This is a genomic window from Bradyrhizobium sp. GW821-FHT12B03, from assembly GCF_058807535.1.
In genome coordinates this window covers 168,865-210,250 of record NZ_JBXAQU010000014.1, presented here as the reverse complement: position 1 = coordinate 210,250, position 41,386 = coordinate 168,865, and the positions used below count along the sequence as shown (strand labels likewise).

Genomic DNA, 41,386 nt, shown 5'->3' with positions numbered 1-41,386 from the left:
ACGCTGCCGCGTCCACCGCAAGCCCGGCTCGCGAACAAGACGACCACATGATCGCCCCTCAAGGATGAGCCGGGATGCACGACACATACGACAAATCCGAATTTCGGTAAAGTGGAATATTTTTGCGGCAGACGGTTGACATGCTCGCGAAACAGGGCGAACGGCGGATCATCCGCAAGCAACAGAAAGGGGCGGTGCCGAACACCGCCCCTGCAACGAAACCGGGAAACGCGTAGATCAGACCAATGAACCGGGTCTGCGCCTACGGCGACGCCGAAAGCGACCGCTCGATATGGCCGTATCAGTAGCCCGGATCGTAATAATAAGGACTACCGCCGTAGTAGCCCGGACCGCCGTAATAGCCCGGACCGCCGTAGTAACGACGCGGGCCATAATAATAGCGGTTCTCGTAATAGTCGCGGCGCCGCTGCTCGGCGATCACCCCGCCGATGATGCCCGCCGCGGCCCCCATGAAGGCAAGGCCCGCGGCGTTCGACCCGCGTCGATAGTAGCGGTGGCGGCGTGCGGCGCTGAAATCGGTGACGTCCGAGGCCTGGCCGGCCGTGGCGACCTTTGCGGACACCGCCTTGGCCGGTCCCGCGGAGGCCGCGGACGAGGGCGATGCGGAGGTTGCGACCAATGCCAGGCTTGCGAACGCGGCCAGTACGATGTTGCGGCCGGCCGCGGAATTCATCGGTCCCTTACTCATTTTGACCTTCCTCTGTTCTCGCCCAAATTGATCTATGCAAACCATATATAATGCGCAAACCATTGAAATGGTTTCGCGAACGCGGCAATCTGCCACGCTTTGAACGATTGTAAACCGACATTTCAGATCCAGCTTGAACGATCCAACCTGAGCAGATAATGAACAGCCGCGCCGTTTTTCGGTCGCCGTAAGCGTTTCACGTGAACCAACGCATCAACCGACGCCGTCGGGATCGATGCCATTTTCGAAGGTTCAACGTGATCGACGCGTCCTTTTCCTCAAGAGAAATCAGATGATTGCGGTTCGCAAACTGCCGGCGCGCTATGCGCCGATCGTGATGCCATTCGTGCTGTCCATCCTCATGACGGCCGTGGTGTCGGTTATTTCGACGCTTCGGAGCCTCGGCGCAACGCCGGCCTTCCTCGCGACCTGGCCGGGCGCCTGGGCGCTGTCTTGGCTCGTCGCCTTCCCAACACTGCTGATGGTGCTGCCACTGGTCCGCCGGATCGTGGCCTGCGTCGTCGCCCCTCCGTCTCGATGATCCGGAAGAGCACCTAGCGGTCTACCGAAGAGATCGCGATCAAGCACCAACCTGAAGCGCGATGACGATTCATCCCAATCTCATCGCGCTTTACGACAGCGCCCCGAGCACGCCGCGCGTGGCCTTGTCGATCTCCTCGACATAGCGGCGGCGGGCGAAGGTCTCGGTGAGGAAGCCGACCACCTTGCGGCTGTCGGTGGAATCGACCACCGCCAGCATCTCGGCTTCCGCCTCGTCGAACACCGCCATCGCCGACTTCACGTTCATTTCCGGGATCAGCACGATCTCGGTCAGGCGGGCGAGCTCGATCACCTGGATCTCGTCGGCGATGGTGTCGAGATCGCTGGAGAACAGGTCGGGCAGCAGGACGAGGCCGACATATTCGTCGGCATTGTTGACGATGACGACGCCCGGCCGCGAGCCCAGCACGAATTCGCGGCGCACGGCGGCGATCGTCGTGGTCGACGGCACCTTGCCGACGTCCGAGCGCATCAGCCGCTCGACGGTGAGGTTGCGCAGCCAGCCGACGTCATTGGCGCTGCGGATGGTCTCGCCGCGCAGATGCAGGCGCCAGGTCGAGAAGGAGTGGCCGAACATGAAGCGGACGCAGATCGAGGTGACGATGCAGCCGGCCAGCACCACGGCGGTGACGTCGACATTGCGGGTCATCTCGAGCACGAGGAACGACATGGTCAAGGGACCGCCGACGATGGCGACGCCGAGCGTCGCCATGCCCGTCAGCATCGCCACCAGCGGATCGATCACGAAGTTCGGACTGACGAGCAACAGCACGGCGGCGAAGAACTTTCCGATCAGGCTGCCGACGAACAGCGAGGCGAAGAACAGGCCACCGCGGAAGCCCGAGGCCAGCGAGATCAGGCAGGCCGTCACCTTCAGGGCGATGATCAGCGCGATCAGGCCGACCGTCATGTCGTGAAAGAGATCGAGCACCATGGCGCCGTGACCGGCGGCGAGCACCTGCGGCGTGATGATGGCAAAGCCGCCGACGATGAGGCCGCCGATCACCGGACGCAGCCAGACCGGCAACCATTTGAACAGGCGCTCGAACATCGAGGACGAGCGCATCACCGCGATGCCGACGCCGCTGGTGATGAGCGCAAGCCCGACCAGTGCCAGATACTGCTCGACGCCGACGGCGCTGACCTTCGGTATCTCCAGCGAGTACGGCGCGCCGCCGAGCCACTGCGCGGTCAGGGCGCCGGCGAGCGAGGCCGCCAGGATCGGCGCCGCGCTGCCGACCGAGTAGACGCCGACGATCAGCTCGCAGGCGTAGAAGGCACCGGTGATCGGCGCACCGAACGCCGCCGCGATCGCGGCGGCAGCGCCGCAGCCGACGATCAGGCGCAAATCGTTGCGGCGCAGATTGAAGAACTTGCCGAACAGCGAGGCGATGCCGGCGCCGATCTGGGTATAGCCGGCCTCCAGACCGACCGAGGCGCCGCAGCCGTTGGAGATCAGCGTCTGGCTCGACACCACCACGCTGTCGCGCATCGACAGATTGCCGCCGCGCAGCGCGTTCGCTTCGATCGGGTCGACCGCGCTGGAGATCTTCATCCGCCGCCGCGACCATTCCATGATGCCGAGCGCCAATCCGCCGAGCGCAGGCGCGATCAGGGCGGCCCAGGGGCTGACCCGGGCGTTGGCCGACAGGCGGACGTCGACGGGAATACCGTAGATGACCATATGGGCAATCTGCGCGATCTCGGCCATCAGCGTCACGATGGCGCCGGCCAGCGTGCCGATCACCAGTGCGAGCGGAATCAGGTAGAACTCGTTGCTGCGCAACAGCGCGCGCAGGCGAACCATGACGCGGTTCGATCCCTTGCGATCGACGAGATGTCTGATCCTCACGAACACCTCTGCCTGCCCTACCCTTCCGACATGCCGTAGCCGGCCATGCGCTGGCGGACCCGTTCGATCTCGTCGCTGGAGAGCAGCGGCGGTGTCCCGATCTGCAGGCAGCCGTGATATTGCCGCGCCAGCGTCTCGACCTCGACGGCGAGCCACATCGCCTTGTCCAGCGTCTTGCCGATCGCGATCATGCCGTGATGGTCGAGCAGGCAGGCAAGCCGGCCCTCCAGCGCCCGCACCGCATGTTCGGACAGTTCCGCCGTTCCGAAGGTGGCATAGGGCGCGCAGCGGATGCTGTCGCCGCCGGCGGCGGCGATCATGTAGTGCACGGGTGGGATCTCCATGCCCATGATCGCCAGGATGGTGCAATAGGTCGGATGGGTGTGCACCACGGCGCTGACGTCGGGCCGCGACTTCAGGATGTCGCGGTGGAAGCGCCACTCGCTGGACGGCTTCTGATCGGGCGCATGCGAGCCGTCCATCGCCATGAACACGATCTGGTCGGGCGTCATGGCCTCATAGGGCACGCTGGTCGGCGTGACCAGCAACCCGTCCACATGCCGGACGCTGATATTGCCCGAGGTGCCCTGGTTGATGCCGAGCGCATTCATGCGGCGGCAGGCGTCGATGATGGCCTGTCTCTTGGCGAGTTCGTCCGCTGTCATCGACATCCCGAATTCATCTCGATTTCATCTCGATTTCTTGGCGATGGGCGTTTGTGAGAGGGGAAGTACGTCAAAGCAATATGGCAGCGCAAGCGAAAGCGGCCGGGATCGGGCGCCGGCTTGCCGGCGCCCTCGCAAGATCTCGAAATAGACTGCAAAATCAATAAATTACCAGATTGACGCAGGCCTATGGCGGGCTCACCCGGACGGCCGCGATGCCATTGATCACGAACTGCACCGAATAGGCGGCGAGCAGCATGCCGAGCACGCGCGAGAGCACGGCATTTCCGGTGCGCCCGAGGGTGCGCGCGATCAGGTGAGCCGAGACGAAGCACAGCATGCAGAGCAGACAGACCGCGAGGACGACCGCGATGATGATCGCCAGCCTCGCCCCGTAGCCGGCATCGCCCGTCAACAGCAACGTGGTCGCGATCGCACCGGGGCCGGCCATCATGGGGATCGCCAGCGGAAACACTGCGACATCGGAGGCGTGCTCCGCGGTCGCCTTGTCGGCCTCGCGGGCCTCACGATGCGGGCGGTCGCCGAAGATCATCTGGTAGGAGACGCCGAACAGCAGCAGCCCGCCGGCGATCTGGAAGGCGGGGATGCCGATCCCGAGCTGCCGCAACAGCCAGTTTCCGGCCAGCGCGATCACCACCAGGATCGAGGCCGCGATCAGCGGCGCGCGCAGCGCGATCGTGCGCTTGACCGTGTCGGGCATGCCCCCGGTCGCGGCGAGGAATGCCGGCGCAAGGCCGACGGGATCGACCACCAGCAGCAGCGTCACGAAGGCGGACAGGGCGAAATCGAGCATGCGGCTGGGTCTCACGCGAGGTGCAGCGGCAATCCATAGCGGCTCGAGGAGGCCTTCGCGAGGAACATTTGCCCTCGCAGAGTCTTGGTCGCGCGAGGATTGAGGAGGGCATCGCCTTCCCGTGTCGCCTCAAGAGGAGGATTTATGGCTAAACAAGCAAAGAAACGTGCGAACGCGAAAAAGACCGCGGCGCGCCGTCCGCGTCAGGCGCCGAAGATGCTGAGCGACCTGTTCCTGGAGACGCTGAAGGACATCTATTACGCCGAGAACAAGATCATCAAGACGCTGCCGAAGATGGCGAAGGCGGCTCACTCCAAGCAGCTCTCCGCAGCCTTCACCAAGCATCTGCGCGAGACGCAGGGCCAGGTCAAACGTCTCGACCAGATCTTCAAGATGCTGGGCAAGCCCGCACGCGGCAAGCCCTGCGAGGCGATCAACGGCATCACCGACGAAGGCGCCGAGATCATGAAGGACTTCAAGAACGCCCCCGCCCTCGACGCCGGCCTGCTCGCGGCGGCCCAGGCCGTCGAGCACTACGAGATCTCCCGCTACGGCACGCTGCGCACCTGGGCCGAGGAGCTCGGCATGCCGGACGCGGCGAGGCTGCTGCAGGAGACGCTCGACGAGGAAGAGGCGACCGATCACACCCTGACCGAGCTCGCCATCTCCGTCATCAACCTCGAGGCGGAAGAGGAGTACCGCGCCGCCGCCTGATAAGCGCGCCGCGCCCAACTGTCGCCTTCGGCGCCGCGGAACATCTCCGCGGCGTCAATGTGTCTGACTGCAAGGGCCTCCTCGGGTTCGAGGGACAGGCATGCTGCAAACGCGCGATGCTGGAATTCTGAGGAACTGTCCCCATATCCTCGTTTTCCAACCGCAGCGCCTTCCCCGAGTTTTGCCATGCAACCGAAAAATCCCCTCGACTGGATGCTGTCCGAAGCGCTGGACTCGCTGACCCGCGCCGAACGGCTGCGCCAGCAGTTCGGCCGCCAGGAAGCCTGCTGGGAGCCGCCGATCGACGTGCTCGAGACCGAGCATGAGCTTCTGATCCTGGTCGCGCTCCCCGGCGTCAATCCGGACAATGTCGAGACCGTCATCCATGACGGCGTACTCGTCATCTCCGGCCAGCGCACGCTGCCGCCGGAGCTTCGCAACGCCCGCATCCACCGGCTCGAGCTGCCGCAGGGGCGGTTCGAGCGCCGCATTGCATTGCCCCTTGGCCGCTACGCCATCAGCCGCTTCGTGATGGACGGCTGCGTCGCACTGCGCCTCGCCAAATCCTGAGGTCGATCATGGCCACCGAACAGTTGAATAACGCACAGACCAATTCCCAAGAGAATTCCGACGTGAAGATCCCCGAAGACGCACTGATCATCATCCCCGTGCGCGAGATGGTGCTGTTCCCCGGCGCCATCGCGCCGATCGCGATCGGCCGGGCGAAGTCCATCGCCGCCGCGCAGCAGGCGTTGCGCGAGCAGCGGCCGGTCGGCATCGTCCTGCAGCGCAGCCCCGAGATCGAGGAGCCCGGGCCGGACGATCTCTACCGGGTCGCGACCATCGCCAACATCGTGCGCTACATCACCGCGCCCGACGGCACCCATCACATCGTCTGCCAGGGCGTGCAGCGCGCGCGCATTATCGACTTCCTGCCGGGGACGCCGTTCCTGGCTGCGCGCTTCCAGCAGATTCCGGAGCCGAGCACGAGCTCGCCCGAGATCGAGGCGCGCGCGCTGAACCTGCAGCGCCAGGCGATCGAGGCGATCGAGCTGCTGCCGCAGGCGCCGCCCGAGCTGGTCGCGATGTTCCAGAGCACGACCGCGCCCGGCGCGCTGGCGGATCTGGCGACCTCGTTCATGGACATCAAGCCGCAGGACAAGCAGGAGGTGCTGGAGACCATCGACCTCACCTTGCGGGTCGAGAAGGTGTCGAAGCACCTGGCCGAACGGCTGGAGGTGCTGCGCATCAGCAACGAGATCGGCCAGAAGACTCGCGCCTCCTTCGACGAGCGGCAGCGCGAGGCGATCCTGCGCGAGCAGATGGCGACCATTCAGCGCCAGCTCGGCGAAGGCGACGGCAAGGCGGCCGAGGTCGCCGAGCTGACGGCCGCCATCGCCAAGGCCAATATGCCGCCCGAGGCAGAGGCGCACGCCAAGAAGGAGCTGCGCCGCTACGAACGCATGCCCGAGGCTGCCGGTGAAGCCGGCATGGTCCGCACCTATCTGGACTGGCTGATCGAGCTGCCCTGGGCGCTGCCCGCGGAGAAGCCGATCGACATCAAGGAGGCGCGTCGCATCCTGGATGCCGATCATTTCGGCCTGGAGAAGATCAAGAGCCGGATCATCGAATATCTGGCCGTGCGCAAGCTCGCGCCGCAGGGCAAGGCGCCGATCCTGTGCTTCGTCGGCCCGCCCGGCGTCGGCAAGACTTCGCTCGGCCAGTCCATCGCACGTGCGATGGATCGCCCCTTCGTGCGCGTCAGCCTGGGCGGCGTGCATGACGAAGCCGAGATCCGCGGTCACCGGCGCACCTATATCGGTGCGCTGCCAGGCAACATCATCCAGGGCATCAAGAAGGCCGGCAGCCGGAACTGCGTCATGATGCTGGACGAGATCGACAAGATGGGCCGCGGCGTGCAGGGCGACCCTTCCGCCGCCATGCTGGAGGTGCTCGACCCCGAGCAGAACGGGACGTTCCGGGACAATTACCTGGCCGTACCCTTCGACCTGTCGCGCGTCGTCTTCATCGCGACCGCCAACATGCTGGACCAGATCCCGGGTCCGCTGCTGGACCGCATGGAGCTGATCAGCCTCGCCGGTTACACCGAGGACGAGAAGCTGGAGATCGCGAAGCGCTATCTGGTGCGGCGGCAGCTGGAGGCCAATGGCCTGACGGCCGAACAAGCCGAGATCGAGCCGGAGGCGTTGAAGCTGATCGTCAAGGGCTACACCCGCGAGGCCGGCGTGCGTAACCTCGAGCGCGAGATCGGCAAGGTGTTCCGCCACGCCGCGGTGCAGGTCGCCGAAGGCTCGGCTGCCAAGGTCGTGGTGAACCCGAAGGACATCGCCACCGTGCTCGGCCAGCCGCGCTTCGAGGGCGAGATCGCGCAGCGCACCAGCATTCCGGGCGTGGCCACCGGCCTTGCCTGGACGCCGGTCGGCGGCGACATCCTGTTCATCGAGGCCTCGCGCGTGCCCGGCCGCGGCGGCATGATCCTGACCGGCCAGCTCGGCGAGGTCATGCGCGAGAGCGTGCAGGCGGCACTGACGCTGGTGAAGAGCAAGGCGCCGCAGCTCGGCATCGATCCCCAGTTGTTCGAGAAGAGCGACATCCACGTTCACGTGCCCGCGGGCGCAACCCCGAAGGACGGACCGAGCGCGGGCGTCGCGATGTTCACCGCGCTGACGTCACTGCTCACCAACCGCACGGTGAGGAGCGACACCGCGATGACCGGCGAGATCTCGCTGCGCGGCCTGGTGCTGCCGGTCGGCGGCATCAAGGAGAAGGTGGTGGCCGCGGCCGCCGCCGGGTTGAAGCGGGTGATGCTGCCGGCGCGCAACAAGCGGGACTACGACGACATCCCGAAGAGCGCGCGGGACAACCTCGAATTCATCTGGCTGGAGCGCGTCGACGAAGCCATCGCCGCGGCGCTCGAGCCGGTCGAGGCCCAAGTCGATGCGAAGGTCGAAGCGGCGGAGTGACGGCGATGAAGAAACTGCTGGAAAGAGCCAAGAGATCCCGGAAGGCGCAGCGGCTGCGCCAGCTGCTCGATCGCGCCATCGACGGGGTTCGCGATGCACTGGCGGGACCCGAGCCACGGCTTCAGCCGGTCCCGATCCGGGTCAGGCGCCGCAAAGGCTGAACCCCTCCGCTTCAGCCCTCGCGGTCGTCGAACACAAAAGGCCCCCTCCTGCGAGGGGGCCTTTGCTTTATCAGGCCACGGCGTCCTTGGCGGCCTTGACCGGGCGGGCGCGGACGATCTTCCGGGCCGGCTTGGCCTTGAACATCATCTCTTCACCCGTGAACGGGTTGGTGCCCTTGCGCGCCTTGGTCGCGGGCTTCTTGATGACCACGAACTTGGCGAAGCCCGGCACCAGGAACAGGCCGTTCTTCTTGAGCTCCTTGTGGCCGACGTCGGTCAGCGTCTCCATGACGCTCTTGACGTCGCGCTTGGAAAGCTCGGTGGCGGTCGCAATCTTTTCGATCAACTGCGATTTGGACATTTGGGCTGGCATCGTGTCTCCTCTGATTCGTTGCCGGTTGCATATTAGACCAACCGGCGAAGGCCTAGAGCCTTCTGCACAGTTTTGTCGCGGTTTTACGGGCTTTTTTGGCCCCCTGTGGCAAAAAACCCTGCTTTTTAGCTACTTCCAGAGCGGGAGAAGCCTCGGGCAGCGGATTTTACCTTGTTTCAAAGGCCCGCACGCAGCCTTGCTAAAGCTGATTCGCTGCTTTCGACAAGCGACGACCGGTCTCTTTGTGCGCGGAGGAGCGCGATTCACCCTAGAAAATAAGGCTGGATCGTCGTGTTGCGGCGCATTGGCTGCTCTCTCACCCAGTTCTTACGGGGGCGCGACGAGCTTCGCTCGCGCTAGATGCGTTCGATGATGATGGCCGGCGCCATGCCGCCGGCGGCGCACATGGTGACGAGACCGCGCTTGAGGTCGCGCCGTTCGAGCTCGTCGAGCACGGTGCCGATCAGGATCGAGCCGGTCGCGCCGATCGGATGGCCGAGCGCGATCGAGCCGCCGTTGACGTTGACCTTGGCGCGGTCGAGCCTGAGGTCGCGGATATATTTTTCCGCGACCACCGCAAAGGCCTCGTTGATCTCGAACAGGTCGATGTCGTCGACCGTGAGCCCCGCCTTCGCCAGCACCTTGCGGGTGGCCGGCACCGGCGCGTTCAGCATCAAGGTCGGCGAGTCCCCCATGTTGGCCATCGCAACCACGCGAGCGCGGGCTTTAAGGCCATGCGCCTTGGCGTAAGCCGGCGATGCAAGAAGGATCGCAGCGGCGCCGTCGACGACGCCGGACGAATTGCCGGCGTGATGCACGAAGTCGATGTTCAGATCAGGATATTTCTGCAGGATCAGACCGCGATAGGTGGTGCCCTTGTCGTCGAGTACATAGTCGGCGATGGCGGGGAATGCCGGCTTCAGGCTGCTGAGGCCTTCCATCGTGGTCTGCGGCCGCGGATATTCTTCGTGGTCGAGCGCGAGGCTGCCGTCCTCGCGATAGACAGGCACGAGGCTCTTCTTGAAGTGCCCGTTCGCCATCGCATGCGCGGCGCGCTTCTGGCTCTCGAGCCCGAGCGCATCGACGTCCCGCCGCGTGACGCCTTCCATGGTGGCGATCGCATCGGCGCAGACGCCCTGATGCGACTGCGGATGCCGCGCACGCAGGCGCAGATTGCCGCCATCCATCATCATCGGACCGCCGCCGCGACGTCCCTCCATCGACATCATCTCGCAGCCGCCGGCGATGACGAGGTCTTCGGCGCCCGCCATGATGGAGCTTGCAGCCATGTTGACGCTGGTGATGCCGGAGCCGCAGAAGCGGTCGAGCGTCACGGCGCTGGCGCGCACGTCGTAGCCGGCGTCGAGCGCCGACATGCGGCCGAGATCGCCGCTTTGCGTTGCGACCTGCGCGCTGCAGCCCCAGACGATGTCGTCGACGTCGGCCGTATTGATGCCGGTGCGATCGGCGAGCGCACGCAGCACGGTTGCGCCCAGCTGCTGCGGATGAATGCCCGAGAGCGCTCCCTTGCCGGCCTTGCCGACGCCCCGCGGGGTCCTGCAGGCATCGATGATCAGCGCGTCAGCCATTGGCGTTGTCCTCTCGTTATGAGTGTTGAGAGGCGTTGTCGGTCAGCGGGAGAGTTGAGTCAATGCGCGGTGTTTACGCCCTCGCCCGCATTTTCCGCCACGCGGTTAGCGCACAAAAGCCTCCGCGGTCGTCATGGCCGGGCTTGTCCCGGCATGACGGCCTTCTGAGCGTAAGAAAAGCCGTTACACCCCCACCGCATTCTTCGCGATCACGTTGCGGTAGTAGCTCGCGCTCAGCTTCGCCGTCCGCACCTGGGTGTCGAAATTGACGTGATAGAGCCCGAAGCGCTTGCCGAGCCCGAACACCCATTCGAAATTGTCCATCAGGCTCCAGAGGAAATAGCCGCGCACCGGCACGCCTTCGGCGGTGGCGCGCTGGAGCTGGGCGAGATAGTTGCGCAGGTACATGATGCGGTCGGTGTCGTAGATCTTGCCGTCGGGCGAAACCACATCGTCGCCGGAGGTGCCGTTCTCGGTGATGTAGATCGCATCCGTCTTCCAGATCTTTGCCGCCAGCCTCGGCACCCAGTAGATCGTCTCCGGCGCGACGCGGAGCCAGTCCGAATTCATGTGCGGGAATGATTTCGGGATCGGCAGCGGCATGAAGCCCGCGCCCTGGTCGGACGGCACCACATAGTTCTGCGGCGCGTAGATGTTGAGGCCGAGGAAGTCGACCGGCGAGGAGATGATCTTCAGCTCGGCGTCGGTATATTTCGGCGCATTGGCGCCCGCATATTTCAGGAAGGCCTCGGTATACTGACCCGTCATGATGACGTTGAGATAGCCGGCATTCATCTCGCGCAGCGCGATCTCGGCGGCGCGGACATGCTCGGGCGTGTCGATCGCGGGAACGCAGACGTCGATGTTCTCGGCCGGCCCGACCCTGGTGCCGCGGCGGCCGCGGGCGCGCACCGCCTGCACCGCGAGCCCGTGTGCGAGCGCGCTGTTATGCCTGATCTGGTTGACCTCGGCTTGCGGCAGCGTCACGCCGGGCGCATCGATGCCGAGGCCATAGCCGAACTGCACGAAACGGCCGCTCTCGTTCAGCGTGAACACGTTCTTGACCCGATCGGTCAGACGCTCGGCGACGTAGCCCGCATAGTCGCCAAAGATCTTGCAGGTCTCGGTCGAGCGCCAGCCGCCAAAACGATCCTGGAGCGACTGCGGCAGGTCCCAATGATAGAGCGTCGCCCACGGCTCGATGCCGTTCTTGAGCAGTTCGTCGACCAGGCGGTTGTAGAAGTCGAGCCCCTTCGGGTTCGGCTTGCCATCGCCATCCGGAAACACCCGCGGCCAGGCGATCGAGAAGCGATAGGCCTTGCAGCCGAGTTCCCTGATGAGCGCGATATCCTCCTTGTAACGGTGATAGTGCTCGTTGGCGCGATCGCCGGTGGTGCCATCCTCGATCTTGCCGGGGATGCGGACGAACTTGTCCCAGATCGAGGCCCCTCGCCCGTCCTCGTTGACCGCGCCCTCGACCTGATAGGACGAGGTCGCCGTGCCCCAGACAAAGCCCGTCGGAAAGCCGTTGCCGCTGCGCGGCGCCGCTGCCGGCTTGGCTTCAGCGCTCTCCAGAGGATTTGCGATTCCGGCCGCGGACAATCCCGCCAGCTTGCCAAACTGGCGACGCGAGACCTTGTCCGACATTGATGCTGCCCCCGAGATGGATGTTGCGGCTGCACAATGGCCGGTCACGGGCGATTTGAGAAGCAGTCGAGCCGAGAGTTGATGATGCAAAAATGCGGAAGGACGCTCCGCATCGCGCAGGGCGTTATTCGGGTTCGATGCCAAGCCCCTGAATGATCTTGCCGGACGAGACGAGCTGGTCTTCGAGGAAGCGCTTTGCGCCCGCCGGTGTCACCGCATCGCCAATACGGACATCGAAGCCGAGGGTGGGCGCTCGCTCGCGCACGTCGGACGATTCCAGGGCGCGTGCAATCTCGGCGCTCAGTTTTTCGACGATGTCGGCGGGCGTGCCGACCGGCGCCATGAACATGAACCAGCCCTGCAGATCGACGCTTTGCAGCGTCTCCGCGATCGCGGGGACGTCCGGCAGGGAGTCGAGCCGTCTGGCTCCGGCAACGGCAACCGGTCGAAGCGTCCCTGCCTTGATGAAGGCCTCGGCGATGGATGCCGACTGGATCGTCACCTGGATGCGGCCCGAGATCGCATCCTGCACCGCATTCGTGGTCGTGTTGTAGGGGATGAGCACAAAGCCGGTTCCGGCGCTCTTGTTGATGGCTTGAGCGATCAGGCCCGAGAGGTTGCGCGCACCGTCGACGGCGAGACTCAACGAACCCGGCGCCGATCTCTCGAGCTTGATCAATTCCGGCAGCGTATTGGCCTTCACCTCGGGATTGACGAGAAGGACATGGTTGCTTTTGGCCACCATCGCGATCGGCACGAAGTCTTTCACGGAATCATAGGGGAGCTTCTTGAACGTGTAGGGATTGGTGACGAGCGCCGCCGATGTGGCGAACAGGAATGTGTAGCCGTCTGGAGTCGCACGGGCGACCGACTGGGTGCCGACGAGGTTTGCGGCGCCCGGACGATTCTCGACGATGAACTGCTGCCCGAAGGTCCGCGAGAGTTTTTCGGTGATGAGGCGGCACATCACGTCCGGGCTGTTGCCCGCCGGCTGCGGCACGACGACGGTCACCGGCCGCTGCGGCCACGACTGCGCGCAGGCTGGAAGAGACAGACAGAGCGCAGCGCCGGCGAGCAGCACACGACGGGACAGTCCGGACATGGTGTTCCTCCCTGAAGATCCCGCTTGGCGGGCTTTTATTGGTGGTTCGCAGCCGTCGCCGGCGGCGGCCTTTCGATCAGGCTTCGTCTGCGACGACATTCCTGAGCACGCCGAGGCGCTCGACCTCGATCTCGACGACATCGCCGGACTTCATCCAGAGCGGTGGCTCGCGCCGCGCACCGACGCCCCCCGGCGTTCCGCTGACGATGACGTCGCCGGGCTCGAGCCGCGTGAACGTGGAGCAGTATTCGATCTGGCGCGGGATATCGAAGATCATCTGCTTGATCCGCGCTTCCTGCATGACCTGTCCGTTGAGGCGCGTCTCCAGCTTGAGCTCGCCAAGCGGACCGAGCTCGTCCGGTGTCATCATCCAGGGCCCGAACGCGCCGGTATCGGGAAAATTCTTGCCCGGCGTGAACTGATGGGTGTGACGCTGGAAATCGCGGATGCTGCCGTCATTGTAGCAGGAATAGCCAGCAACGTGGCTCATGGCGTCGGCCCGGGAGATGTAGCGGCCGGCCTTGCCGATGATGACCGCAAGCTCGCCTTCGAAGTCGAGATCGGTCGAGACGCGCGGCCGCACGATCGGCTGCAAATGTCCGGTCTGGCTGTTGGCATAGCGCGAAAAGATGGTGGGATGCTCGACCTCGGCGCGGCCGGTTTCCTTGCGGTGGGTCTCGTAGTTCAGGCCCACGCAGAGGATCTTGTCGGGGTTCGGGATCACCGGCAGCCATTTGACCTTGGAGAGCGGAACGGAAGCCGCCGCGGATCTTGCATCCGCAACGCCGGCCAGCGACGAACCGATGGCAGCCTTGAGGTCGGCGTAACGCGCCCTGAGCGCTGCACCGACATCGAAAAAAGTCTCGCCTTCGACGACGCCCCAGGTGGTGCGGCCGTCGATCGCCACAGTTGCCAGTTTCACGGTGTTCTCTCCTTTGTGGGATCAAAATTGTGGTTGTCTCGCCCGGCCGGAACGTCGTGCAGACGCGCCCCGATCTCGCGCAGGAGATCGCCGAGTTCGGCGGCGTCGCGCGCCGTGCCGAAAACGTAATGATCGGGTCGCACGATCGCGGCGACGGCCTCGTGACGATCGAACCAGCTCGCGAGCACGCCCTCGGTCTCCTGGAGCGCATCGGGCGCGCCGGAGCCGGCAGGTGCGATGGCCGCTGCAAACAGGTCCGGGCGCGCCGTGCAGAGAGCGAGGAGAGCAGCCGCGTCGGAGCGGCGGCCGTCGATGAATATGCGCAAGCCTGGTCCGGTCACCTCATCGAGCAGGCGGACCGTGCCGGCGCTTGCGATGCGCGGCTGTGGAAACAGACTGCCACGTGCCGGCCCTTCGTGATTTGCAAGAAGGCCGGCGCGCAGCGGCGGAATGATCTCTTGCCGCGTGATCTGGAGTGGCTTGCCGCCGCCTTCGGCCAGAATGCGCGCATCACGCCGCCGGGCCGCGGCGGGGTCGCGTTCACAAATCGACTGGCCGATTGCCTTGATCTTGCCGGTCAGCTCGATCACATGGGCCTTGCGTTCCACCGTGTAGCTGTCGAGCAGGCGGTCGGAAGACACACCCCTGAGCACCCGATCGAGCTTCCAGACGAGGTTCGTGGCATCGCGCAGGCCCTGGCACATACCCTGGCCGATGAAGGGCGGCTGCTGATGTGCGGCATCGCCGGCGATCAGGATTCTGCCGTTGCGCCAGACCTCCGCAACGAGGGCGTGGAAACGATAGGAGGCGGCCCGCCACAGCTCGCCTTCCTGCGGCGTGAGCCAGGGCGCGAGCAGCTTCCAGACATTCTCAGGCCGCTCCATCTGCCGCGCGTCCTCGCCCGGCAGCAGCATGATCTCCCAGCGGCGATGGTTGTTCGGGCCGATCAGGAAGCTGACGGGGCGCGCCGGATTGCAGAATTGCGCGGAGCATTGCGGCAATTCGTGAAGCGCGCTCTCGTTCACGCGCACGTCGACCACGAGCCAGGGTTCGTCGAAGACGAGGTCCTCGAGCCCAAGCCCTGCGATCTCGCGCACCGTGCTCGAGGCGCCGTCGCAGCCGAGCACATAGCGCGCGGTCACGGAACGGTGCTTTCCGTCGGCTTCCTTCAACCTGGCTTCAACGCGATCGGAGGCTTGAACGAGATCAATCAGCTCGACGCCGAGCCCGGCGCGCACGTTGGAAAAGCTTGCCGCGTGGCGGCGCAGCTCGGCCTCGACCGCGGGCTGGCTGAACACCATGCTCGGTGTGTAGCCGAGCGGATAGGGCTTTGCGACCATGTCGACGCGGCGGATCAGTTGGCCGTCGACGCCAAAATGCTCCGACGCGGTGAAGGGCTCGACATGGGGCGCGATCGCCTCAGCGAGGCCCATATTGTCGAAGTGCCGAAAAATCTCGTGATCGAGCGCAATCGCGCGCGGCTTGTCGTAGACCTCAGTGAGCCGGTCGATCACCAGCGTGCGATGACCGAGGCGGCCGAGCTGGCCCGCGGCAACGGCGCCAGTCGGCCCGAAGCCGACGACGAGCACGTCATGGTCGGTGGCCGCCGCTTGCGTCATGCGCGCGCCGTCGTGAAGGGAACGGCGAGCTGCGCCGTCTTGCAGGCGTCGGACTTGGGCGGGGCAATGCCCCACTGATCCGTTCGTCCCGGCGGCCAGACCCAATCGCCTGGACCTTTCGCGACGTAGCTGTCGTCGATCTGCAGGACTTCGGCGGTGTATTCGATTACTGCGCCGGTCGGATCGACGAAATAGGCAAACACATTATCGCCCGGGCCGTGACGGCCGACGCCCCAACCGATCGGATAGCCATGATCGACCATGCGGCCGGAGCCGCGCATGACCGACTCCAGATCAGGCATCAGGAAGGCAATGTGATTGAGGCCGTTGCGAGGGGCTTCCGCGAGCACCACCGCGTGGTGGTCGCGGTTGCAGCACAGGAACGCCATCAGCTTTGACCGATCCGACAGGCGGAAGCCGAGCGTCTCCTGGTAGAATGCCGAGAGCTTTTCGACATCGACGCTGTTGATGTTGACATGCGCGAGCCGCTCGGGCCGGTCCGCCACCACGCGCGCCGTCTTGGTGCGGTCGCCATGAACGAATTCCATGGTGCAGCCCTGCGGCTCCCGAACCACGAAACTTTCGCCGCCCGACGGTGCCGGCGATGGCGCGAGCCCACTGACCACCTCACAGCCAGCCCGTCGCGCGCGTTCAAACAGGCGGGACAGGTCTTCGCGCGAGCGGGTGCGGAAGCTGACTTTGCGCAGCGAGGTCGTCTCGCCGGGCGTGAGCTCGAGAACGTGGAAGTCGCCGCCCGTCGCCGCGAGGTAGACCGTGCCGTCCGCTTCCGCCGCGACGTCGAGGCCCCAGACCGCCGTGTAGAAATCGACCGAAGCTGTGGGGTGCGGCGTCGTGATCTCGACGCTGCGCAGAGCCGCCACCGGAAAATCGGACATTGGGCTTCCTCGCCAGGACGCGCGAACAGTGGCGAGTCCATAATATGTAAAAAAGTTGCCGTAAAGAATAAATTTATAAATTATTGGCCGGAAGTCTTCTAATGTACAAAAAGGGTCGACGATTCCGATGGACGCTCATGAGCTCTGACCTGCAAACCCCTAGGGCGGACCAGCCGGCCACGCTGGCGACGACGATCTATGCGCGCCTGAAAACCGACATTCTGACCACGCGGCTGGAGCCCGGACGCAAGCTGCAGTCGCGCTTCCTGATGGAGCAGTACAATGTCGGACAGACCCCGCTGCGCGAGGCGCTCAACCGCCTGACCACGGAAGAGTTCGTCGTCGGCATGGAGCAGCGCGGCTTCTATGTGAAGGAGGTCAGCAAGGACGAGCTTCAGGAGCTGACCAAGACGCGGTGCTGGGTCGAAGGCCTGGCACTCCGCGAGTCCATGCAGAATGCGACCCAGGGCTGGGAGGAGGCGCTGCTGGTTGCGCATCACCGGCTCGATCGTACGCCGCGTTCGCTCAAGCCCGATACATTCGAGGACAATCCGGACTGGGAGAAGGTGCACCGCGCGTTCCATGCGACACTGATCGGCCTTTGCGGTTCACGGCCGCTGCTCGGCTTCTGCGAGCAACTCGCCGACCGGCTCTATCGCTATCGCATGATGTCGATTGCGAAGGCCTATCCGGCGCGCAAGGTCGGTGCCGAGCACAGTGACATCCTTGAGGCGGTGCTCGCCAGGAACAGCGATCAGGCCGTGCGCCTGCTTCAGCAGCACTATCAGCGCACCGCCGACGTCATCTATTCCGACCTCGACGGATTGCTGGCGTAGCTTCGTCCCGGGGACATCGAGCGCTGCCGCGATCAGCGCGAGCGCTTCGGCAGCTTTGGAAGTTTGTCGGGATTGAACGCCGGGAGCGGCCCGGTTCGTTCACGCGCCGGGGGCTGGTGTTCCGTCAGAATGAGCGTTCCCTGGAGGACCATTCCCGGCACTTGTTGTGCCGTCGCCGTGTAAGTCGCGATCTTGCCGGGGCAGTGTCCCTCGATGTCCAGCGTCAGCTCATCATCGACGCCGAAGACGGTCGCACGTCCATCGGTATGACGCTTCGTCAACACGGTTGCGGTGAAGCGATCGCCATCGACCTTGCAGGAGCCGTGATACGTCATCAGGCTGTCACGGCCCCAGATCTGGCCATCTGCGACATGGACGATACCGGCGCCCTGATCGAGCGGTGTCTTGTACCACGCCGCGTAGGTGCCATCCTTCAGCATGGGAGCCGTCTCCCCTGGTAGTCCCCCGCCAACAATCCGCATGATTAGCGCTAAGAAAGCGTTAATCGCGCGGCCCGTGCCAATCCGGTCTGTCCCTGCGCAGCTCGGCCTCAAGGTCCTCGATGATGCTATGAAGCAGACACGCGGCCAGCGGGTCGGTCACTTCCCGTTCCAGATGCCGATAGCGCGCGATCCGGGATTCCTGCTCTCTCAACTGGTGCTCTGTCATCAGACGGGCCCTCCGACAAAACGACGCGCAGAGGGCCGAACAGTTTCGTTAAAATTTTCAGATCATTTGTCACGGTTTCTGATCGGTTAACGCTTGCGAGCGTCGGATGCGAGCTCAGAACCGAAGACGAACTCCGATCATGTCCCCGCTCCTTCACCTGACTGGCCTGCTAACGCGCGACTGAGCAATCGGTCGGACGCCCCCAACAGTGCGACCGCATAGGACGGCTCTCCGGCTGACGGGCTCGGCAGGATGGCCTGCGCCCTGTTGTTAAACATCGCGCCGCTGCGGCCGTTGAGATCGCGTGACACCAAGAGCGGGACCATCCGCTCGGCATAAGTATCCGGCTCGATCATCATGAAGCTGGTCAGCCATTCCATGACGGCAAAAAGCGCGCGCGACCCGAGCAGATTGGCGCGGATGTTGGTTTTGACGAAGCCAGGGTTGAGACCGAAGACATCGACATCGGGAAGACGTGTGGCGGCATCGAGGACGAGCACTTCGTTTCCGGATACGGTGTTCGAATGTGCGGAGAAGCGCTTGTAGCTTCGTTCCGAGTTGAGGTCGTCGACATCAGCCTTCTGCTCCGTGCCGGGGAATCCCATGACGAAGATCCGGGGCCTCGGCTCGGTCCTGGTACGGTCCTTGCCCAGACGCGGAGCGATCTCGTTCAGGATGACAAGGCGGCTCAGATAGCTGACGGCAAGATCGCGTTCGATGCCTTCGGGCGTCACCTCGCGTTTGGGGCCGGCCATGATGCCGGTCGTGAAGACGACGATGTCGATCTGCCCGGCGGGCAGCTCAGCGCCGATCCGTCTCGCATCCCGCATCGAGCTCAAATCGGCCTTCATGAACGTGATGCGCGGCACCTCCTGATCGCGAAAAGTCTGACCGACGACTAGGACATTCGCTTCCTTGGCTGCGAACTGGTGGCTGAGTGCGCGACCGATTCCGCCGGTGCCGCCAATCACCGCGACATTCAGTCCGGCGAGCCGAAGGCTTTCGAGCGCTGGCGGAGCGACATTCAGGCTCTTGTCCAATTCCACGCGTTTCACTGTAGATCTACCTTCCGCACGCATTGATGAAAACAAGCGCTCGCACGGCGAGTCGCGGTGCAAAGCCGATGAAGGTGGTGCCGCCGTCCTCAGATGACGGCAGAAGCATTCAATGCGGGATAGTCGATGTAGCCCCGTGCTGTGCCGCCGAAGAACGTCGTCCGATCGGCCTCGTTCAGCGGCGCGCCCGATTTCAGGCGCGCGATGAAATCGGGATTTGCCAGGATCATCTGGCCGTAGGCCTCCAGATCGGCCAGTCCAGCCGCGACGTCGGAGCCGATGCGCTCGCGCGGACGGCCCGGCCTGTTCACGATCAGCTTGCCGTGCCACAGCTTGCGCAGGTCGGCCAGGAGACGCTCGTCGGCCTGATGCATGATGTGAAGGTAGGCGAGCGAGAGCTTGTCGAGCTCGGCGACCAGATGGCGATAGAGGTCCGGTCCTTCGGCGCCTTCGTCGATGCCCCACATCGTGATGCCCGGCGACAGGCGGATCGCCGTCTTATCCGCGCCGATCTCCGCGGCGATGGCGGCCGCCACCTCGACGGGCGAAACGCGCCCGATTTTCGATCGAGCCGCCGTACGCGTCGGTTCTTGTGTTCGCGCTCGGCGCAATGAACTGCTGGACCAGATATCCATTTGCGCCATGGATCTCGACGCCGTCCGCGCCCGCCGCGATGGCGTGACGCGCGGCCTCGCGGAAGTCCGCGACGGTCCGGCGCACTTCGTCGGTCGCGAGCGGCCGTGGCTGCGGGATATCCTGCATGCCCTTCGGCGTGAACATCGGCGTATCAGGCGCGATCACGGACGGGGCCACACCCTGCCGGTGATGCGGCGTGTTATCCGGATGGGACATGCGTCCGGCATGCATGAGCTGAATGAAGATGCGGCCGCCCTTGCCGTGGACGGCGTCGGTGACCTTGCGCCAGCCGTCGACATGTGCGGGCGTGTAGATGCCCGGTGTGGTCATGTAGCCCTGCCCATCATCGGATGGCTGCGTGCCTTCGGTGACGATCAGTCCGACCCCGGCGCGCTGCGCGTAATATTCGGCTGCGAGGCCGCCGGGTACGCCATCGGCGTCGGCGCGCGACCGCGTCATGGGCGCCATGACCAGGCGGTTCGAAAGCTCAAGTCCGCCGACGCGGACGGGACTGAATAGCGGGTTCATGGCGGGTCCCTTCTCGAAGACAATTGAGAAGGCAGATGGACTCTCCACCCAATGGAATAAATACCGTATAATGGATCAGATTGATCCATATGTGGGATAATTCCATGGAGCTGTTGAACGACATGGCACTCTTCGTGGAGGTCGTGAAGGCCCGGAGTTTCCGAGGCGCAGCCGCGACGCTCGACATGCCCAACTCGACCCTGTCGCGACGGATCAGCCTGCTCGAGAGGGAAATCGGGTTGCGCCTCCTGAACCGAACGACGCGCAGGATCGAATTGACCGAAGCCGGCCAGCTCTATTTCGAGCGCTGCAAGCGCATCGTCGACGAAGCACGCCTGGCGCACGAGCAACTCGGCGAGATGCTGGCGCGGCCGAGCGGACTGCTGCGCGTCTCACTGCCGGTCGACTTCGCGAACACTTATCTCGCGCCGCTGATTACTGAGTTCGCGCAGCATTATCCCGGTATCGATTTCGAATTCGATCTGACGCCCAGACGCGTCGATCTGGTCTCCGAGCCGTACGATCTGGCGATCCGCGTCGGGGAATCCGAGCCGTCCCATATGATCGCGCGGCCGCTTGCCCGCCTGCATGGCTATCTCTACGCCTCTCCGCGCTATCTCGAACTCAACGGCGAACCGAACGAGCCCGCGGACCTCGCACGCCATCAATGCCTGTGCATGACGCGGGTGGACACCTGGACGCTGCACAAGGGAACGCAGACGGTCGAAGCCGCCGTCGGCGGCCGCTTCCACCTCAACAGCATTGGCATGCTCCGCCGCCTCGCGGCGCTCGACATGGGCATCGCTTTCATGCCGCAGGAAATCGTCGCCGACGAGCTCGCAAATGGCCGGCTGCTCCGCATCCTGCCGCAATGGCAAGGCTTGCCCATGACCATCTACGCAGTCACCGAGACCAGACTGCTTCCTGCCAAGACGCAGCGCTTCATCGAGTTTCTGCGCGAGCGGCTCAGCCGGGGGTAGATCGGCACCAACTCCTGGTCTGTAAATCGCGCGGCGAATTTACGTTCCTGAAAAACCGGTGCCAGGCTGATCTACGAGTTCACGGCACGTCGCCGCTCCTGCGCACCCCGCCGATACTGTGCGGCTTGTTGAGGAAGAACTCGCGATTGCCGAGAGCTGCTTCCGCGTACTGATCGATCGCAACCTGGATGGCCTCGATGTGCATCCGGCACCAGCCTTCGTAGCAAGACAGGCGCCGCGCATGATCGAGGGCCTTCAGGAATTCCGGCGGCTCCTGCATGTCGGAGAAGTAGGTCGGCCTCTCTGCCTTCATGCCTGTGCCACCTCTCGCGGCGGGACAAGACGGCGCTTCTCGACATGGACGCGTGGCGGCGTCGGCCGCCGGCGGGGAATGAAGAGGCTGGCGACGACAATCGGGTCGGTATCACCGAGGGCGGTCCGCTCCTGAACAAGCCCGCTCATCACCGTGCGCATCTTCATGACCTCATGGGCCACGAAAGTGCAGTCCTCGTCCCGGTTGATCTGTTCATGCATGATGGCTTCAGCCTCACGCATGCTGACACGTAACGCCCTGATGACTCTGCGGATCTCATTGATGCGGTTGTCCATGGCTCGCTCCCTGGCTGGACGACCAGCATAAGAACAAATCATGAACATTGTGTCAATCGACCTAACGTAGAAAGGCCGGCGCCGACAACTCCACCACGGGCATGTTCGTAACCGACTGCCCGGCGCCGCCCAGCGTGCGTTTACGAAAGCGCACGCCTGCTCTGAGCAGGATCGGACAAAGCATGGCCGCTTCAGGAAAGACCCTGAGCCTTCGCAGCGCATAGAACGCGCCACCCCGTACAAATACGAGAACCTGATCCACAACCTGAGCCGATCGGGAGGAGCCACGCAATGATCGGGAGCACGACACTCATGCGCAATCCCTCACACAAGGGCTTGCCGCCCGCACCTGACGCACAGCCGGACAATGGCTCGACTGCCGAACGGCGCGCCGCCGATGCGGAGATGGCGCGGGTGCTCAGGACCGAGCCGACCCGCGTGGCCCTGGACTCTTCCGGCGCCGGGATCGCCCATTGGAAACACGATCCGTTGCACGACATCGTCGAGCCCATGAGCCATCACGTGATCATGGCGTACAACGGCGTGATGCAGCGCATGGAGCGGCGGTCGGGAAAATCGGTTGCGATCGGTACGTTTCGCCCTGGCGTCGTGATCATCATTCCAGAGGGATCGAGCTCCCGATGGGACATTCCGAAGCCTGTCGATGTGGTCCAGCTCTATCTTCCGAATGCAACGCTGAAGCGCGTTGCCGACGAGGCCGGGACCACCAAGCCGGCCGATCTGCGGGAGCGGACCGCGCATCCCGATCCCATTACGTCCAGACTGCTCTTGAGCGCGGCGGACGCGCTCGGAGGCAACGGAGCCCTGGACACGTTGTTCCGCCATCAGCTGACGGATCTTCTGGCCACGCGCCTGCTGGTTGCCCACACCGGTTCGACGGCCACGTTCCAGCCGACCATGGGTGGGCTGTCGCCGAAGGTCCTGCTCCGCGCGATCGAACGGTTGCGTTCGGACAGCGATGCGGACGTCTCGCTCGATGCGCTGGCGTCCGATGCCGGCCTCTCGCGCTTTCACTTCTGCCGTGCCTTCAAGGAAAGCACCGGGCTCTCGCCGCATGCCTGGCTGCGCCAGCACCGGCTCGAGCAGGCCATGAACATACTGCGGGAGAGCGACGAATCGATCGTCTCGGTCGCCGCAGCACTTGGCTATTCCTCGCAGACCGCCTTCGCCGCGGCATTCAAGAAGCTGACGGGTGAAACACCGAGCGATTGGCGCAGGCGCATGCGTTAGCAGCAATCTCGCGACAGGGACGGCAATCGCTCTGGCGCAGTCGAAGATCTGGTTCGCTAAACATCTCGGCATCGCACCACGCGGACGGAGACGAACGATGGACTGGAAACAGCTTGCAATAGCGCCGCGACGGAAAGCCATCGCGTCGGCGGTCCTGTACGGACTTTCACTGACCGTGCGTTTCACCCAGCCGACGGCCGAAGAAGCGCCGGCACAAGCTGCGCAAAGCGCCAATCCCGCGACGTCGATCCTGATCAACCAGGGCTGGCTGAGGAAACCGACGGTGCCGGTAGCTCTGCGCGGCTGGCCATCGGGCCCGAGAAGCTGTCCGGCGGCGTGCGAAGGCCCTGCACTGCTGTCCTCACTGCCGAACTGCACCCTGCCGTAGGGCCTGACGGTCTCCGTTTCATCTCTTCGCATCATCGTCGATCGCAACGGGCTCTGCCGACACCAGGCGGCGGCGACGACGCGCGCACGTCCCGAGCCACCCAAACCCAGGAGTTAAACCACATGCGACTGCTCATCATCGGCGCCGGCTTTGCCGGCATGTACGCCGCCCTCTCCTCCGCCCGCCTGCGCGACATTCAGGGCGTTTCGCCCGGCGATCTCCAAATCGCGCTGATCGCACCGGAGCCGACGCTGGTGGTCCGCCCGCGGCTCTACGAGCCGAAGCCGGAAACCCTGACGGCGCCGCTGCGCGATGTCCTCAAGGCGATCGACGTCGACTACATCCAGGGCAGCGCCGAGACCGTCAACACCGAGGCGCGAATGGTGCAGATCACCGGCCCCAAGGGCACGCGCAAGACGCTGTCCTACGATCGTCTGGTGATCGCCACCGGCAGCCGCCTGTTCCGCCCCGACATTCCAGGCCTTGCCGAGCACGGCTTCAGCGTCGACTCGCTCGACGACGCCATCGCGCTCGACAAGCATCTGCACGGTCTCGCCGACCGGCCGTCCGTCAACGGGCGCGATACGGTCGTCGTCGCCGGCGGCGGCTTCACCGGCATCGAGGCCGCAACCGAGCTGCCTGCGCGCCTGCGCGCCATCCTCGGCAAGGAGACCAAGACGCGCGTGATCATCGTCGAACGCAACGGCGCGGTCGCGCCGGACATGGGCGAAGGCCCCCGCCCGCTCATCGAGGACGCGCTGCGCAAGCTCGGCGTGGAGACGCGGCTCGGGGCCGGCGTCGCCTCGCTCGACAAATCCGGCGTGACGCTATCGACCGGCGAACACATCGAAACCGAGACGGTGGTCTGGGCGGCCGGCATCCGCGCCGCGCCGTTGACGGCGCAGATTCCCGCCGAGCGCGACAATTTCGGCCGGCTGCTGGTGGATCGCGATCTGCGAGTGCCCGGTGTCGCCGGCGTGTTCGCCACCGGCGATGCCGCGCGGGCCGCCTGCGACGACGAGGGCAATTACGCGCTGATGTCGTGCCAGCACGCGACGCGGATGGGTGCGTTTGCCGGCAACAATGCCGCCGCCGAACTGCTGGGCGTTCCGACCCGGCCCTACCACCAGAAGGCCTACGTCACCTGCCTCGACCTCGGCGAAGCCGGCGCGCTGTTCACGCGCGGCTGGGAGCGCAAGGTCGAGATGGTCGGCGACGTCGCCAAGAAGACCAAGCAGGAGATCAACACCGTCTGGATCTATCCGCCGAAAGCCGAACGCGCCGCGGCGCTCGCGTCGGCCGATCCGGAACGCGTGACCGACGTCTAGACGCACGAAGCGATGACGGCCGCGCTCGCCTGGCCACGCGGCCCGTTCGACCAGGACCCGCCAGAACCAAGACCAACCACCTTTCCCTGAAACAGGAGACACACATGAACCTGCACAACACCTCATATCCCGTGTCATCGGGCCCCGAAGAGCTCGTTCCGTCGCGCTACGCGCTGAAGGTCGGCGAGATCGACGTGCTGGTGGTCAGCGACGGCGTGCTGCCGCTGCCAACCACGATGCTGGCCCACAACGCCGCCCCGGCCGAACGTGAGGCCTGGCTGCACGACATGTTCCTGCCACAGGATGCTTTCGACTGGGCGCTGAACGCGGTCATGGTCCGCAGCGGCGGCAAGACCATCCTGATCGACGCTGGCCTCGGCTCCGACCCGAACTTGCACCTGCCGCGGGCCGGACAATTGATCAAGCGACTGGAGGCCGCCGGCATCGATCTTTCCTCCGTGACCGACCTGGTGCTGACCCATCTGCACATGGACCACATTGGCGGGCTGCTCATCGACGGCGTGAAGCAGCAGCTGCGCAAGGACCTGCGGATCCACGTGGCAGCCGCCGAGGTCAAGTTCTGGGAGGCGCCCGATTTCTCCCAGACCAACATGCCGCAGGGCTTTCCGGACGCGCTTCGCGCGACCGCCAAGCGGTTCGTGAGCGAGTACGGCAGTCAGTTGCGGCAGTTCGATGAGACGCACGAGATTGCGCCCGGCGTCATCGCCCGTCGCACCGGCGGTCACACCCCGGGACACAGCGTGGTCCGCATAGCGTCCGGCGGCGACGCGCTGACCTTCGCCGGCGACGCCGTGTTCGCCGTCGGGTTCGAGCAACCCGAATGGTACAACGGCTTCGAGCACGATCCGGAGGAGGCGGCGCGCGTTCGCATCCGTCTCTTGCGGGAGCTTGCCGAGACCGGCGAGATGCTGGTGGCCACGCACCTGCCATTCCCGTCGGTCGGACGCGTCGCAGTCGACGGTGACGCCTTCCGCTGGGTGCCGGTGTTCTGGGACTACTGAGGGGTCGTCGGATCAAGTCCGAACCGGGGCGCGTACTCATCGCATGGATGAGTTCGGCCCCGGTTCAGCGCCTGCCTAGAACGTCACCCGCATCCCCGCATAGAACGCGCGCGGCCGTGCCGGGCTGAGCGAGCGCGGGTCGTTGAAGTCAGCACCGCCGTTGGTGAAGTTGGGCAATGCCTCGCGGTCGAAGAACTGGCCGTAGGTCGCGTAGCGCTTGTCGAAGATGTTGTCGATCTTGCCGTAGAGCTGGATGTTCTTGGTGACCTGGTACGAGGTGTGGAGATTGAACACGGTATAGGACGGCAGTTTCGCATATTGGTTGGACTCGTCGCCGACCAGATACTGGCTGGAGACGAAGATCGCGTTGCCGCCGACCTTCCAGACGTCGGTCACCGCGTAGTCGACACCCACCTTGACGCGGTGGCGCGGGATCGCGGGGAGCTGGTTGCCGGGCGAGACCTGGATGTTGCCGTCGCCATCGGCGAACGGGCTGTTCGAGCCGATGGTCAGCGCGTCGAGGAAGCGCGCGTCGACGAAAGCGTAGCTCGCCTGGAACTGGAGCGTCGGCGACTTGATGTTGACCTCGGCCTCCAGCCCCTGCCGCCTGGTCCGGCCGACATTGGAGAAATAGCCAAAGCCGGTCCGGCCCGGAACGGGGATCGCGACGATGTCGTCATAGTTGGTGGCGCGAAAGCCGCCGATCTTCCATCCGAGCGTGCCGATGTTCAGTTCCTTGGTGCCGCGGAAGCCGGCCTCGACGGTCTTGGAGACGACCTGCTTCAATGGCGGATCGGAGACGAGAAACGCCGCGATCAGACAGGGGCGGGCTGGATCGGAGCAGCCGAGCTCGAGCGGCGTCGGCACGCGATTGGCCTCGGAATAGCCGGCATAGGCCGTCAATCCCGGCGTGATCTTGTAGGTGCCGCCGATCACCGGATTGAAGCGGGTGAAGGTGTGATCGCCGTTGAGATCGGTGCCGAGCTGATCCTCCAGTGTGATGCGCGCCACGTTGAAGCGGCCGCCGCCGGTGACGGCAAAGGCATCGGTGACATTGAACGTATCCATCGCATACAGGCCGTTATATTGGTTGACGGTCCGCAGCGAGACGGGACCGGCAACGGTGTTTGGTGAGCCTGTCGGCCCCAGGAGGAGACCGCTGCCGCTGACAACGTAGTTTTCCCCGATCGAGCCGATCTCGGCAGTGGCGTTGTAGCGCGTGACGCTGGCGTCATAGGTTGCGCCCATCACGAAGCGGTTGTCGTGCCCGAACAGCTGGTCGGTGTTGGTGGCCTGCCCCGACACGCCGAAACTTGTGGAACGTATCGTGCTGCGGTCGATCTCGCCGAGGATGGTTCCCAACGGATAGGGATTGACGAGCTGTGCGCCGTTGGTGCCGTTCGCCGGCGTCGCATCGTCGCCGAAGCACAGCAGGCCCAGAACGGCGCATTCCTGCACGTCGGTTGGGTTGCCATCGACCAGCTTCTGCTCGTACCGACGCACATGGGCGGTGCCTTCGAGCGTCCAGGTCGGCGTCGCGTCGACCTTGCTGGTCAGGTTGAGATAGCCGACACGGTTGGAGGTGGTCTGCGGTGTCGTGTAGGTCGCGCCCCAATATTTGTCGAGCAGCTCGGCCGGAACGGTGGCACTGGCGCCGAAATCGTTCTTCGCGACGCCCATATTGGCGTGGAATTCGCTGTCGCCCGCCTTGTAGCCGACATCGCCGTAGAAGCGCCGCACAGTCGATTGCGAGAAGTTGCGGAAGCCGTTGTCGCGCAGGCCTTCGAGCGCAGCGTAGACGCCGTAATTGTTGTCGACCTGCTTGCCCCATTGCGCCGAGCCCTGGATGCGGCCGAACGAGCCGCCCATCACGTCGAGCTCGGCGCCCTGATAGGTGAAGCCGTCCTTCATTTGCAGGTTGATGGCCCCGCCGAGCGCATTGAGGCCGAAGGCGGGATTGTTGGTCACCAGCGTCACCGACCTGATCGCGGCGGTGGGGATCAGGTCCCAGTTGACGGCGTCCGAGAAAGCTTCGTTGATGCGGACGCCGTTCTGGTACACGGCGAGGCCTTGCGGCGTGCCCGTCACGGGCGAGGCAACGAAACCGCGGAATTCGACGTCCGGCTGAAACGGATTACCGGTGACTTCGGTGATGTTAACGCCGGCGATGTTGTCGCGCAGCGCGTCGGTGACGTTGAGCGAGCCGGTGCGCTTGATCTGATTGGCATCGACCGCGTTGATCGCCGACGGCACCTTGTCGACGTCGAGACCTCGGCCGATGCCCGGCGAGGTGGGGTAGACGTAGAGGCGCGTCTTGGGGCTGGCGGACCCGGACGTCCCAATGCGCGCAACCGGCCGCGTGGACACGGGACGCCTCGCCGTTGGCGGCGGTGCCGTCACCTCGACCGGCGGCAGATTCTGAACGTTGGTCTCCTCATCCTGCGCAGCCCCGGCAGGACCCGCAAAGACAAGCCCCGACAACAGCCCCGTCGAAACCGAGGCCATCAACAAACGATGCCTGAACCAAAGACCCTTGAACCAAAGATGCTTGCCCATCCCCGCCTTCCCATCCGCGACCACCGGCTGTTTTGATTTTCGCCGTTTGGTTCAGACGAGTGTATTCGGCGGCAGCTCACGCGCCAGCCACAAAAGATCGGGCAATATCCGCACCCGTCTTCCCGATAAAATCGGGAATTTTTCCCGATCAGGCCGCCGCCGTCGGCACCAGCGCCTCGACGGTCAAGCCACCATCGCCGGAGACGACGTTGAGCGTGCCACCCAGCGCCAGGATCCGCTCGCGCATGCCGACGAGGCCGAAGCCGAGCTTCTGGCCGGGCTCCATGCCACGGCCGTTGTCGCTGACCCGCACCCGGGCGCAGAAGCGACCGTCGCGCGTGAGCTGTTCCGTCGGCTCGATGACGACATCGACTGCGGTCGCGCCGGCATGGCGGAACACGTTGGTGAGCGCCTCCTGCACGACGCGGTAGATGGTGAGGTCGGCGGTCTCGCCGGTCGCCCCGAGCCCGGGCGAGATCGTGGTGTGGATCGTGACGTCGGGATGCGACTCCCGCCACAGGCGCGACAGCGATTCGAGCGCCTGGCCGAGGCCGAGCTCGGCGAGGCCGACGGGCCTCAAGCGCTCGAGCACGCGGCGGGTGAATTGCTGGAGCGCGTTGATCTGCTCCAGCAAGGCGCTGCCATGCTTGCGCACTGCCTCCGCACTCGGCGCCCGCCCGTCCGCAAGCTTTGCCAGCGCGCTGGCATGCGCGCGCAGCGAGAACAGATACGGCCCGAACTCGTCATGCAGCTCGCGCGCGATCTCCTTGCGCTCGACGTCCTGGAGCGACACCGTGCGCTCGGCGAGGCGCCGCTTGTCCTCGACCGCCTCGCCCAGCGTTGCCGCAAGATGATTGAGCTTGGTGCAGATCGCGGCGAGCTCCGGCGCCCCGCCGGGCGCGACACGCGCCTCATAGTGCCCGCCTTCGAGCTCGGTCATCGCCTCAGCCAGCGACTGGAGCGGCGCCAGCGCCCGGCCGACCACGTTCATCATCACCAGGAACAGTGCGAGCGCGATCACCGAGCCGACCTCGAGCTGGGTCACGATGCCGTCCCAGATCTCGGCGATCTCGTCGTCGGGATGCGAGGTGATCCGCAGCGAGCCAGGCTTGCCATGGATCGAGACGGGGACGCTGACCGCGGTCTGCTCGGGATGAACCAGGCTGACGAACCAGGCCGGCGGCCCGCGCGCGTCGTCATCGGCATCGGGCCGGGGCGGCGTCAGCGGGTTCCCGCCGGAATCGTGAAGCGCGATGCTGACATGGCGCAGTCGGCTGAGATCGCGCGCGATCTGGTTCAGCCTGGCGTCGGGATCGGGCGCCTCGTTCAGGTCCGTCACGATCATCTCGATGAATTCCCGCGCGAGCCGGATCACGCTCTGGTCCTCGGCCTGCACCCGCGGCCCCGCTTCCGCGACCTGACGGCCGATATTGACCGCGAGCCCCAGCGCCAGCAAGAGCGCCAGCAGCAGGTTGATGCGCGCGCGCAAGGATAGATTTTGCCACATTGGTGCCGCCCGTGCCTCGCGAAGGTTGGCCCGCACCTGCCCGATGAGATTGACAGAGGCGAAGCGCCCGATATCTAATCGAAAGCGTACAGCAATCCCGGCCGGGTTGCATGAGGCGGCATGAGACGCGCGTGGCTCTCCTGTTCGGTATCATGCGGCGCAAAACAGGCAAGTTCTATCACGGGGAACGCGCTGTCACGGGGAACGCCTATGCGCATTCTGATCGTCGACGATCATCCCATTGTCGCCTCCGGCTGCCGTGCCGTGCTGGCCGACGAGGGCGAGATCGAGATCCTGGAGGCCGCCGACGCCGAAGACGGCGAGTGCGTCTTCATCGTTGAGCGCCCCGACCTCTGCGTCATCGACATCAACCTGCCGACCGTTTCCGGCTTCGAGCTGGCGCGCCGCATCCTCGAGCGCGCGCCCGAGGCCCGCATCATCATGTTCAGCATGAACGACGACCCTGCTTTCGCCGCGCGCGCGATCGAGTGCGGCGCCAAGGGCTACGTCTCCAAGACCGGCGACCCCGACGATCTCGTCGAGGCGATCCGCACCGTCGGTAGCGGCGGCACGTACCTGCCGAGCGCGATCGCGCGCAGCATCGCCTTCGCGGGGCCTGCGCTGGCGCGAAGCCCGTTGTCCAAGCTGAATGCGCGCGAGATGGAAATCCTGCGGCTGCTCAGCGCGGGAAAGAGCCTGTCCGAAATCGCCTGGCTGGTGCAGTCGTCCTACAAGACGGTCGCCAACACCTCCTCGATCATGCGCCAGAAGCTCGGGGTCAAGACCTCGGTCGAGCTGGTGCGATTGGCGATCGACAGCGGCGTCGCCTGACGCGCGGGCAGCCGCCACACATTCGGTCACACAAGCGTTGCAATGTTGATGTGGTGAAGCGCCACTGGAGCTTAGGGAATGACGATTCACACTGTCTCGACCAATAAATCCTACGGCGGCGTGCAGGGCGTGTACCGCCATGCGAGCCAGGCGACCGGAACCGACATGGTGTTCTCGGTCTATGTTCCGCCGCATGCGGACGGCGCCAAGCTGCCTGTGGTCTGGTACCTCTCCGGGCTCACCTGCACACATGCCAACGTCACCGAGAAGGGCGAATTCCGCAAAGCCTGCGCCGAGCTCGGCCTGATCTTCGTTGCGCCCGACACCTCACCGCGCGGGCCGGACGTGCCGGGCGACGCCAACAATGCCTATGATTTCGGCTTAGGGGCCGGCTTCTATGTCGACGCGACGCAAGAGCCGTTTGCGCGCAATTACCGGATGTGGAGCTATGTCACCGACGAACTGCCGAAGCTGGTGGCGGAGAATTTTCCGGTCGATGCCAAGCGGCAATCGGTGATGGGCCATTCGATGGGTGGCCACGGCGCGCTGACGGTGGCGCTGCGCAATCCGCACCGCTATCGCGCCGCGAGTGCGTTCGCGCCGATCGTGGCGCCGTCGCAGGTGCCCTGGGGCACCAAGGCGCTGACCGGCTATCTCGGGCCCAACAAGGACAACTGGCGCAGCCATGACACGGTGGCGCTGATCGAGGACGGCGCGAAGTACCCGGGCTTCCTGGTCGACGTCGGCGATGCCGACAACTTCCTGAAGGAGCAGCTCAAGCCGGAGCTGCTGCAAGCCGCCTGTACCAAGGCGGGCATCCCGCTGACGCTGCGTCGGCAGGCGGGCTACGACCACAGCTATTATTTCATCTCGACGTTCATGGGCGATCATCTGCATTGGCATGCGGAGAGGCTGAAGGGATGATCTCTTTCTTACCCTCCCCTGGGGGGAGGGTCGCTTCACATCGAGCGAAGCGAGAGGTGAAGCGGGGTGGGGTGATCTCTCCACTCGGGCATCGTCTCAGAGGATGGACTGTCACCCCACCCCGCTCGCGCTGCGCGCGATCGACCCTCCCCCTCCAGGGGAGGGTAAGAGTCCCCTACTCCGGCTTGCCGTAATTCGGCGCCAGCAGACGGTTGCGGATCAGATAGCTCATCGTCCGCGTCCAGGATTCGTCGGTGTTGCCGCGCATGTCGGCGCTGGCGGCGGTGATCATGGTGCCGGTCTTCACGTCGCGCAGGTAGATGTTGAGGTTGATGATCAGGTTCGAGACCTTTTGCACCATGCCGGTGATCTCCAGGTCGGCGCCCAGCTGCCCGGCAAGCTTGAGGTCGCAGCCGCCGCAGGCCTGTAAATTGGCATGACGGGCGGCATCCCTGACCGGCGCGATGTCGAGCACCTGGAACCGGCCTGAGTCAGCCAGTTCTTTACGCAGCTGCTCGCTGATGCGATCGAGCCGCGCCTCCTCCGGCTTGGAGCCGTAGAACTCGCCGGGCAGGCTGGTATCGATCAGCTCGAAATCGAACACCGCAAGCTTCGGCGGATCTGCGAGCGCAACTGAGCCCGTCAACAGCAAAGCGGCGAAACATATCAGCGCTCGCACGATCGTGATTCCGCGTCCTCGCCTCGCGAGGACGAAATGCGGGGTTGCATGCCCTGACAAATTGGTCATGCTTTAGCAGAGACAATTCTCCATCGGCGGTCAAGCCGGGGAGAACGTTTGGAGGAAACATGATCCGATGGTTGGTCGGCCTGATCGGCCTGGGTCTTGCCGCGACGAGCGCGTTCGCGGCCGACCCTGTCATGATCGGCGTCGGCTATCTCGGAATCGCCGGCACCAGATCGACGCTGTCGCTGGTCGAGCAGCCCGCGGAGAATGACGGCGTCGCCGGCGCGCGCCTCGCCATCGAGGACAACAACACCACCGGCAAATTCCTCGGCCAGCGTTTCACGCTGGAGGAACGCCGCATCGGCGAAGGCGAGGATGTGGTGCAGGCCGCGACCGCGCTCGCCGAGAAGACCGGCTTCATCATCGCCGACCTGCCGGCGGATCAACTCCTCAAGGTCGCCGACGCCCTGCGCGACCGCGGCACGCTGCTGTTCAATGCGGGGGCGATCGATGAGCGGCTGCGCGAGGCCGATTGTCGCGCCAATGTCATCCACACCGCGCCGACTCGTGCGATGCTGGCCGACGCGCTCGGCCAGTACCTGGTGTGGAAGCAGTGGAAGCGCTGGCTGCTGGTGGTCGGCTCGCACGACGAGGACAAGCTGTTCGCCGATGCGCTGAGGCGCACCGCCGCGCGATTCGGCGCCAAGATCGTGCAGGAAAAGACTTTCGAGGACAAAGGTGGCGCGCGGCGTACCGACAGCGGCGTGACGCTGATCCAGCGCCAGATGCCGGTGTTCACGCAGGGTGCACCCGCCTACGACGTGCTGGTCGCGGCCGACGAAAGCGAGGTGTTCGGAGCGTACCTGCCCTATCGCACCTGGGATCCGCGCCCCGTCGCCGGCTCGGCGGGCCTCGTGCCGCGCAGCTGGGACGCCGCGCAGGACCAGTGGGGCGCAATCCAGATGCAGAACCGCTTCATGAAGCTGAACTCGCGGCGGATGACGGCGCTCGACATGCAGGCCTGGACGGCAGCGCGCATGATTGGGGAAGCCACCTCGCGCACCAATTCCGGCGATGTGAAAAAGGTCACCGATTTCATCAAGGGCCCGGATTTCTCGGTCGCCGCCTTCAAGGGCACGCGGCTGACCCTGCGTGACTGGAATCTCCAGCTGCGCCAGCCGATCCTGCTGGTCGACGGCCGCATGGTGGTGTCGGTGTCGCCTCAGGAGGGTTTTCTGCACCAGGTCTCCGAGCTCGACACGCTCGGCTACGACCGCCCGGAGAGCAAATGCAAATTGAAGTGAGCGATGTGATGAGATCGAATCCTCGCCGCAACGACGCTGCGCCCCCTCTCCCGCTTGCGGGGGAGGGTTGGGGTGGGGGTATCTCCGCGCACGAGAGCCCCCAAGAGGAACGAGCCCCCACCCGCATCGCATCTCACGATGCGATGCGACCTCCCCCGCAGGCGGGGGAGGTGAAACCAATCCGCAGTGGAATGTTGCGCATGTGGCGTGTTGGGCTTCTCTCCGGACTGGCGCTTGCGGCGGCGCCCGCGCATGCCTTCATCGCCTATGTCTCGAACGAGAAGAGCAACACGGTCTCGGTGATCGACACCGACAGTTGGACCGTGACCAAGACCATCAAGGTCGGCCAGCGGCCGCGCGGCATCGACTTCACGCGCGACGGCAAGTTCGTGATGGTCGCGGTCGGCGACGACGACACCATCCAGGTGATCGACGCCAAGACGCAGGCCGTCGTGGACAGCCTGCCCTCCGGTCCCGACCCCGAATTGTTCGCCCAGGATGCCGCCGGCAAGATCCTCTATGTCGCCAACGAGAACGACAACACGGTGACCGTGATCGATCTCGACAAGCGCGCCCGCCTCGGCGACATCCAGGTCGGAGTCGAGCCGGAGGGCATGACCATCAGCCCCGACGGCAAGACCCTGATCAACACGTCGGAAACGACCAACATGGCGCATTTCATCGACACGGCCTCGCGCCAGATCGTCGCCAACGTGCTGGTCGATGCGCGGCCGCGCTTTGCCGAGTTCAAGCACGATAGTTCCGAGCTGTGGGTGTCCTCGGAAATCGGCGGCACGGTCTCGATCATCGACCCCAAAAAGCACGAGGTGATCGGCAAGGTGACGTTCGAGATTCCGGGCCTGCGGAAGGAGGCCATCCAGCCGGTCGGCATCGGCATGACCCGGGACGACAAGACCGCCTTCGTCGCGCTCGGCCCCGCCAACCGTATCGCCGTGGTCGATGTCGCGACGCGGAAGGTGACGAAATATCTGCTGGTCGGGCAGCGGGTCTGGCACATGGCGTTCACGCCGGACGAGAAGTATCTGCTCACCACCAACGGCGTGTCGAACGATGTTTCCGTGATCGACGTCGCCGCGCAAAAAGTGATCAAGACCATTCAGGTGGGCGAACTGCCCTGGGGCATCACGATCGCGCCATGACCAGTCCCGCCCCCATCGCCGAGCCTCGCCAAACGCCAGGGCCTGCCCCCGCCGCGGTGCCGGCGCTGTCGATCGACGGCGTCAGCCATGCCTATGGTCCGCGGCGCGCGTTGACGGACGTCTCCTTCAACGTGCAGCCCGCGAGCTTCACCGCGCTGCTCGGTCTCAACGGCGCCGGCAAGAGCACGCTGTTCTCACTCATCACGCGCCTGTTCGGCATCCAGTCCGGCCGCGTCGGCATCTTCGGTCATGACGTCGGCAAGAATCCCGGCGAAGCGCTGCGGCTGCTCGGCGTCGTGTTCCAGCCGCGCACGCTCGATCTCGATCTGTCGCTGACGCAGAACCTGCTGTATCACGCCGCCCTGCACGGCGTCAGCCGGCGCGAGGCGGCCGCGCGCAGCGCCGAGCTGCTCGACCGCATTGGCCTGTCCGAGCGCGCCGGCAGCAAGGTGCGCGATCTCTCCGGCGGCCAGATGCGGCGGCTGGAGATTGCGCGGGCGCTGCTGCACCGGCCGCGCCTGCTGCTGCTGGACGAGCCGACCGTCGGGCTCGACGTCAAGGCGCGCGCCGACATCATCAGCCACGTCCGTCAGCTCGTCACCGAGCAGGGCATCGGCGTGCTCTGGGCCACGCATCTGTTCGACGAGATCATGGCGGGCGACGACCTCGTGGTGCTGCACCAGGGCAAGGTGCTGGCGCAGGGACCGATGAGCCGCGTCGTCACCGAAGCCGGCGCGCAGGACGTCAACACCGCCTTCATGCGCCTGACCGGCGCGCAAACCATGCCGGGAGGCGGCGCATGAGCAGCATCACCACCCGCGAGGCGCCGCGCGGCTTCTCGTTCGCCGAGTACATGACCTGCCTCACCGGCATCGTCTGGCGCGAGGGCCTGCGCTTCCTGCATCAGCGCGAGCGCTTCGTCTCGGCGCTGGTGCGCCCCTTGGTGTGGCTGTTCATCTTCGCCGCCGGCTTCCGCCAGGTGCTCGGCATCTCCATCATCCCGCCCTACGAGACCTACATCCTCTACGAGGTCTACATCGCGCCGGGGCTGATGGCGATGATCCAGCTCTTCAACGGCATGCAGTCCTCGCTCTCGATGGTCTATGACCGCGAGATGGGCAACATGCGCACGCTGCTGGTGAGCCCGCTGCCGCGCGGCTTCCTGTTGTTCTGCAAGTTGCTCGCGGGCACCGCGGTGTCGCTGCTCCAAGTCTACGCGTTTCTCCTGATCGCCTGGTTCTGGGACATCACCCCGCCGTCATCTGGCTATCTCACCGTGCTGCCCGCGCTGATCCTGTCCGGACTGATGCTGGGCTCGCTCGGCATGCTGATCTCCTCCGGCATCAAGCAGCTCGAGAATTTTGCCGGCGTGATGAACTTCGTGATCTTTCCGATGTTCTTTGCATCGTCGGCGCTCTATCCGCTCTGGCGGGTGGAGGAGGGCAGCCCCTATCTGTATTATCTCTGCGAGGCCAATCCGTTCACCCACGCGGTCGAGCTGATCCGCTTCGCACTGTACGGGCAGATCAACTGGGTCTCGCTGGCGGTGGTGGCAGCCTGCACAATCGTCTTCATGATCGGCGCGATTCTGGCCTATGATCCCTCGCGCGGGCTGGCGCGACGGGGGCCTGCGGGAGAAGGATGATGTCTCGGATCGTGGTCATGGCCGTTCTGGCGCTCGCGCTGTCGGGCACGGCCGCGCGCGCGGCCGATCCGCGCTTCCCCGACTGGCCCTGTACGCAGGCCAAGGTTCCGGAGATCTCTCTCGCCGCCGTCTGGGCTGGTCCTGCGCTCGAAGATGCCGAGACCAAGTGGAAGAACGATGCCAAGGTCAGCGCGCTGGTCTCCAAGCTGTCGGCGCGCAAGACGCCGCTGGACGAGGCCGAGAAATCGGTGAAGGAATTTTTGGCCGGCTCCGCCGCCGACAAGACCGCGAACGCAAAGCTCCTCTTCGCCGGCCTGTTCGATACCCTGAACGCCCAGCGTTCCCAGGTCATGATCGGCCTAGAACGCGTCAGCCGCAAGCAGCGCGACTCCGCCGACAAGATCCGCGAGGAGACGCTGGCGCTCCAGGCCCTCCAGGGCGCGACACCGCGCGACGAGGCCAAGGTCGAGGCGCTCAGCAACGAGCTGATCTGGAAGACCCGCATTTTCGAGGATCGCCACAAGGTGGTGCGGTTCGTATGCGAGGTTCCGACCTCGATCGACCAGCGCCTGTTCGCCCTGGGACGCGTGATCCAGCAGGAAATGGAATAGCGTCAATTGTGCTGACAGCTCGGCAGAAGTTCCCGCGATCTCCTTGCGACTATTAATCTTTCCCGCGCTATCGGCCGGAACCAAATCGCTCTAGGATGTCTTGTCGATGTGAATCTCGAAATGCCGGGAGGCCTCGATGGGAACCACAAGATTTATCCTCGCAGGCGCTGCGGTCCTCAGCATGCTCGCATCCAGTGCCTTTGCTGACGACATGACCGGAATGGTCACCAGGATCGACCGTCTAAACGGCACGATCTCGATCCAGCAGACCCAGAAGGGAACGGTCGGCGGCAGCGCAGGCGGCGCCGGCACGCTCCAGGAGTACAAGACCAAGGACGCCGCGATGCTGGATGCCGTCCATGCCGGCGACAGGGTGAACTACTCTGCGACCGACAATAACGGCACCGGCACGCTGACCAAGCTGCAGAAGCAGTAGGGCTCCTTGGCCGCGGAGGCTGCTCGCCTCTCAAATCGGTCCAGTGGGAATGCGATGCTGCCTCCGCGTCGTCATTGCGAGCGCAGCGAAGCAATCCAGAATCTTTCCGCGGAGGGGGCTGTGGATTGCTTCGCTGCGCTCGCAATGACGAGGAGAGAGTTGCGTATCTCCCTCTAACACCGTGATCGCGGGGCTAATCGAGCCGCTCACTGCTCCGGTCGCGGCTCCGGCTGCGCCTCATCGGTGGGAAGCTTGGCGCGCTCCCAGCCGTCGGTGCCATCGGGATACCAGGCGATGTTGGAATAGCCGTAAGCCAATGCGCGCTTGGCTGCGTTCCAGGACATCCAGCAGTCGGCGAGGCAATAGATCACGAGCAGCGCGGCCTTGTTGCCGCGCGACGCTTGCACGAGGCCGCGCTGGAAATAGTCGTCCATGGCCGGCGGCAACGCGCCGTAGCCGGTATCCGGCAGCCACGTGCTGCCCGGAATGCTTCTGCGCGGCGCATCGCGCCAGACGGTACCTTCGGGCAGATTCTTCGGCCGCGGCGGACGCGGCAGCACATCGATGAACGCGCCGCCCTTCGCGCGCCAGATCGCCTCGGCTTCCGCCGTGGTGAGCACGCGCGCGCCGGCGAGCGTCGCCGGTACCGGCGCGCGGTAATTGTCGGAGCGATAGCCCTCGGGCTCGAACGGCTCCTGCTGCTGCGCGAATGCCGGCGCCGCGAGGACAGCGGCAACCAGCGCAGCGGCAACGCGCCGCCTCATGGTGCCTTCTTGGCCGTCTCCGCACCGAGCGGCCGGTCGCTCTCGTCCAGCAGCGGCACGCCGAAGTCGAGCAGGATCTTGTTGATCTCGCCCTGGTTCTCCTGGATCAGCTTGTTGAGCTGCCGCTTCCAGTTCTGGTCGGCCGGACGCACGCCCATACCGATGCGATAGACCAGCTTCGGCCCGGTGGTTTCCTTCACCAGCGGCGTGACGTGGAGCGAGCCGGCCTTCTTGGCATAGAAACCGGCCATCGGTCCCCACAGCACGCCGGCGTCGATCTTGCCGGCAGCGAGGTCATCGATCATCGCCTGCGCGGAATTGTCGAAGCGCGTGTCGATCATCAGCGGATAGGGCTTGGCGTCGCCCATCAGGCCTGCGATGGCCATGTTGGTCGCCGGCGGCGTGCCGGCGACGATGCCGACATGCTTGCCCTTGAGTTTCGTGTCCTCCAGCGTGTCGACGTCTTCGAGACCGCTGCCGGCCTTGGCGACCAGCGCATAGGTCGTGCGGTAATAGGGATTGGTGCCCTGCACGAGGTCGTCGCCTTGCGGAAAGCCCATGATGACGTCGCAGCGATGCGCGCCCAACGTCATCCGCACGAAGCCCGTGGCCTGCGGGAAGAAGACGTAGTCGAGCTTCTTTCCGAGCTTGTCGGCGAGCAGCTCGGCGAGCTTGTTCTCGAAGCCCTCGCCCTTCTCGTTGGAGAACGGCAGATTGCGCGGGTCGGCGCAGACGCGCAGCACCTTCGGATCGACCAGCTCGAACGAGAGGTCCCCGGTCTCGCTGGTCTGCGCCATGGCGACGTCGCCCAGCGCACAGGCCGCAACCAGGACCCACAGTGAAACCAACCAGCGACGATGTCGTCCGGCCTCCGTCATCGCGCTTCCTCCTCGTTTTGTTTGAATGTTATCCATGCAACGCATGACGCGCCATGTTTTGCCAAACTTTGTGCTGGCTTCCCTTGCTGCAGTGCAATGCGGCAAACCCTTTGAACTGAGGCGGAAAAGTGTCTCACATCGCTTCAATGATCGCAGCCCTGGCCCTGCTCGGGATGGCGACGCTAGCACGCACTGAAGCAGCCGAATTGCCTGTGAGCGAAGTCGCGCCGGGAATCTTCGTACACTCCGGGGCCATCGCCCTGATGACCCGCGAGAACGAGGGCGACATCGCCAATGTCGGCTTCATCGTCGGCGAGGACGCGGTGGCCGTGATCGACACCGGCGGCAGCCTGCGCGAGGGCGAGGCGCTGCTGGCGGCCGTGCGAGCCCGCACCAAGAAGCCGATTCGGTATGTCATCAACACCCATGGCCATCCCGACCACGTCTTCGGCAACTTGGCCTTCGTTGCCGACGGAACCAGCTTCGTCGGCCACAGCCGGCTACCGCAGGCGCTGGCGACGCGCGGGTCTTACTATCTCGACAATTTCAGACGCATCATGGGGGCCGAGTTGATCGATCCCGTGAAGATCGTACCGCCCACCCTGCTCGTTTCCGACACGATGACGCTCGACCTTGGATCGCGCCGCCTGACCTTGCGGGCCTGGCCGGCCGCACACAGCGACAACGATCTGACGGTGTTCGACGAGACGACCAAGACGCTGTTTACGGGCGACCTCGTCTTTAACCGCCACATTCCGGTCATGGACGGCAGCATCCGCGGCTGGCTCGCTCTCCTAAGGGAACTGGAGATCATTCCGGCAACCCGCGTCGTTCCCGGTCACGGCCCCGTGAGCGAGTGGCCCGCGGCGCTGGCCGATGAACGACGCTATCTCACGACGCTGCTGGCCGATGTCCGCGCGCTCAACAAGAAGGGCGAGCCGATCCGAGCCGCCGCGGACAAGGCAGCCGAATCGGAGCGGACGCACTGGCAGCTGTTCGACGACTACAACGCCCGCAACGCAACCGCAGCATTTTCAGAAATTGAATGGGAGTAACGGACGCGCTACGCTCACCGCGACGCTGACCCGGACTGCTTCGTCCGCACGGGACCACGACCATGACGGGATGCATACGCCGCCTGCCCCTGATCGCCCTGCTCCTCGGCATCGTCTTCGCGGTGCCCGCCCGGGCCGAAGAGGCCTACGATCCCTGGCCGGGTCTGGTGCAGGACATCTTCAGCAACCGTCCGATGAACGACGGCGCCGACGTGATCGGCATCGAGATGCCGTATCGCGCCGAGGACGCCGCCATCGTGCCGGTGACCCTGCGCAGCAAGCTCTCGCCGGGCGACGGCAGGCGCATCCGTTCGATCACACTGGTCATCGACCGCAACCCGGCGCCGATGGCGGCGAAGTTCGAGCTCGGACCGGATGCCAATGTCAGCGAGATCTCCACGCGTGTCCGCGTCAACAACTACACCGATGTGCATGCTGTCGCCGAGCTCAGCGACGGCCAGCTCTACGTCTCGAAAGTCTATGTGAAGGCCTCCGGCGGCTGCTCGGCGCCTGCAGGAAAGAACGTCGAGGAAGCCAAGAACCGGCTCGGGCAGATGCGCTACCGCCAATTCGCGCGCGAGGACGCGCCGGCGAGCCGCGTCCGCGAGGCACAGATCATGATCGGTCATCCCAACAATTCCGGCCTTCAGATGGACCAGGTCACGCAGCTCTATATTCCGGCCTTCTTCGTCAACCAGCTGAAGCTGACGCAGGACGACAGCCCCGTGCTGTCGATGGAAGGCGGCATCTCGATCTCCGAAGATCCCAATCTGCGCTTCACCTATGTGTCGAACGGCGCAAAGCGCTTCCGCGCCGAAGCCAAGGACACGGATGGGCACGTGTTCCGCAATGAGTGGGACGTGGAGAAGCCGGGGACGTGATCCCCAGCCGTCATGGCCGGGCTTGTCCCGGCCATCCACGATCTTAGGTGCCGTCAAGACGTAGATGCCCGGGACAAGCCCGGGCATGACGAATACGGTCAGCGTGCGGCCAGCCGTTAGAAGCACCTCACCTCGGCTTCCGCCTGTGCGCGCCTCAGATCATTCACTGCCGAGTTCGCCTGCTCAGACGTGCGGAACTGGACGCCGAGATTGCCGCGGACCTGGGACATGCTGAGCGC

The 41,386-nt window shown here is 64.8% G+C and carries 43 protein-coding genes and 1 pseudogene (1 of these 44 cut by a window edge); 21 read left to right on the top strand and 23 right to left on the bottom strand.

Going from position 1 to position 41,386, the window contains the following annotated elements:
- Nucleotides 1–301: 301 nt before the first annotated feature.
- Nucleotides 302–709 (bottom strand): hypothetical protein, encoded by a 408-nt coding sequence (locus tag AC1RUR_RS25415; protein WP_492849030.1) that lies wholly within the window; start codon nt 707–709, stop codon nt 302–304.
- Between the two features lie 292 nt (nt 710–1,001).
- Between AC1RUR_RS25415 and AC1RUR_RS25410 the strand changes: the two genes are divergently transcribed.
- Nucleotides 1,002–1,250, top strand: a complete 249-nt coding sequence (locus AC1RUR_RS25410; RefSeq protein ID WP_492849028.1) for a DUF2798 domain-containing protein — start codon at nt 1,002–1,004, stop codon at nt 1,248–1,250.
- Between the two features lie 90 nt (nt 1,251–1,340).
- Here AC1RUR_RS25410 and AC1RUR_RS25405 read toward each other — a convergent pair whose 3' ends face one another.
- From AC1RUR_RS25405 to AC1RUR_RS25395, 3 genes are all read right to left on the bottom strand, one after another.
- Nucleotides 1,341–3,128, bottom strand: coding sequence for a chloride channel protein (locus AC1RUR_RS25405; RefSeq protein WP_492849026.1), 1,788 nt, complete (start codon nt 3,126–3,128; stop codon nt 1,341–1,343).
- A gap of 11 nt (nt 3,129–3,139) precedes the next feature.
- Nucleotides 3,140–3,793 carry an L-fuculose-phosphate aldolase gene (locus AC1RUR_RS25400; protein ID WP_492849024.1) on the bottom strand — a complete coding sequence of 218 codons (654 nt, stop codon included), beginning with the start codon at nt 3,791–3,793 and terminating at the stop codon, nt 3,140–3,142.
- A 181-nt stretch (nt 3,794–3,974) separates the two neighbouring features.
- Entirely contained in the window at nt 3,975–4,601 is a 627-nt protein-coding gene (locus AC1RUR_RS25395; protein ID WP_492849022.1) for a MarC family protein, read from the bottom strand.
- A gap of 144 nt (nt 4,602–4,745) precedes the next feature.
- Here AC1RUR_RS25395 and AC1RUR_RS25390 point away from each other — a divergent pair, with 144 nt between their 5' ends.
- From AC1RUR_RS25390 to AC1RUR_RS25375, 4 genes are all read left to right on the top strand, one after another.
- Complete coding sequence (locus AC1RUR_RS25390; protein WP_492849020.1) at nt 4,746–5,315, top strand: YciE/YciF ferroxidase family protein; 570 nt, start codon at nt 4,746–4,748, stop codon at nt 5,313–5,315.
- 186 nt (nt 5,316–5,501) lie between these two features.
- On the top strand, nt 5,502–5,885 hold the full coding sequence (locus AC1RUR_RS25385) for an Hsp20/alpha crystallin family protein (protein WP_080136362.1): 384 nt from the start codon (nt 5,502–5,504) through the stop codon (nt 5,883–5,885).
- Between the two features lie 8 nt (nt 5,886–5,893).
- Complete coding sequence (lon, locus tag AC1RUR_RS25380; RefSeq protein ID WP_492849017.1) at nt 5,894–8,299, top strand: endopeptidase La; 2,406 nt, start codon at nt 5,894–5,896, stop codon at nt 8,297–8,299.
- A 5-nt stretch (nt 8,300–8,304) separates the two neighbouring features.
- On the top strand, nt 8,305–8,460 hold the full coding sequence (locus AC1RUR_RS25375; protein WP_492849015.1) for a hypothetical protein: 156 nt from the start codon (nt 8,305–8,307) through the stop codon (nt 8,458–8,460).
- A 70-nt stretch (nt 8,461–8,530) separates the two neighbouring features.
- On the opposite strand, the gene AC1RUR_RS25370 is transcribed toward AC1RUR_RS25375, so the two are convergent.
- From AC1RUR_RS25370 to AC1RUR_RS25340, 7 genes are all read right to left on the bottom strand, one after another.
- Nucleotides 8,531–8,833, bottom strand: coding sequence for an HU family DNA-binding protein (locus AC1RUR_RS25370; protein ID WP_008139488.1), 303 nt, complete (start codon nt 8,831–8,833; stop codon nt 8,531–8,533).
- Between the two features lie 356 nt (nt 8,834–9,189).
- Nucleotides 9,190–10,422: an acetyl-CoA C-acetyltransferase gene (locus tag AC1RUR_RS25365; protein ID WP_492849013.1), complete on the bottom strand. Its 1,233-nt coding sequence runs from the start codon at nt 10,420–10,422 to the stop codon at nt 9,190–9,192.
- A 183-nt stretch (nt 10,423–10,605) separates the two neighbouring features.
- Entirely contained in the window at nt 10,606–12,069 is a 1,464-nt protein-coding gene (locus AC1RUR_RS25360; protein WP_492849011.1) for a GH1 family beta-glucosidase, read from the bottom strand.
- 124 nt (nt 12,070–12,193) lie between these two features.
- Nucleotides 12,194–13,171, bottom strand: coding sequence for a Bug family tripartite tricarboxylate transporter substrate binding protein (locus AC1RUR_RS25355; RefSeq protein WP_492849009.1), 978 nt, complete (start codon nt 13,169–13,171; stop codon nt 12,194–12,196).
- A 76-nt stretch (nt 13,172–13,247) separates the two neighbouring features.
- A complete protein-coding gene (locus tag AC1RUR_RS25350; protein ID WP_492849007.1) occupies nt 13,248–14,093 on the bottom strand; it encodes a fumarylacetoacetate hydrolase family protein in 846 nt (281 codons plus the stop codon).
- Entirely contained in the window at nt 14,090–15,712 is a 1,623-nt protein-coding gene (locus AC1RUR_RS25345) for a bifunctional 3-(3-hydroxy-phenyl)propionate/3-hydroxycinnamic acid hydroxylase (RefSeq protein WP_492849005.1), read from the bottom strand. Before AC1RUR_RS25345 ends, AC1RUR_RS25350 begins: the two co-directional genes overlap by 4 nt.
- Nucleotides 15,709–16,608, bottom strand: coding sequence for a VOC family protein (locus AC1RUR_RS25340; protein WP_492849003.1), 900 nt, complete (start codon nt 16,606–16,608; stop codon nt 15,709–15,711). The genes AC1RUR_RS25345 and AC1RUR_RS25340 overlap by 4 nt, the downstream gene beginning before the upstream one ends.
- Before the next feature lie 137 nt (nt 16,609–16,745).
- Between AC1RUR_RS25340 and AC1RUR_RS25335 the strand changes: the two genes are divergently transcribed.
- A complete protein-coding gene (locus AC1RUR_RS25335) occupies nt 16,746–17,444 on the top strand; it encodes a GntR family transcriptional regulator (protein ID WP_492849001.1) in 699 nt (232 codons plus the stop codon).
- Between the two features lie 32 nt (nt 17,445–17,476).
- Here the strand turns inward: AC1RUR_RS25335 and AC1RUR_RS25330 are convergent, their stop codons facing one another.
- From AC1RUR_RS25330 to AC1RUR_RS25315, 4 genes and pseudogenes are all read right to left on the bottom strand, one after another.
- Nucleotides 17,477–17,884: a hypothetical protein gene (locus AC1RUR_RS25330; protein ID WP_492848999.1), complete on the bottom strand. Its 408-nt coding sequence runs from the start codon at nt 17,882–17,884 to the stop codon at nt 17,477–17,479.
- A gap of 61 nt (nt 17,885–17,945) precedes the next feature.
- The gene (locus AC1RUR_RS25325) at nt 17,946–18,113 is read right to left on the bottom strand and encodes a hypothetical protein (protein ID WP_165448169.1); all 168 of its coding nucleotides are present in this window, start codon (nt 18,111–18,113) and stop codon (nt 17,946–17,948) included.
- A gap of 137 nt (nt 18,114–18,250) precedes the next feature.
- Nucleotides 18,251–19,159 carry an SDR family NAD(P)-dependent oxidoreductase gene (locus AC1RUR_RS25320; protein ID WP_492849050.1) on the bottom strand — a complete coding sequence of 303 codons (909 nt, stop codon included), beginning with the start codon at nt 19,157–19,159 and terminating at the stop codon, nt 18,251–18,253.
- 98 nt (nt 19,160–19,257) lie between these two features.
- A pseudogene (locus AC1RUR_RS25315) lies at nt 19,258–20,332 on the bottom strand (alkene reductase).
- Between the two features lie 104 nt (nt 20,333–20,436).
- Between AC1RUR_RS25315 and AC1RUR_RS25310 the strand changes: the two are divergent.
- A complete protein-coding gene (locus tag AC1RUR_RS25310; RefSeq protein ID WP_492848997.1) occupies nt 20,437–21,312 on the top strand; it encodes a LysR family transcriptional regulator in 876 nt (291 codons plus the stop codon).
- Between the two features lie 79 nt (nt 21,313–21,391).
- On the opposite strand, the gene AC1RUR_RS25305 is transcribed toward AC1RUR_RS25310, so the two are convergent.
- Complete coding sequence (locus AC1RUR_RS25305; RefSeq protein WP_492848995.1) at nt 21,392–21,625, bottom strand: hypothetical protein; 234 nt, start codon at nt 21,623–21,625, stop codon at nt 21,392–21,394.
- Entirely contained in the window at nt 21,622–21,921 is a 300-nt protein-coding gene (locus AC1RUR_RS25300) for a hypothetical protein (RefSeq protein ID WP_492848993.1), read from the bottom strand. The genes AC1RUR_RS25305 and AC1RUR_RS25300 overlap by 4 nt, the downstream gene beginning before the upstream one ends.
- Before the next feature lie 312 nt (nt 21,922–22,233).
- Between AC1RUR_RS25300 and AC1RUR_RS25295 the strand changes: the two genes are divergently transcribed.
- The 4 genes from AC1RUR_RS25295 to AC1RUR_RS25280 all read left to right on the top strand — a co-directional run bounded on the left by AC1RUR_RS25295 (nt 22,234) and on the right by AC1RUR_RS25280 (nt 25,910).
- On the top strand, nt 22,234–23,172 hold the full coding sequence (locus AC1RUR_RS25295; RefSeq protein ID WP_492848991.1) for a helix-turn-helix domain-containing protein: 939 nt from the start codon (nt 22,234–22,236) through the stop codon (nt 23,170–23,172).
- A gap of 97 nt (nt 23,173–23,269) precedes the next feature.
- Nucleotides 23,270–23,560 carry a hypothetical protein gene (locus tag AC1RUR_RS25290; protein WP_492848989.1) on the top strand — a complete coding sequence of 97 codons (291 nt, stop codon included), beginning with the start codon at nt 23,270–23,272 and terminating at the stop codon, nt 23,558–23,560.
- Nucleotides 23,561–23,682: 122 nt separating this feature from the next.
- On the top strand, nt 23,683–24,888 hold the full coding sequence (locus tag AC1RUR_RS25285) for an NAD(P)/FAD-dependent oxidoreductase (RefSeq protein WP_492848987.1): 1,206 nt from the start codon (nt 23,683–23,685) through the stop codon (nt 24,886–24,888).
- Nucleotides 24,889–24,992: 104 nt separating this feature from the next.
- Nucleotides 24,993–25,910 (top strand): MBL fold metallo-hydrolase, encoded by a 918-nt coding sequence (locus AC1RUR_RS25280; protein WP_492848985.1) that lies wholly within the window; start codon nt 24,993–24,995, stop codon nt 25,908–25,910.
- 75 nt (nt 25,911–25,985) lie between these two features.
- Here AC1RUR_RS25280 and AC1RUR_RS25275 read toward each other — a convergent pair whose 3' ends face one another.
- The gene (locus tag AC1RUR_RS25275) at nt 25,986–28,466 is read right to left on the bottom strand and encodes a TonB-dependent receptor (protein WP_492848983.1); all 2,481 of its coding nucleotides are present in this window, start codon (nt 28,464–28,466) and stop codon (nt 25,986–25,988) included.
- 148 nt (nt 28,467–28,614) lie between these two features.
- On the bottom strand, nt 28,615–29,973 hold the full coding sequence (locus AC1RUR_RS25270) for a histidine kinase (RefSeq protein ID WP_492848981.1): 1,359 nt from the start codon (nt 29,971–29,973) through the stop codon (nt 28,615–28,617).
- Nucleotides 29,974–30,183: 210 nt separating this feature from the next.
- Between AC1RUR_RS25270 and AC1RUR_RS25265 the strand changes: the two genes are divergently transcribed.
- Both AC1RUR_RS25265 and fghA read left to right on the top strand, forming a co-directional pair.
- The gene (locus AC1RUR_RS25265) at nt 30,184–30,804 is read left to right on the top strand and encodes a response regulator (RefSeq protein ID WP_492848979.1); all 621 of its coding nucleotides are present in this window, start codon (nt 30,184–30,186) and stop codon (nt 30,802–30,804) included.
- Between the two features lie 78 nt (nt 30,805–30,882).
- Nucleotides 30,883–31,728 (top strand): S-formylglutathione hydrolase, encoded by an 846-nt coding sequence (gene fghA / locus AC1RUR_RS25260; protein ID WP_492848977.1) that lies wholly within the window; start codon nt 30,883–30,885, stop codon nt 31,726–31,728.
- A gap of 175 nt (nt 31,729–31,903) precedes the next feature.
- Here the strand turns inward: fghA and AC1RUR_RS25255 are convergent, their stop codons facing one another.
- Nucleotides 31,904–32,476, bottom strand: coding sequence for a DUF3280 domain-containing protein (locus AC1RUR_RS25255; protein ID WP_492848975.1), 573 nt, complete (start codon nt 32,474–32,476; stop codon nt 31,904–31,906).
- A 59-nt stretch (nt 32,477–32,535) separates the two neighbouring features.
- On the opposite strand from AC1RUR_RS25255, the gene AC1RUR_RS25250 reads away from it, so the two are divergent.
- The 6 genes from AC1RUR_RS25250 to AC1RUR_RS25225 all read left to right on the top strand — a co-directional run bounded on the left by AC1RUR_RS25250 (nt 32,536) and on the right by AC1RUR_RS25225 (nt 37,569).
- Nucleotides 32,536–33,717 (top strand): ABC transporter substrate-binding protein, encoded by a 1,182-nt coding sequence (locus AC1RUR_RS25250; protein WP_492848973.1) that lies wholly within the window; start codon nt 32,536–32,538, stop codon nt 33,715–33,717.
- 191 nt (nt 33,718–33,908) lie between these two features.
- Nucleotides 33,909–34,877, top strand: coding sequence for a YVTN family beta-propeller repeat protein (locus AC1RUR_RS25245; RefSeq protein WP_492849048.1), 969 nt, complete (start codon nt 33,909–33,911; stop codon nt 34,875–34,877).
- Entirely contained in the window at nt 34,874–35,680 is an 807-nt protein-coding gene (locus AC1RUR_RS25240; protein ID WP_492848970.1) for an ABC transporter ATP-binding protein, read from the top strand. The genes AC1RUR_RS25245 and AC1RUR_RS25240 overlap by 4 nt, the downstream gene beginning before the upstream one ends.
- Nucleotides 35,677–36,522: an ABC transporter permease gene (locus AC1RUR_RS25235; RefSeq protein WP_492848968.1), complete on the top strand. Its 846-nt coding sequence runs from the start codon at nt 35,677–35,679 to the stop codon at nt 36,520–36,522. Before AC1RUR_RS25240 ends, AC1RUR_RS25235 begins: the two co-directional genes overlap by 4 nt.
- Nucleotides 36,519–37,133, top strand: a complete 615-nt coding sequence (locus AC1RUR_RS25230) for a hypothetical protein (protein WP_492848965.1) — start codon at nt 36,519–36,521, stop codon at nt 37,131–37,133. Before AC1RUR_RS25235 ends, AC1RUR_RS25230 begins: the two co-directional genes overlap by 4 nt.
- 136 nt (nt 37,134–37,269) lie before the next feature.
- Nucleotides 37,270–37,569, top strand: a complete 300-nt coding sequence (locus AC1RUR_RS25225) for a copper-binding protein (protein WP_492848963.1) — start codon at nt 37,270–37,272, stop codon at nt 37,567–37,569.
- A 206-nt stretch (nt 37,570–37,775) separates the two neighbouring features.
- Here the strand turns inward: AC1RUR_RS25225 and AC1RUR_RS25220 are convergent, their stop codons facing one another.
- Nucleotides 37,776–38,333, bottom strand: coding sequence for a PQQ-dependent catabolism-associated CXXCW motif protein (locus AC1RUR_RS25220; protein ID WP_492848961.1), 558 nt, complete (start codon nt 38,331–38,333; stop codon nt 37,776–37,778).
- The gene (locus tag AC1RUR_RS25215) at nt 38,330–39,211 is read right to left on the bottom strand and encodes a substrate-binding domain-containing protein (RefSeq protein ID WP_492848959.1); all 882 of its coding nucleotides are present in this window, start codon (nt 39,209–39,211) and stop codon (nt 38,330–38,332) included. The genes AC1RUR_RS25220 and AC1RUR_RS25215 overlap by 4 nt, the downstream gene beginning before the upstream one ends.
- 128 nt (nt 39,212–39,339) lie before the next feature.
- Here AC1RUR_RS25215 and AC1RUR_RS25210 point away from each other — a divergent pair, with 128 nt between their 5' ends.
- Both AC1RUR_RS25210 and AC1RUR_RS25205 read left to right on the top strand, forming a co-directional pair.
- The gene (locus AC1RUR_RS25210) at nt 39,340–40,266 is read left to right on the top strand and encodes a quinoprotein relay system zinc metallohydrolase 2 (protein ID WP_492848958.1); all 927 of its coding nucleotides are present in this window, start codon (nt 39,340–39,342) and stop codon (nt 40,264–40,266) included.
- A gap of 62 nt (nt 40,267–40,328) precedes the next feature.
- Entirely contained in the window at nt 40,329–41,147 is an 819-nt protein-coding gene (locus AC1RUR_RS25205) for a quinoprotein dehydrogenase-associated SoxYZ-like carrier (protein WP_492848956.1), read from the top strand.
- A 116-nt stretch (nt 41,148–41,263) separates the two neighbouring features.
- On the opposite strand, the gene AC1RUR_RS25200 is transcribed toward AC1RUR_RS25205, so the two are convergent.
- Nucleotides 41,264–41,386, bottom strand: the 3' portion of a protein-coding gene (locus AC1RUR_RS25200; RefSeq protein WP_492848954.1) for a hypothetical protein. Its footprint extends 237 nt past the window's final position; 123 of the gene's 360 nt are visible here — the last part of the coding sequence; the start codon falls outside the window, past its right edge; the stop codon is at nt 41,264–41,266.

What these genes read in the sequence shown, in the direction of transcription:
- AC1RUR_RS25220 (WP_492848961.1), bottom strand. Translation starts at nt 38,333, where the DNA reads ATGAGGCGGCGCGTTGCCGCTGCGCTGGTTGCCGCTGTCCTCGCGGCG.
- AC1RUR_RS25340 (WP_492849003.1), bottom strand. Translation starts at nt 16,608, where the DNA reads ATGTCCGATTTTCCGGTGGCGGCTCTGCGCAGCGTCGAGATCACGACG.
- AC1RUR_RS25360 (WP_492849011.1), bottom strand. Translation starts at nt 12,069, where the DNA reads ATGTCGGACAAGGTCTCGCGTCGCCAGTTTGGCAAGCTGGCGGGATTG.
- AC1RUR_RS25280 (WP_492848985.1), top strand. Translation starts at nt 24,993, where the DNA reads ATGAACCTGCACAACACCTCATATCCCGTGTCATCGGGCCCCGAAGAG.
- AC1RUR_RS25265 (WP_492848979.1), top strand. Translation starts at nt 30,184, where the DNA reads ATGCGCATTCTGATCGTCGACGATCATCCCATTGTCGCCTCCGGCTGC.
- fghA (WP_492848977.1), top strand. Translation starts at nt 30,883, where the DNA reads ATGACGATTCACACTGTCTCGACCAATAAATCCTACGGCGGCGTGCAG.
- AC1RUR_RS25335 (WP_492849001.1), top strand. Translation starts at nt 16,746, where the DNA reads ATGAGCTCTGACCTGCAAACCCCTAGGGCGGACCAGCCGGCCACGCTG.
- AC1RUR_RS25255 (WP_492848975.1), bottom strand. Translation starts at nt 32,476, where the DNA reads ATGACCAATTTGTCAGGGCATGCAACCCCGCATTTCGTCCTCGCGAGG.
- AC1RUR_RS25370 (WP_008139488.1), bottom strand. Translation starts at nt 8,833, where the DNA reads ATGCCAGCCCAAATGTCCAAATCGCAGTTGATCGAAAAGATTGCGACC.
- AC1RUR_RS25325 (WP_165448169.1), bottom strand. Translation starts at nt 18,113, where the DNA reads ATGACAGAGCACCAGTTGAGAGAGCAGGAATCCCGGATCGCGCGCTAT.
- AC1RUR_RS25310 (WP_492848997.1), top strand. Translation starts at nt 20,437, where the DNA reads ATGGAGCTGTTGAACGACATGGCACTCTTCGTGGAGGTCGTGAAGGCC.
- AC1RUR_RS25385 (WP_080136362.1), top strand. Translation starts at nt 5,502, where the DNA reads ATGCAACCGAAAAATCCCCTCGACTGGATGCTGTCCGAAGCGCTGGAC.
- AC1RUR_RS25290 (WP_492848989.1), top strand. Translation starts at nt 23,270, where the DNA reads ATGGACTGGAAACAGCTTGCAATAGCGCCGCGACGGAAAGCCATCGCG.
- AC1RUR_RS25400 (WP_492849024.1), bottom strand. Translation starts at nt 3,793, where the DNA reads ATGTCGATGACAGCGGACGAACTCGCCAAGAGACAGGCCATCATCGAC.
- AC1RUR_RS25295 (WP_492848991.1), top strand. Translation starts at nt 22,234, where the DNA reads ATGCGCAATCCCTCACACAAGGGCTTGCCGCCCGCACCTGACGCACAG.
- AC1RUR_RS25410 (WP_492849028.1), top strand. Translation starts at nt 1,002, where the DNA reads ATGATTGCGGTTCGCAAACTGCCGGCGCGCTATGCGCCGATCGTGATG.
- lon (WP_492849017.1), top strand. Translation starts at nt 5,894, where the DNA reads ATGGCCACCGAACAGTTGAATAACGCACAGACCAATTCCCAAGAGAAT.
- AC1RUR_RS25395 (WP_492849022.1), bottom strand. Translation starts at nt 4,601, where the DNA reads ATGCTCGATTTCGCCCTGTCCGCCTTCGTGACGCTGCTGCTGGTGGTC.
- AC1RUR_RS25245 (WP_492849048.1), top strand. Translation starts at nt 33,909, where the DNA reads ATGTTGCGCATGTGGCGTGTTGGGCTTCTCTCCGGACTGGCGCTTGCG.
- AC1RUR_RS25235 (WP_492848968.1), top strand. Translation starts at nt 35,677, where the DNA reads ATGAGCAGCATCACCACCCGCGAGGCGCCGCGCGGCTTCTCGTTCGCC.
- AC1RUR_RS25330 (WP_492848999.1), bottom strand. Translation starts at nt 17,884, where the DNA reads ATGCTGAAGGATGGCACCTACGCGGCGTGGTACAAGACACCGCTCGAT.
- AC1RUR_RS25300 (WP_492848993.1), bottom strand. Translation starts at nt 21,921, where the DNA reads ATGGACAACCGCATCAATGAGATCCGCAGAGTCATCAGGGCGTTACGT.
- AC1RUR_RS25250 (WP_492848973.1), top strand. Translation starts at nt 32,536, where the DNA reads ATGATCCGATGGTTGGTCGGCCTGATCGGCCTGGGTCTTGCCGCGACG.
- AC1RUR_RS25415 (WP_492849030.1), bottom strand. Translation starts at nt 709, where the DNA reads ATGAGTAAGGGACCGATGAATTCCGCGGCCGGCCGCAACATCGTACTG.
- AC1RUR_RS25270 (WP_492848981.1), bottom strand. Translation starts at nt 29,973, where the DNA reads ATGTGGCAAAATCTATCCTTGCGCGCGCGCATCAACCTGCTGCTGGCG.
- AC1RUR_RS25355 (WP_492849009.1), bottom strand. Translation starts at nt 13,171, where the DNA reads ATGTCCGGACTGTCCCGTCGTGTGCTGCTCGCCGGCGCTGCGCTCTGT.
- AC1RUR_RS25285 (WP_492848987.1), top strand. Translation starts at nt 23,683, where the DNA reads ATGCGACTGCTCATCATCGGCGCCGGCTTTGCCGGCATGTACGCCGCC.
- AC1RUR_RS25390 (WP_492849020.1), top strand. Translation starts at nt 4,746, where the DNA reads ATGGCTAAACAAGCAAAGAAACGTGCGAACGCGAAAAAGACCGCGGCG.
- AC1RUR_RS25240 (WP_492848970.1), top strand. Translation starts at nt 34,874, where the DNA reads ATGACCAGTCCCGCCCCCATCGCCGAGCCTCGCCAAACGCCAGGGCCT.
- AC1RUR_RS25305 (WP_492848995.1), bottom strand. Translation starts at nt 21,625, where the DNA reads ATGAAGGCAGAGAGGCCGACCTACTTCTCCGACATGCAGGAGCCGCCG.
- AC1RUR_RS25225 (WP_492848963.1), top strand. Translation starts at nt 37,270, where the DNA reads ATGGGAACCACAAGATTTATCCTCGCAGGCGCTGCGGTCCTCAGCATG.
- AC1RUR_RS25365 (WP_492849013.1), bottom strand. Translation starts at nt 10,422, where the DNA reads ATGGCTGACGCGCTGATCATCGATGCCTGCAGGACCCCGCGGGGCGTC.
- AC1RUR_RS25375 (WP_492849015.1), top strand. Translation starts at nt 8,305, where the DNA reads ATGAAGAAACTGCTGGAAAGAGCCAAGAGATCCCGGAAGGCGCAGCGG.
- AC1RUR_RS25215 (WP_492848959.1), bottom strand. Translation starts at nt 39,211, where the DNA reads ATGACGGAGGCCGGACGACATCGTCGCTGGTTGGTTTCACTGTGGGTC.
- AC1RUR_RS25345 (WP_492849005.1), bottom strand. Translation starts at nt 15,712, where the DNA reads ATGACGCAAGCGGCGGCCACCGACCATGACGTGCTCGTCGTCGGCTTC.
- AC1RUR_RS25275 (WP_492848983.1), bottom strand. Translation starts at nt 28,466, where the DNA reads ATGGGCAAGCATCTTTGGTTCAAGGGTCTTTGGTTCAGGCATCGTTTG.
- AC1RUR_RS25205 (WP_492848956.1), top strand. Translation starts at nt 40,329, where the DNA reads ATGACGGGATGCATACGCCGCCTGCCCCTGATCGCCCTGCTCCTCGGC.
- AC1RUR_RS25230 (WP_492848965.1), top strand. Translation starts at nt 36,519, where the DNA reads ATGATGTCTCGGATCGTGGTCATGGCCGTTCTGGCGCTCGCGCTGTCG.